Source organism: Stenotrophomonas sp. YJH_SMC_36, from assembly GCF_059369935.1.
Genome location: NZ_JCAFTD010000005.1, coordinates 338,682 through 386,773, shown reverse-complemented (window position 1 = coordinate 386,773; position 48,092 = coordinate 338,682). Strand labels below are relative to the sequence as shown.

The window sequence follows — 48,092 nt, the reverse complement described above, 5'->3', positions numbered from 1 at the left end:
AACAATTAATAGTTGCTTGATCAAACGTCTGCAAGATGGACAGTCATCCTTCCTGCAGGCGCCTTCACAAGATACCTGCGCATACTTTCAAAGATCCGGGGAAGTGGCCTCAGCGCCGTTCCCGTGTGCTGCGAAGTTTCCCTCGTAGCGAGCCGCCCATTATAGCCGGCTTTTCCGCTTCGTCAACACCTTTTTCAAGGTCGCCGCACCGGGGTGGACGTTGTTGCCGGAGCTGCTTCGTCGTTGGCCCCAAGAGGCTTTCGTCGTTGCGAGCCGCCTATTATGACGGACTTTTCGAGTCCGTCAACACCTTCGTTCGATCATCTCGTCCGCCGGCGTGGCGTCGCTTCTGCGTGCTGCTTCCGGGGAAGCATCGCGCTGCAGCGAGGGAGCGAATTCTAGAGATCCTGCCGGATTCGTCAACCACTTTCTTTCAGGACAATGACAGCGCTGGCGCTTGTGCCGGCCGATGCGCGCACTCGATGTTCACTGCGGCGTTGCCCGCGCGTTGCGCGGGCAACGCCGCAGGCGCTATCAATGCAGGGATGCACACGGGAGAGCAGGCAATGAGTACGCAGGTGCGCCACGGATGGTGGCGGGATCTATCGATGCCGGCGATCGTTGCCGGCTTCATCACCGTACTGGTGGGTTTCGCCAGTTCGGCGGTGATCGTGTTCCAGGCCGCGCAGGCGGTCGGTGCCGATCAGGCCCATATCGCATCCTGGATGTGGGCGCTGGGACTGGGCATGGGCGTGACCTGCATCGGGCTGTCACTTCGCTATCGGGTACCGGTGGTCACCGCGTGGTCGACGCCCGGTGCCGCGATGCTGGTGGTGGGCGCCGGCGGCGCTTCGCTCTCCGAGGCGACAGGCGCGTTCCTGCTTGCTGCGGCATTGGCAATGCTGGCCGGCTTCTCCGGCATCTTCGCCAGGCTCATGCAACGTGTGCCGATGGCGCTGGCGGCGGGCATGCTGGCCGGTGTGCTGTTGCGCTTCGGCCTGGATGTGTTCGTCGCAATGGACAGCCAGAGGGTACTTGCCCTGGCGATGTTCGCGACCTGGCTGGCTGGCCGGCGCCTGTTCCCGCGTTACGCCGTGATCGCGACCCTGCTGGTTGGCATCGCGGTCGCAGCCAGCCGCGGTCTGCTGCACGCGCAGCAGCTGCAGTTGCAGCTGGCGGTCCCGCAGTGGGTGACCCCCTCCCTGTCGTGGACTGCCGTGGCAGGCATCGCCCTGCCCCTGTTCGTGGTGACCATGGCCTCGCAGAACATTCCCGGCGTCGCCGTGATGCGCGCCTCCGGCTACGACGCCCCGGTATCGCCGCTGATCGGCTGGATCGGCGTGGTCAACACGGTACTGGCCCCCTTCGGTGCCTATGCGCTGAACCTGGCCGCGATCACCGCAGCCATCTGCATGGGCCGCGATGCCCATGAGGATCCTGCCCGGCGCTACACCGCGGCGATGGCGGCAGGTGTGTTCTACATCGTCATCGGCCTGTTCGGCGCCACCGTGGCCGCACTGTTCGCCGCGTTCCCGCGGGAGCTGGTGGCCTGCGTGGCTGGCATCGCACTGTTCGGCACCATCGGCAACAGCCTCGCCAGCGCACTGGCGGTGGAGCGCGACCGCGAGGCGGCACTGGTCACCTTCCTGGTCACTGCGTCGGGGATGTCGCTGGCCGGTATCGGTTCCGCCTTCTGGGGGCTGGTCGCTGGCGCGCTGTGCCTGCTGGTCCTGCGGCCACGTGAGCCCCGCAGCTAGGCGCCGCCGAAGAGGTCCAACGCCTGCAGTGCGACGCTGAACACGATGCCCAGGCCCAGGGCCAGCCGGCTGACGCCGCTGCGCCGGTCGATATAGGCCTCGACGCGTGCGCCGTCACCCGCGCCGGCGGCTTCGGCGCGGGCGATCACCGCCCTGCAGCGGCGCAGATACAGCGCATTGGCCGCCAGTGACACTGCGATCTTCAAGGCCAACGTCAACCCCCATATCGCCGCGTCGTCCATTCCGGCCAGCACGATGGCGGCACCCCCCACCATGCTGATCAGGACGTAGGCCACCGCCATGCCGTACATACGCCGGTACAGCAGCCACTTGAAGTCGAACAGGAACGCGGCCCAGTTCCAGGGACGCGGCCAGCCCGGCGGATCCCGACGCAGCCGCCACAACTCGGCATAGACAGCGAAGTTGTCGGCCACCACGCGGGCGAGCCGTGGATGACGGTCATAGACCGCCATTGCGGCGTCCAGGCTCGACGGCGCATCGCCGGCAACCGGCGCAGCGTAGGGATTGCCATCCGTGGCGGGATGTCCACTCACAGTGGCGAGCTGGACAAGGTCTGTACCAGCACGTGGCGACCGGCCGGTGCGATGGTGATCACGTCGGGCCCGGCATTGGCCGCTTCCAGGCAGACGTAATCGCGCCAGCCGTCTCCCACGTCGGCCATCTTCGCTGCCGCTTCCGCGCCAGGATTCCAGGCCACCAGCGAGCGGCTGCCTTCGGTACGGATCGTGATGCGACGCTTCAGCACCGGATCGCGCAGGACGTAGTGGCCACCTGCCCCGGTATAGATGCGGTCACTGCGGCCCGGGTCGCGCGGATCGCGCAGGGACCACGGGCCCTGCTGGCGCCGCGCCTGTGCATAGTTCTCGAACTTGTCCAGATACTCCAGCCCGTCCACGCCATCGACTTCGACCTTGCTGGCATCGCCCACGCGGAAGTAGTTGTGCAGCGCCTGGGTGATCGTCACCGGCACGGTGCCGGGATTGTCGGTCACCAGCTGCTGCCGTAGTTCACGGCCGATGCGCAGGGTCATGGCCAGGCGCAGGGCGAGGTTGTCCAATGCAGGGGGAGCCAGTACGAGTTCGATGCTGCCGTCGTCCAGCCGGCGGGCCTCCTTCAGCTCCCACGGCAGGGTGCGCACGAAACCATGCGCGGGCACATCGTCGCCTTGCCCCTGTCGCCCGAAATACGGCCAGCACACCGGGCTGCCGCCGCGGATGGGGGTCGGCAATGCGGCACGGCGTGGCGAAAGCCACAGCAGATCGGGCTGCCCCTTGGGTACGAAGGAGAGCAGCTGGCCGCCGAACACACTGATGGCTGCGGTGGCCTGGGGGGTTTCCACCAGCCAGGCATCAAGCCCCTGGAACTGGCCACTGCGTACGCCCTGGATCTGTTGCACGTTGGATCGACTCCGTATGGCCGGCGACTGCACGGCACTGTAGTTGCTGGGAAGCGTGAAGCGGGTGGAGGCCACCGCAGGCGGCGCCGCGCTCTGCAGCGCGCGCAGGATGCGTTGGCCGGCTCGTCCATCGGCCGTGCTCCATCCCAGGCGGCGCTGTTCGGCCTGGATCGCCCGGCGGCTGGCTGTGCCGATCATGCCATCAGCGGTACCGATATCATGCCCCCGCGCCAGCAGCAGGGTCTGCAGCTGACGGCGCTCATCACGGCCCAGCCCGGGGTCATCGGTCGGCCAGGCGGTGGCCAGGCCGCTGCCGCCGCGCAGGCGATCAGCCAGCGTCGCGATCGCCAGCGCATAGCTTTCGGCGGCGTTGTAGCTGTAGATCGCATCGTAGTTGCGGAACACCAGCAGGGCCGGCCCCTTGATGCCGGCGGGCAGCAGCAGTGCCGCCCGCGCGCCGGCAGCCAGACCCGCCGGAGCCAGCGCGCTGCCGTCCAGCGCTGTCACGCCCTGCGTACGCCATTCAGCCAGTGACCGGCGTTGGGTACGGCCGGCCAGGCTGGTATTGAAGCCGTCGGCAACACGCACCTCCATGCCCCACGGTTCTCCCGTGCGCCAGCCGGCGCGCTTGAGGTAGTTGGCGGTGGACGCCAGTGCGTCGGGAATGCTGCCGACCAGGTCACGGCGACCGTCGCCATCGCCGTCGACGGCGATGCGTGCGTAGGTGCTGGGCATGAACTGCGTATGGCCGAACGCGCCGGCCCAGGACCCGGTCAGACCTTGAGCCTGCAGATCACCGCGATCGATCAGCGTGAGCAGGGCCAGCAGTTCGCCACGGAAGAACGCCTGCCGCCGGCCGGCGCAGGACAGCGTCGCCAGCGACTGCAGCAGCGGACGCTTGCCGAATACACGGCCATAGTCGCTCTCCACGCCCCAGACGGCGACGATGGTGACCGGATCGACGCCATACTGCGCGGCGATGCGATCAAGCAGGTCGCGGTGCTGCTGCAGCATGGCCCGTCCATCGTCGACGCGCTGGCGGTCCACCAGTGCAGCCAGGTAGTCCCAGATCGGGGTGGAGAATTCGGGCTGCGCATCCAGCAAGCCGAGCACGCTGGGATCAGGACGCAGGTCGGCGGTGATCGCACCGAAGCGGTCTGCGGCAATGCCCTGGGTAGCTGCCGTTGCCTGCAGCTGTGCCAGACACCGGGTGAACGCGGGATCGGGCGGGGTCAGGTCGGGCGCCGTTGACGGCGCGGCCAGTGCCGCGGCCAGGCCGAGTGCGGTCAGGGTGGGCATGGCGTCCTCCGTGTTGCCGGTGCTGACACCATACTAGAGGCTGAGCGACCGGCGATGCTGAAGCAGTTGCCGGCCGTTGGCCTCTCTAGAGCGTACGCAGCAGCCGCAGGCCGTAAGCTGGACTGTCAGCGTCCCAGCGCTGCGCAACCTGCAGGCCGGCCTGCCGCACCAGCGCATCAAAGCCGTCATCGGTGTACTTGTGGCTGTACTCGACGCGGATCGCCTCACCGGCCTCGAAGTGGAAGGTGCGGCCATCGAGGTGGACGTCCTGCGCCCGCTGGCTGACCAGATCGGTCTCGATGCGCAGACGTTCGGTGCTGTAACGGGCACGGTGGCGGAAGCCGTCCAGATCGAAGTCGCTGCCCACCTCACGGTTGAGGCGGACGAGCAGGTTGAGGGTGAATGCCGCAGTGATGCCTTCGGCGTCGTTGTAGGCGGCTTCGATCAGCGCGGGGTCCTTGTGCAGGTCGATGCCGATCAGGGCCAGGCCGTGGTCACCCATGGTCTGACGCATGGCCCGCAGCAGGGCGAGGGCGTCCTCGCCGGCGAAGTTGCCAAGCGTGGACCCCGGGAAGAACAGCAGGCGCCGCGCGGGCTCGCGCTCCGGTGCGGGCACGTCCACCGGCCGGGTGAAGTCAGCGCAGACCGGCAGCATTTCCACGTCGGGAAGCGCGGGAGCGAGGTGATCGATGCTCGACAGCAGCGCCGCCCGGGAGATCTCGATGGGGGTGTAGGCCACGGGATCCTGCAGCGCGGCCAGCAACAGCGCGGTCTTGCGACCACTGCCGCTGCCCAGCTCGACCACGTGCAGGCGCGGGCCCACCACGCGTGCGATATCCGGCAGCACCCGATTCAACAGGGCCAGCTCGGTGCGCGTGGGGTAGTACTCCGGCGTGTGGGTGATCTGTTCGAACAGGCGTGAACCGCGCGCATCATAGAAGTACTTCGACGGCAGCTGGCGCGCAGTGCGCGACAGTCCGGCCAGTGTGTCGGCGAGGATCTGCTCGCGGCTGGGCGTCAGATCGGTCAGCGCCTGCAGCGCATCCTGTACGGTGCTCACGGCAGATCCCTCGCCAGGCGCAGGCCGGAGAACTGCCAGCGCGCAGGTGGCATGAAGAAGTTACGGTAGCTGGCGCGCACATGCCCGCGCGGGGTGGCACAGCTGCCGCCGCGCAGGACCCACTGCCCGCACATGAACTTGCCGTTGTACTCACCCAGATTGCCGGCGAACGGACGGAATCCGGGGTACGCGCCATAGGCGCTGCCGGTCCATTCCCAGACGTCGCCGAACAGCTGCCGCAGTCCCCTGCCCTGTGCTGCAGCAGGATGCAGATGATCGTCCTCGGCGAAATGGCCGGCGATCGGCTGCGACGTCGCGGCGGCCTCCCACTCGAATTCGCTGGGCAGGCGCGCACCGGCCCAGCGGGCATACGCATCGGCTTCGTAGTAGCTGAGATGGCACACCGGCGCATGCGCGTCGAGGTCACGCCAGCCGCCGAGCGTGTATTCGCGCTGGAGGGCGTCATCCCAATAGAGTGGATGCTGCCAGTCCTCGCTTTCCCGCAGAGCCCAGCCCTCACTGAGCCACCAGCGCGGATCGCGGTAACCGCCGGCTTCGACGAAGTCCCGGTACTCCGCGTTGCAGACCGGTCGATCAGCCAGCATGTGGGCCGGCAACAGCACGCGATGCGGTGGCGATTCGTTGTCGTAGGCGAAGGTAGCGTGCTGTGGCCATGCCGGTGCGCCGACGGTGACGATGCGCTCGGGAGATTCGATCCAGCCCAGCGGACTGGCTGCGCTGACGGCGGCGCGCAGGTCCTGGCGGTAGGGCGGATGCAGCGGATTGCACCAGAGCGCGTGCTTGATGTCGGTCAGCAGCAGCTCCTGGTGCTGCTGCTCGTGCTGCAGGCCCAGCTGGAGATGCTGCAGGGCTTCATCGTCAAGATCACCATCGCGGAGACGCGTCAGGAGGTGTGCATCGACCTGCTGCCGGTAATCGAGTACCTGCTGAAGCGACGGGCGCGAGAGCAGGCCACGCTGCGGCCTGGCATGCGCCGGTCCAATACTCTTGTAGTAGCTGTTGAACAGGTAGTCCCACGCGGGGTCACATGCCGGTGCGCCAGATAGACCGGCCAGCACGAAGCGGTCGAAGAACCACGTGGTGTGCGCCAGATGCCATTTGCTCGGGCTGGCGTCCGCCATGCTCTGCAGCATCGCATCTTCGGCACTGAGCGGTTCGGCCAGCAGCACGCTGCGGGCGCGCGTCTGCGCATAGCGGTGGGCGAGTTCACGCTGCGGAGCAGCGACGGCGACGGTAGCGCTGTCCATGCAGCCAGCATCCAGCGGTGCGGGTGAGCGCAACGTCATGGCGTGACATCGCGCCGTTCACATCGATGCCGTCGCGTAACCGGTTCAGATCGCGTCGAGGTAGTACCAGCGTCCGTCGATGCGCTCGAACCGGCTGCGCTCGTTCATTTTCACCGCACTGCCGCCGCCCACCCGGTAGCGGGCGGTGAATCGCACTTCGGCATGGTCGGGCCCATTCACCTGGTGCTCGTGGACGGTCAGGCCAAGCCAGTGCGTCCGCTGGCCGGGCGCCTCGCCCAGTGTCAGTTCGGCGGGACGGGTGGCCGGATGCCAGGTGGCCCGCAGGTAGTCGGCCAGACCACGCACGTACGCGCTGTAGCGCGAGCGCATCAGGCGCTCGGCGTCCGGTGCGGGCTCGCCGGCATGGAAGCGGCCGCAGCAGTCGGCGTAGTCCGTGGCGAGGCCACAGGGGCAGGAATCGGCAGGGTTTCGGCTCATGGGGGTATTGTCGCTCGAGTCACGTCGGGCATCCATCGGCGATAGGCGTATGCTGTCGCGCCCCCACATTGAATGATCCCCGTGCTGGAACTGGTTCCCCCCGAGTTGTGGTGGCTGGTGGTGATCGCCTTCATTGCCGGCCTGGTCGATGCTGCCGTGGGTGGAGGGGGACTGGTACAGCTGCCCGGCCTGTTCACCGTGCTGCCCCAGCAGACGCCGGCGATGCTGTTCGGTACCAACAAGTTCAGTTCGATGTTCGGCACGGCGGCGGCGGCGTGGCGCTATGCACGCAACGTGCGGTTCCCCTGGAAGCCGGTACTGTTCGCCGCGGGCACGGCATTCGTGTTCTCGTTCGCCGGGGCTACGGCGGTGAGCCTGCTGCCCAAGGATGCCGTGCGGCCGCTGGTGCTGGTGCTGCTGGTGGCGATGCTGGCCTACACCCTGTGGAAGAAGGATTTCGGCGCGCTGCACCGGCCGCAGGAGATCGGCCGGCGCGAACTGACCATCGCGCTGGTGATCGGCGCTGCGATCGGCTTCTACGATGGATTCTTCGGCCCGGGCACCGGCAGCTTCCTGATCTTCCTGTTCGTGCGCTTCTTCGGCCTGGACTTCCTGCGTGCGTCGGCCGCATCGAAGGTCGTGAACCTGGCGACGAACATGGCGGCGATCTCGTTCTTCGTGCCGACCGGCAACATCCTGTGGTTGTTCGCGCTGCCGATGGCCACAGCCAACATCATCGGTTCGGTGGTCGGCACGCGGCTGGCACTGAAAGGCGGCACGCCGTTCATCCGCAAACTGTTCGTGGGCCTGGTGGTGGTGCTGATCGCGCGGATGGCGTGGGATACGTTCCGCGGTTCGTGAGGGACGTTATGAAATGGTAGGTGCCAACCTTGGTTGGCACGTTGTTTCAGGTCGCGAAGAGCAGCCGAGCATGGCTCGGCTCTACAGGTGGATTGCCCGAGGCGGTCAGGCTTCGGCTTCCTCCGGTTCATTGGCCTGCTGGCGGCTGCGCTCGGGCAGCTTCAGGCGCCTTCCTTCTTCGTCGTACTCGATCAGCAGCACGCCCGAATCGTGGCGGCCACTGATCTCGACGAAGCAAGCACCACCGATGAAAGGCTCCAGGGTCATCACCGACTTCAGCGGCGTGGCGACCACCATCTGGAAACCGAAGTTGTCGAAGATGTTCATCGCCAGCGCGGTGAACTCGTTGTCGGCCTTGTCGAAGGCCTCGTCGAGCACGACCGCCGCGTAACTGGGCAGCTGGCTGTCAGCGCCGCCGAGCTGGTAACGCAGCGCTGCGGCCAGGCAGGTGGTGGCGAGCTTCTGCCGCTGGCCACCGGACTTGCCGGCGCCGCTGCGGTAGATCTCGACCTGCTGGCGCGTTTCCGCATCGAGTTCGACGCCGATGAACTCCACGTGCATGCGCACGTCCAGGACCAGCTCGCGCCAGCGCTTGTCCTCACCTTCCTGCGAACCCAGGCGGTTGACCAGCTGGCGCAGCACGGTGAACTGTGACTCCGCCAGTTCACGCTGCTCGGTCTGCTGCTGCGACAGCACTTCGCGCAGCTGCAGCTGGAACTCCAGCACTTCCGGCAGCCGGCGGTCGCTCAATTCGATGGTCAGCAGGGTGCCCCGGTTGAACGGCACCTGCTCCAGGCTGGCGTTGACTTCGTCCAGGCGCTGGCCGATCGACTTGCGGGCCTCGGCGCTGTGGCGCTGCAGGGCCAGCAGGTTGTTCTTGCTCTGGTTCTGCAGCAGATCGAAGAAGCGTTCCTCATGCTGCGGCAGGCCATCGCGTTCGAGACGGTCGAGGCGGGCGAGGAAGTCCTCGGCCGACGCCACCGATGCGGTGAAGTCGCCGGATTCTTCCGGCCACTGCTGGATGAAGCGGCGGAAGCAGCCGACCAGCTGGTTTTCGATACGGTTGAGGTCCTGCTGCGAGGACGACAACTGTTCGTTCAGCGCGTTGCTGACCTGGCGCATGTGCGCTTCCAGCGTTTCCAGGCTGAGCGGGCCCTGTTGCTGCAACCGCTCTGCCAGGCCGCTCTCCTGCGCTTCGGCCAGCGTTGGCAGCACCAGCGCGCGGCTCTGCTGGCGCGCGCGGTCGAGGCGGTCACGTTCCCGGACCAGCTGGCCGCGCTCGACGCGGACATCCTCATAGGTGCGGCGGGCCTGCTCGATGTCGGCGCGCACGGCGTCGATCTGCTGTGCCAGCCTGGCCAGGTCGGCATTGCCTTCGCGCAGGTCGCGCAGGCTGGCTTCGATGTCGGTCAGGCGCTGCTGGGGCGCGGCGACGTCGATCTCGTTCCATTGGATACCCGCGAGCTCGTGGCAGGCCAGGCGGCGCTCGTTGTCACGATCGCGCTGGCCACGCAGGCTCGCGATGTCGGTCTCGCAGCTGGCGATGCGCTTGGCCAGTTCCTGCGCCTCGCGTTCGAACGCACCGACCTTGTCGTGATTGTTGAAACCGAGAATCCAGCGACGGCGGTCGCCCACGGCACTGCGGTCGTCCTTCTCGAAGCGGTCGCCCGGATGCTTGACCTGGCCTTCGCGGGTGATGCCGCGGTCGACGTTGCGCAGCTGCCTGGCATCCACGCACTCGTAGTCGAATCGCTTGCCCAGCTCACGCCGCAGCCAGCTCTCGAACACGTGGTCGCGCAGCTCCAGCTTGTGCAGCAGCGACTTCGCCGATGGTTCGCGGGCGAACGCCTCGTCGTTGCGGCGCACGCGGTAGTAGGTGAAGCGCATGCCGAGGTGGGTGCGGTTCACCCAGTCGGCAACCGCGTTGTAGTGCTTGTCGTCAACCAGCAGCGACAGCGCGAAGCCACCCAGCACGCGTTCGATCGCACCCTGCCAGCCCTGTTCCTCGGAGCGGACCTGGATCAGCTCGCCGACGAACGGCAACGCCACTTCGGAAATGCCGGTCTCTTCCGCCAACCGTGCACGCAGCTTCTGCATCGGCGCCGGGATGTTGGAGGGCGTGCGCTGCATCGCGTCAAGTTCGAGGCGTACTTCAGCGAAGCGACGCTCGTCATCGCGCTTGCCACCGAGGCGCTCGCTGATGGCATCGTCCAGCGAGGCCGAAGCGCGCTGGCGATCCTGCAGTTCGTTCTGCGCACGCTCGACCAGTTCGGCGAAGCCATGGGCATCGTCGGGCAGTTCGGCCTGCAGTTTCCGTGCGGCTTCCTGCGCCTGGTCGCGCTTGGCCTTGCGGCGATCGCGCTCGGCTTCGGCGCGGCCCTGCTCGCGCTCCAGCTCTTCGATGCGCTCGCCGCCCTGCTGACGCCGCTGCAGTTCCAGCTCGGCCAGGCGTTCGCTGTGGTTGTCCAGCGCAGCGCGGCGCTGCGCCTCTTCCCCGAGCAGGCCACGGTCACGCACGTCCATCTCGCGCAGGCGCGCTTCGATCAGCGCCTGACGGCGGCTCTCGCGGAAACTGTCGACGCCCAGCTTGAGCGCCTCGTCGTCACCGCGCTGCCGGTGCATTTCCTTCAGATCGGCGTAATAGGCGCGCGCCGGCAACAGCGTCTCCACCTGGCGACGGGCGGTGACCACCGCCTGATGGGCCCCGTCAAGCTCGGCGAAATCACTCACCAGGCGCTCGGCGGCGTCGAACGTCTTCGGCGTGTCGAGCATGAAGTCGCGCAGGAAGACGTTGAGATCACCCAGGTTCTTCGCTGATTGCGTCTTGTGCAGCAGGCGCAGCGCCATCTCGTTGTCGATGCCGAGCAGGTCGCGGAAGCGCTCGGCATAGCCGGAGAAGGTGTCGAAGTGGTGGACGTCGGCCAGCTTCTGCTTGAGCTTGCGCAGGTCCAGATCGAAGCCGCCCAGATCCTTGGCGATGTCGAACGGACGCTCGGCGATCATGTAGTGCTTGCGCACGTCGCCGGCCGAGGTGCCGTTGCCGGAGATCCACAACAGGCGCACCAGGCTGACCACGCGGCCGTCGCCGGCGCGGTACTCCAGCACCAGTGCGGTCCAGGTCGCACCCTTGCGCAGGTACTGCGTGGCAATCTCGCCGGTGCCACTGTCCTGCTGGTCAGCCCACGCGCCGCGCACGTAGGACACCAGGTTGCGGTCGCGGCCACTGCGCTCGGCTTCGCGTGCGGCCGCGTTGAAGTCGACGATGGCCGGCGGCGTCAGCAGCGCGGACATGGCATCGAGCAGGGTCGACTTGCCCGAGCCGGAACGGCCGACGAACAGGAAGCCACGCTCGGCGATCGGTACTTCGGTCAGGCCGTTGAAGGTGCCCCAGTTGTGCACCTGCAGGCGGCGCATGCGGAACTGCTGCAGGCGCGGGTCCGGCAGGCCTTCATTGAACAGGGCGGGGGTGTGCTTGGAAATGGCCATGCGGTGTTCGGGTCTCTCAGGCTTCGGCGGCCGGGGTTTCGCGCAGCTGGCGGTACACTGCCGAAAGCTGGGACACGTCTTCGGCGGAGAACAGCAGCTTCAGCGCCGGCGAGACTTCGTGGCGGTCGTCCTGGCCGCTCAGACGGGTCAGGATGTGGTTGTCCTTCATCTTCTGCACGGCCGATGCAACGCGGCGATTGAAGCCGGCGCGGTCGGTGGACAGGTTCTTCTCATAGATGGCCAGTGCTTCGGCCATCTCGGCGTCGGCGACCACCGCGCGGTTGCCGCGCGCGTCGGCCTCAGCCAGCTGCTGGCGCAGGAACAACAACAGCACCGAGTCAATGAAGGTCAGCGGCGAGGTCCGCAGCAGTACCGGTGCATCGACGTCTTCGGTGTCGGCCTGGCGGGTGAATGCCACACCGCTTTCGCGGTCGAGCACCAGTTCCAGGAACAGGTCGGACAGCGCTGAACGGATGCCCGCCTCGCTGCGGACCAGTGCCGGCCACAGCTTGGCGTGGCGCAGCTGGTCGATGCTGGGACCGATCAGCAGCTGGCACAGCGCGCGCCGGGCATCCAGCGGCAGGCGGCCGGTATCACCCAGGTAGTACACGCTGTTGCCGCGCCGTGGCTGCGCTTCGAGCATCGCCGGCTCGGCCTCGTAGGCGTCCTCGGCCTGGTCGGCAGACGGTGCTTCGATGGGGTCTTCATGCCAGCTCATGGCGTCTCTCCTGGGTGAACCAAACCAGCGGGATGCGTGCGCGGCGCAGTTGGCCGTCGCCGCCACGCCATTCGGCGAGCTCCTGTTCGCCAGCGACCACGCTGCCGAAGCGCGTGCCCAGCGACAGGTAGCCGATGACGCTGCCCAGGCCCTGCGGCGCTTCGCGCTGCGACAGCGCCTGGGCGATGCTGAGCCGCGGCTGTGCATCGAGCAGGTCGTGCAGGTCGCGGCGCAGGGTGCGGAAATCGATTTCGGACGAGGCCACCAGATCACCGACGCTCTCCAGGCTGATGCTGGCCGCGTCGTTGTACTCGACATTGCCATCGACCTGGGCGCTGCGGGGGTCGTGCAGCTTCCACTGCGACCACGAACGCAGCCGGCTGGTCGTCAACTGCAGGTCACGACCGATCGTGCGCTGGGCCGGGAACTCGTCGCGCAGGGCCAGCGCTTCGGACTGGGCCTGCTTCAGCAGCTGATTGAGGCGACGCTGTTCAAGATAGCCGCGGCTCTGCACGAAGCCACGCAGGCTGCGCGCGAAATTCTGCAGGACATCGTGTACCTGGCCGCCGCGTTCAAGCATGGTGCTGGTGAAGCTGCGCAGGAAGTTGCGCTCGTTGCGATCCAGGCGGCGTGCAAAGCCGCGTGCCAGCACGGCTTCCAGCGCGGCATCGAGCTGCGCGCTCTGCTCGGCATCATTGAGCAGGCGCCAGAATGCCTGGAAGCTGCGGCCGGCATCGCTTTCGCCGATCACGTCCACGCCCTCGAACAGCTGCGACAGCACATCGCCACGTTCGCCTTCGTCATCGATGATGCGCTCGCGGAACTCGCGGTTGAGCTGCTCGAAGCCGTCGCGCACCCGGCGGAAGTCTTCGGTCAGCTCGTCGGCGAGACCGATGATCTGGCGGGCGCGCTCCAGTGCACGCTTGCCGTCCAGGGCGACCACACGACCGGCGCTGACCCGCGCGATCTCGGCGTCGATGCGGTCGCGCTCGTCGCGCAGCGCAGACAGGCGTGCGTCGGGGTCGGATTCGGTCTGTGCAGCCAGCTGCGAGAGCTGTTCGATGACCAGTGCCAGGCGGCTCTCGGTGGCAGCCACGCGCGCCTGCTCGAGGCTGTCGGCGAAGCGGATCGCCTGCAGGGCCTGGGTCGACAGTTCGTACTGCTCCTGGTCGGCACCCTCGGGCAACCGCCGCTCCAGCCAGCCCTGGGACAGCCAGTGTGCGATGTAGGCCTGCGCCGTGCGCGGCAGGTCACGGGCCAGTTCGTCCCCATTGAGCTGGTCCAGCGCGCGCTGCAGGCGCTCGTTGAGCACCGAGGACGGCAAGGTGCGTTCGCCGTCCATCAGCAGGCTCTGCAGCAGACCGATGATTTCGGGCGCGTGGTCGGCGGCAAGCAGCTTCCATTGGGGCTGTTCGCGCAGGTGGCGGTAGCGGGAGATGCGTTCGCGATGCTTCATGCAGCGAGAGGATTGGGAAAGACAGGCGGCTGCGGGCAGCCACGCACGGCCGTCGCGGGGACAGCCGTGGGCAGGCCGGCCACCATGGGCCGGCGATACGCGGAGAAGCGGCTCAGCGCTTGCCGCCCACTTCGATGAAGCGCAGGAACTCGGCGCGGGTGCGCGCATCGTCGCGGAAGCTGCCGAGCATCTTGGAGGTGACCATGCTGACCCCACGCTTGTGGATGCCGCGGGTGGTCATGCACTCGTGGGCTCCTTCGACGACCACGCCGACGCCGATCGGCTGCAGCACATCCTGGATGCACTGGGCGATCTGCGCGGTCATCTTTTCCTGCACCTGGAAACGGCGGGCATAGGCCTCGACGACGCGCGCCAGCTTGCTGATGCCCACCACCTTGCCGGCCGGCAGGTAGCCGACATGCACGCGGCCGATGATCGGCGCCATGTGGTGCTCGCAGTGGCTCTCGTACTCGATGTCACGCAGGACGATCAGTTCGTCGTAACCGGCGACTTCCTCGAAGGTCCGCTCCATGTAGGCGCGCGGGTCATCGCGGTAACCGCTGAACCAGTCGCCATAGGCTTCGGCGACGCGGCGGGGGGTGTCCAGAAGGCCTTCGCGGGACGGGTCCTCTCCGGCCCAGCGCAGCAGGGTGCGCACGGCATCCTCGGCCTGGTCCTGGGTCACGTCGCCCTGCGGGGCGGCCTTTTCGTTGTTCTTGCTCATTGCGTACAGCGTCCCGAACGGGGGGCGAGCATCGTACCTGACCGGGGGGGGGGTCGTCCCGTGGGGATGGTTCATCGGGGGTTCTTCCGGCGCCTCGTGGCTGCTGAGCGAGAGGGGGAAGGGGCAGGCCGGGCAGGACACGCCGCAAGTACGTCCCTGTAGGCTCGGCCACGGCATCCATGCCGTGGACGGTCCTGCCCGGCCTGCCCCTCCCCCCTCTCCGACAGTTTCCTGCTGGCGCGGCCGCCCCCCCCGAAAGCGGTGTCAAAAGCGGGGGTTCATGGCTTCGGAAGCCGCGCGCCGCTGCCCTGGTGGGTGCGGACCGTTGGTCCGCACTGCTTCTGCTCTTGCCTTTAAGGAGCCAACCCACCGCGTTCGCGGGATGTGGGGCGGGTGGCGGAGGACCGGGGGTGGGTCGTCCTGTGGGGACGGTTCATCGCGCGCCGGCAGGCGGGGTCGCAGGCCGACGCTCATGACCCCGGAACGTGCTGCGGTAGCGCCGGACCATGCCCGGCGAGCGGCATGGTGCCCCGTCCACAGAGCCCGCCGGGCACGGCCCGGCGCTACCGCAATGGGGCGCCCATTCAGCAAATACTATTGATAGGAATGAAATTAGTAGTATCCTATCTATCTATGGACCGCCCCCTCGACGAGCGCACCGTGCTGCAGATGCAGCTCAGCTCCGGCCTGCTGTATGCAGGGCGGCAGTGGCAGCGCCTGGCCGACAGCCGGCTGGGCAGCTACGGGATCTCCACCGCCTGCACCATGCCCCTGCTGATGATCGGCCGCTCCGGCGGCGGCATCCGCCAGGTCGCCCTGGCCCAGCAGCTGGGCATGGAGGGGCCTTCGCTGGTACGCCTGCTGGACAAGCTCTGTGCCAGCGACCTGGTCCGCCGTGAAAGTGATGCAAGCGACCGTCGCGCCAACCTGCTGTGGCTGACCGAGGCCGGCCAGGCGCTGGTGCAGGAACTTGAAGATCAGTTGATCGACCTGCGTCAGGACGTGTTCGGCGCGCTTTCCATGGATGAACTGCACGCCGTGCTGAAGGCATGGCGCCTGCTGGCCGAGGCCGCCGACCGCATCACGTGAGACCGATGTCCCCGGATGCCGCCGCTGCCGTTGCCACGCCAGCGGCAGTCACCCGTTGTTGTTGTGCCGTTGTTCCTCCCCTCCCCCATCTGCCCTGCCCTACCGATGCCTGGTGAATTCAGTCTCCACGGAGTGTTCGTCCCGACCCTGCTCGGGTTGATGCTGCTGGCCTATCTGCTCAACAGCGGTCTGCACGCGCTGCTGCAACGCGCCGGTGCCTACCGCCATGTCTGGCACCCGGCGCTGTTCAACCTGGCGCTGTACGGGATCGTGCTGGGCCTGCTTTTCCACCTTCTGCGCTGGATGCAATCGTGAACAAGATCGTGAAGAAGTCCCTGCCGGTGCTGCTCACCGGTGCCGCCGTGATCGTCGCGCTGCTGGTGCTGCGCCAGCTGTGGGTCTATTACATGGACGAGCCCTGGACCCGTGACGCCCATGTCGGCGCGGACGTGGTGCAGATGGCGCCGGATGTGTCCGGCCTGGTGGAGACGGTGAACGTCGCCGACAACCAGGCGGTGAAGAAGGGCGACCTGCTGTTCGTGGTCGACCGTGCGCGCTACCGCATCGCACTGGAGCAGGCACAGGCCAGCCTGGCCGAGCGCCAGGCGTCGGTGGCCCAGCTGAAGCGCGAGATCGGTCGTGATCGCAGCCTGCAGGACCTCGTCGCTGCCGAGGACGCCGAAGTGCGCCGGGCCAAGCTGCAGGCCGCACAGGCCGCGCTGGCCACGGCACAGGCCGCAGTCGATCTGGCCGAACTCAATCTGGGCCGCACCGAAGTGCGCGCACCGGCAGACGGCCGGGTCAACGACCGTACGCTGCGCGTCGGAGACTACGTGGTGGCCGGCAAACCGGTACTGGCGTTGCTGGATACCGGCTCATTCCGCATCGATGGCTATTTCGAGGAGACCCGCCTGCAGGGTGTGGTGCCCGGGCAGCGCGTGGACATCCGCCTGATGGGTGAATCCAGGCCATTGCAGGGACATGTGGAAAGCATCGCCGCCGGCATCGAGGACCGCTACCGCAGCAACGGCAGCAGCCTGTTGCCGAACGTCACACCCGCATTCGACTGGGTGCGGCTGGCGCAGCGCATTCCCGTGCGGATTGCCATCGATGATCTTCCCGCGGGTGTTGAGTTGATCGCCGGCCGCACCGCCACCGTGACGGTGGATACCGGCCGCCGCGCGGATGACAGCAAGGCCGGCCCCACGCCGACGCGGGGCCGCCTGTGAATACCGCACTGTCCCGCCTCGGCCTGATCGTCGCACTGGCCAGCCTGGCCGCGTGCAGGACCGTTGGTCCCGACTATGCACTACCGGAAGGCTCGGCATTCAAGCGCCCGGAGGCGAATGCGGCGTTCATCGATACGCAGAACCCGCAGATCGCCGCCAACCAGCCGCTGCCGGCGCGCTGGTGGTCGCTGTACGACGATCCGGTGCTGGACGGCCTGATCAGCCAGGCGCTGCGCGACAACGTTGAGTTGAAAGCCGCTGATGCCCACCTGCGCCGCGCGGCGGCCGTGTACGAACAGGCACTGGACGCCGGTGGCTTCGAGTACGAGGCCGAGGCCGGCGTCAGCCGCGCGCAGTTGTCGGCCGAATCGTTCCTGCAGGAACACGAACTGCCGGTGATCAACCTGGCCGATGGCAAGTTCGCGGTCAGCTATCAGTTCGATCTGTTCGGCAAGCTCAAGCGCGGTGCGGAAGCGGCGCGGGCCGACGAGCAGGCAGTCGCTGCGGCGCGCGACCTGGCCCAGGTCAGCGTTGTCGCACAGGTGGCCGACAGCTATCTGGAGATCTGCCACGCCAATCACGAACTGCACGTGGCCGAGCATTCGCTGCAGCTGCAGCAGCGCGGCCGCTCGGTGACCGAGCGGTTGATCGCGGCCGGCCGCGGCACGCCGCCGGAACTGGCCCGTGCCAATGCCCAGGTCGCCCTGCTGGAGGCCGCGTTGCCGCCGTTGCGCGCGCAGCGCTCGGCGGCGGCATACTCCCTGGCCGCCCTGCTCGGCCAGACCCCCGGCCAGTTGCCGACCGGGGTGATCGACTGCGCACAGGCACCGTCGCTGACGCAACCGCTGCCGGTCGGAGATGGCCGTGCGCTGCTGCAGCGTCGTCCGGATGTGCGCCAGGCCGAACGCAGGCTGGCCGCGGCCACCGCGCGCATTGGCGTGGCTACCGCCGAACTCTATCCGGACATCCGTCTGGGGGCTTCGATCGGCGCCGCCGGCCTGCTGGAAGATTTCGGCCAGCCCATGACCCAGCAGTGGTCGATCGGGCCGCTGATCTCGTGGACGCTGCCGTCATCGGGCAGCCATGCACGCATCCACGCTGCCGAAGCGGGCGCCGATGCGGCGCTGGCCGAGTTCGACCACACCGTGCTGCAGGCACTGCGTGAGACGCAGACCGCTCTGGACCGCTACGCACAGGACCTGCGCCGACTGCAGTCGCTGCGCATCGCCCAGGAACAGGCCGCGCTGGCAGCCGAGCAGAACCGCCGGCTTTACCAGGGTGGGCGGACACCGTACCTGGCCAGCCTGGACGCCGACCGCAGCCTGGCCACCAGCGATGCCACACTGGCCGCGGCCGAAGCACAGGTCTCGCGCGATCAGATCCACCTGTTCCTGGTGCTCGGCGGTGGCTGGCAGGCGACGGCCGCCCCACGGGCCACGGCGAACTAAGTGATGAACGCCGTGACCGATCGCCAGGCGTGGCTGTTCTCGATCAAGACCTACCTGGCCGCGATCGCCGCCCTGTACATCGCCATGGCCGGCAACCTGTCGCGCCCGTACTGGGCGATGGGTACGGTCTACATCGTCAGCCAGCCGCTGCTGGGACCAACCCGCGCCAAGGGCGTATACCGCATCGTCGGCACCCTGGTGGCCGGCCTGGCCACACTGCTGGTGCTGCCCGCGCTGGTGGAAACCCCACTGCTGCTGAGCGCGGCGATGTCGTTCTGGCTGGCCGGCTGCCTGTTCCTGGCCCTGCTCAACCGCGGCCCGCGCGGCTATGCCTTCCTGCTCGCCGGCTATACGACCGCCTTCATCGGCTTCCCCGCCGTGACCTCGCCGGAGACGATCTTCGACACGGTCGTGGCACGCAGCGAGGAGATCATCCTCGGCACGGTGGTGGCGGTGCTGTTCGCCTCGCTGCTGTTCCCGGCTTCGGTGCGGCCGATGCTGCGCGCACGCATCGGCACCTGGATGGAGGATGCGGCGCAGTGGTGCCGGCAGATCCTGGAGCGAGGCCGCGCGCATGCACCGCGCAACCGCCTGGCCGCCGATCTGGTGCAGTTCGAGGCATTGATCGAGTTCCTGCGCCGCGATGATCCGCGCCACACCGGCGCGGCGGTCTCCATGGAGCGGCTGCGCGAGCGCATGCTGTTGCTGTTGCCGGTGCTTTCCTCCATTGCCGATCGCCTGAGTGCGCTGCGAAGCAATGGCCAGTCGCTGCCCGATGGGCTGCCGGCAGTGATCGACGACATTCACGAATGGCTGCAGCAACCGGCCAGTGCCAGTGATTACGCCCGCCTGCGTGCGCGCATCAGCGCAGTGAAGCCGCAGGTGGACCGCGACCTGCAGCACCTGCAGCTGGCCAGCCTGCTGCTGCGGCTGGAAGAGCTGGTAGACCTGTGGCAGGACTGCCGCACGCTGCAGCAGGCGATCGACCACGGCAACGCGCCGCTGGACCGCGCGCACTATCGCATCCGCACCGACCGGGTCGCGGCCGACAGGCACGTCGACTACGGCATGGCGCTGTTCTCGGCGCTCAGCGCCGGCGTGGCGCTGATGGGCTATTGCGTGCTGTGGATCGCGCTGGGCTGGGAAGGCGGTGGCAACGGCGCGATGATGGCTGCGGTGACGGCGGCCTTCTTCGCGGCACAGGATGATCCGGCACCGAGCATGGTCTCGTTCCTGGTGTGGGCGATGGTGGCTTCGCTGGTCGCAGGCGTGTACCTGTTCGGTGTATTCCCCGCCGTTCACGACTTCGGACTGCTGGCACTGGTGCTGGCGGTGGCGTTCCTGCCGCTGGGCCTGCTGCTGCACCACCCCAAGAGTGCGTTGTTTGCGCTGCCGCTGACGGTCAATCTGGCCGCGCTGCTCAGCCTGCAGAACACCTACAGCGCCAACATCCAGACGTTCGTGAACTCGTCAGTGGCGATGTTCATCGGCATCGGCTTTGCGGTGGTGATGACCCGCCTGTTCCGCTCGGTAGGTGCCGAATGGACCGCGCGGCGGCTGGTCCGGCAAGGCTGGACCACCCTGGCGGAAGCGGCCGAAGGCCGCGGACAGCAGGACCGGCAGCGCTTCGCCGCGCGCATGCTCGACCTGCTCGGGCTGCTGGCCCCCCGGCTGGCGGCGACGCCGGAAGGCAGCGACATCGCGTCGGTGGACATGCTCAATGAAGCCCGCATCGGCCTGAACATCCTGCAGCTGCGGCGTGCCCGGCTGGAACTGCCCGACCGCAGCCGCGAGGCCGTTGAGCAGATCCTGCAGGAGATTGCCGCGCACTATCGGCGCCAGGTCGCGGCACGCCGGCCGATCACCGCCGATCAGACGCTGCGCGAGCGGTTGGATGCCTCGCTGGGGCGGGTCGGCAGCGTGGCGGCCTGCAAGGCACGCGACGAGGCGTTGATGGGCCTGGTGGGCCTGCGCTTCGCCCTGTTCCCAGAGGCGAAAGCGTTGGCGCCGGGGCTGGCGGATGCTGAATCGCCGTCCATGTGATGCGATCCGCCGGGCATGGCCCGGCGCTACCATCGCTACCCCGTAGCGCCGGGCCATGCCCGGCGGCCTTTCGCCCCGACAACAGGACGGTTCAATGAGTTACGACATGATGGTGTTCGAGGCCAGCGTCGCCCCGCGTGAGGCGGCAGCGTTCATCGCCTGGTTCGAGAAGCAGACCGCCTGGGGCGAGAACCACGAGTACGACGATCCGGTGGTCAGCAGTCCGGCGTTGCAGGGCTGGTTCGCCGCGATGGCACAGGAGTTCCCGCCCTTGAATGGTCCGCTGAGCAACGATGAGGACGATCGCGCCGAGGTCACCGACTACAGCATCGGCCGCCACGTCATCTACGGTGCGTTTGCCTACTCCGTGGCCGAGCGTGCGCATGGCCGGGTACAGGACCTTGCGGAGGAGCACGGGGTGGGCTTCTTTGATGTCAGTGCCGATGAAGCGGCCATCGTGTTCCCCGATGGCCTGGTGCTGATCGCGGAATGACGCCGGGTCGGATCCCGTTCCCGTTGGGAAGGGGATCCGACCCCGGTTCAGAACAACTGGCCCTGCACCGTGGGCTGTTCCATGCGCGCTGGTTGTTCGGCCACCTCTTCTGCACCCAGCCGCCAGGCCAGGCCGCCGATTCGACTGGCATGGCGCTTGAGCGCGGCCTGCAGCACGTCGGCACTGGCCGCCACATGCAGGACCTGGCGGGCACGGGTCAGCCCGGTGTAGATCAGCTCGCGCGACAGCACGCGACTGTCCTGCCGTGGCAGTTGCAGCCAGACCTCATCGAACTCCGAGCCCTGTGCCTTGTGCACGGTCATTGCGAACGCGCTCTCGTGCGCCGGCAATGCGGCCGGATGGAAGGCGCGCGGCTGATCGGCGGTGTCGCCGGGGAACCACGCCACCATCGCGCCCGTGCTGTCGCGCAGGCAGATGCCGACATCGCCGTTGAACAAGCGATGCCGATAGCTGTTCTCGGTTACCAGCAGCAGGCGCCCCTGGAAGTAGCCCGGGGTGGTGCCGGCCAGCAGCTGTTCGATCCGCTCGTTGAGGCCACGGGCTCCCTGCGGCCCTTCACGCAGCGCGGTCAGCACGCGCAGGCGGCCGGCCTGCTGCAGTGCCAGGACCGGGTCCTGGATATCGGCCAATGCACGCCAGCGGCCCAGCAGATGCTCACGCTGGTCACGCAGCGGATCCGGCTCCCCTTCGTGGAAGCGGACTCCCGACAGTTCGCCACTGCGCAGCAGTCGCAGCGTGGTGACGCTGTCGCCATCGCGGACGGCACGCGCCAACGGTGCCAGATCCAATGCGTCGCTCTGCCGGTAACCGCGCTGCAGCTGCACCCGCCGACCGGTGAATGCATGGACCGGCGCCGGCGGCTGCAATGCCGGTGCCGCCAACACCCCCTGCAACGCCAGTGCATCATCGACGCGCGTGCCCATGCCATCACCGCTGGCTCGCAGGATCGCGCCCAGCACGTCGCCGGCTTCGACCGAGGGCAGCTGGTCAGGATCGCCGAGCAGGATCAGGCGGGTGCCGCTGGCGATGGCATCGACCAGCTTGGCCATCATCGGCAGATCGATCATCGACGCTTCGTCGATCACCACCACATCCAGCGGCAGCGGATTATCGGCGTGGTGGCGGAAACGGGGCGAGTCGGGAATGACGCCCAGCAGGCGATGCAGCGTGGTACCGGTGGTAGGCAATGCGGCGCACAGCGCCGGGTCCAGGCCGTCCTCCTGCAACCGCTGCACGGCCAGACGCAGGCTTTCAGCCATCCGCTCTGCGGCGCGGCCGGTCGGTGCGGCCAAGGCCACCTTCGGCGGTGGCTGGCCGGCATGCGCTGCCTGCGCAGCCAGCAACAGCAGCAGGCGCGCGATGGTGGTGGTCTTGCCGGTCCCGGGTCCTCCGGTCACCAGCGCCAAGGGATGACGCAGGGTCACGCCTGCCGCGCGCGCCTGATGATCCTCGGCATCCCGGGCCTGCGGGAACAGCCGTGCGAACAGAGGCGCCAACGCGGGCAGATCCGGCGCCGGCAGCGGATGGCCGCCGATGCGCTGCAGGCCTGCCGCCAGCTGCCGCTCGTACTCGCGATAGCGGCGCAGGTACAGCAGGCCATTCTCCATCACCAGCGGGGCGTCATCTGCGACAGCATCGGCGCGCCCGGGGGTCGCGACCCAGGGCGAGGCGCGCAGCTGCTCGATCCAGGATTGCTGCGCCGGCCAGGCGGATACGCCTTCCAGCAGCCGTTGCGGCTGCGCCGGATCGAAACCGGCATGCCCCAGCGATACCGCCAGCGAGGCCAGGGCCGCCGCCAGGGCCACGTCCTCCGGGGTGTCCGTGCGCAGGCGCTGCAGGCCGGTCGCCAAGGCGTGGTCGATCGTCCGCAGCTGGCCATTGCGGTACAGATCCCTGAGCAGGCTCATGCGCTGGCTCCAAGCGCGCGTGCCGCCAGCTCGGCCTGGGCCTGCCTGCCTCCGGCGAACAACGCATCGAGCGCGTCCACCAGTTCGAGCGGGAAACGATCGGTGTAGACACCATTGCCAGTGCCATCCAGGCCGCGGCAGAACAGATAGCGGATGCCGCCCATGTCGCGTTCGTAGCGGTAGGCCGCCCCCAGCCGGAAGCGCAGCCAGCGATGCAGCGCGACAGTATAGATCAGGGCCTGCAGGTCGTACTCGCTGTGGCGCATGGCGATGGCCAGCAGGTCGGGGCTGTAGCCCGGCAGCCGGTTGGATTTGTAGTCGAGCACGTACCAGCGGCCATCGCGCACGTAGGTGAGGTCGATCATGCCGGTCATCAGCCCTTCCAGCCGGCGGCGCTGGCCGAAGCCCCGGCGCGCGCTGGCGATGCCATGGGCATGCAGTACATCCAGCAGCGCCGGCACAGCGGTCGGCTCGATGGCGAAGTGGAAGTCGATCTCGGCACGACGATCCTGCGCGGGCACGCTGTACAGCGCGCCGCTCTCCGGCAGCTCCGCGATGAGGGTCTGGCCGACCAGTGGCACCAGCACCGCGATGCCGTCATCCAGGTCCGCATCTGCATAGCCCTCTTCGCGCAATGCCTTGCGCAGCACGGCGGCCTGGCCTTCCGGCGCTTCCTGGCCAGGCTGCCAGGCGCCCCATGCGGCGAAGTCGACGTTCTCCATCGCTTCGTGCAGCACGTTGCCGAAGCGGCTGCCCATGAACCGCGGGTCGACCGGCGCGGCCTCTTCGGTCGCGGCAGGATCCGGCAGCGCGGGCTCCAGGGGCAGCTCCGCGCCAACCGGTTCGTCGGCCGCCGGCGCCGGAAGTTCGGTGGCGGCCGCCTCGATGTCACTGCCACTGCCGGCATCGGCATGGGCCAGCTGGGTGAAGCTGTATACCCACCAGTCGTGGGGCACGCGACGCGCCTGCGTGCGCACTGCCGGAAGTTCGCCGTCCATTTCCACCGCCAGCTGCGGCAGCTGCGCCACCGGCTCGCTGTCGTCGACCTGCACATCGGCGCACCCGCGCAGGGCCTGCAGGTCGCCCAGCAATGGCGCCAGTGGGGTCCTGGCAAGACCGGCGAGGTCACCGATGGCGATCCACAGCGCGTGCTCGGCTCGGGTCATGCCGACGTACAGCAGGCGCGCGTCCTCTGCCTGCTGTTCGTGCCGCGCCTGGCGGCTGACGGCGTCCCACACCTCGTCCCTGTCCAGCTTCCAGTGCAGCTGGCGCTCGCCGTCCAGATGCACGGTGCAGTGTGCAGCGCTGTTGTTCGCGCCGCGCTCGATGCCCACGAACGGCAGGAACACCAAGGGGTATTCCAGGCCCTTGCTCTTGTGCAGGGTGATGATCTGCACACGGCGCGCGTCCGATTCCAGGCGCAGCAGCTGCTGCTCATCGTCCTGGTCGGCGCTGGCCATCCGGCCCTGCAGCCAGTCCAGCAGGCCATGCATGCCCAGCGCCTGTGCCGACGCCTCCTGCAGCAGCTCGCCGAGCTGGAGGTAATTGGTCAGCCGGCGCTCGCCATCGATCAGCGCCAGCAGGCGTTCGCCCTGTGCGGCGCAGACGTCGGCGATCACCGCGAACGGGCCGCCGCGCTGCCATCGTTCGCGCCAGTGCAGCAGCTGCGCCTGGAATCCCCGCTGCAGGTCGCCTTCGCGTTCCATCGCTGCGATCGCACTGGCAGGCTGGCCGAGCAGCACGGTGGCCAGCGCGGTACGCAGGCGGCCTTCGTCAGCCGGTTGCAGCAGGGCCAGCAGCAGCGCACGCAGGTCGCGGGCTTCGCTGGTGGCGAACAGGCTCTGCCTGCCGGCTGCCACCGCGGGAACTCCAACAGCCGCCAGCGCACGCTGTACAAGCGTGGCCTCGCGATGCGAACGCACCAGCACGGCGATGTCAGCCGGCTGCACCGGGCGACCACGCAGCAGGGCCCTGCCGGCGCGCGCGTCCACCAGCACCTGGTGAATGGCGGCCACACACGCCCGCGTCGCTGCCTCGCGGGAGGCATCGGCAGCCAGCGGCCTGTCACCGCCGCTGCGCAGCACGCGCAGGGTCAGGGCTGCGGCGGCATGGCCATCACGCTGGTAATCCGCATCTGCACGTACGCCGCCCGGCCGCACCGGCTCGAAGCGGATGTCACGCTCGAGGAAGGCGTCCTCACCGCCGTTGTCGTACAGCATCTGCAGCACGCGCAGCAGCGCAGGCCGCGAGCGGAAATTCTGGTCCAGTGCCGGCGCAGGCTGCGCAACCTGCCTGGCCTTGAGGTAGGTATGGATGTCGCCGCCGCGGAAGCCATAGATCGCCTGCTTCGGATCGCCGATCAGGAACAGCGCTGGCGCCAGTCCCAGTTCGCGCACCTCCGGCGAATCGCCGAACAGGGTGTGGAAGATGCCCCATTGACGGTCATCGGTATCCTGGAATTCATCGACCAGGGCAATGCGGTACTGCGCGCGCAGCCGTTGCACCAGCGTCAGCCGTTGCGGCCCCTGCAGGGCAAGCGCCACGCCGTCGATCAGGTCATCGTAGGTCTGCACCCGTCGCGTCTGTTTCAACAGGGCCAGTCGCTGCGCGGCTTCGGCGCGCAGGGCGTGCAGGAAGCGGATCGCGCGCTGGCGAAGCCACGACATGACCACGTCGGCGGCATCCCACCAGGCCTGCAATGCGTCGAAGAGGGGTGCATCCGGGCATGCGCCCTGCTGATCGTCCCGGCAGAGCGCCTGCATCGAAGTGGGCAGCAGCTTCTCCAGATGGAGTTTTCCATCGCGTGACCAGTCCGCGCCGGCCTGCCCGGCGACCAGGGTGGAGAATGCCTTGTCGAAGCTCGGCCGCTTGGCACGACGTCCATCGAAGACCTTCTTCTCGAACGCCGTGGCGATCTGCCCACGGGCCGCATCAAGACCGGAGTCGATGGCGGACGCGAGGACCTGCGCGGCCTGCAGCATCCGCGGCCGCGGATCGTCCGGCAGCGTCGGCAATGGCAATGGATGCAGCGGCGGTGCGGCCAGCAGCGCGCGCAGGTCGCCTGCCAGTGCGTCCGGGCTCGACCACAACAAGGTCAGCGGCTCCAGTGTGGCCGGATCGTTGGCGTGCACGCGCCACAGGTCAGCCGCCAGTTCCTCCATCAGCTCGCGGTCGCTGGTCAGCAGCTCCGGAGGATCGAAGGTGTGGCCGCTCTCCAGTGCGTGCTCGCGCAGCACGCGGGTGCAGAAGCCGTGGATGGTGAAGATCGCGGCCAGATCGATTTCGTCGGCAGCGACCTGCAGGCGACGCTTCAGCGCCGCCGCGCTCTCATTGCCGGCATCGAGATGGCGCCACAGGATCTGCCGGGTCAACCGCATGTCGGGTGCCTCGCCGTCGCCCGGAGGCAGGTCGACCATCCGCGCGGCCAGCGCCAGTCGCTCACGGATGCGCTTGCGCAGTTCCTGGGTCGCGGCATCGGTGAAGGTCACCGCCAGGATCTGGCCGATACGCAGGCCCTGCTCGACCACGAGCCGGGTGAACAGCGTGGCCAGGGTGAAGGTCTTGCCGGTGCCGGCACTGGCTTCGATCAGGCGGACGCCATCCAGGGGCAGTGCGAGATACGGGTCGATACCGGGATGTTCGATGGGGCTGCCTGCCACGGTAGCGTTCATCCGGTGACCTCTGTATGTGAACCGGCGCCGGGCACGCGGCCTTCGCGCAGCGCGCCGAACACCACCTGGCTGTTGTGCAGCAGCTCGGCATACCGGGCATCGTCTGCGAAGGGATCGGCACCGCGCATCAGCAACTGCCAGGCGTCACTGCGGGATTCGCCCCAGCTGCGGTCGCTGCCATGCCACTGCTTCCAGCCCTCGCTGCGCTGTTTCTCACCGCTGGTCGTATACAGCACCCAGCCGGTGTAGGGAGCGAACCACAATGGTTCACGCAGGCCACGCCGGCGCAGCTGCAGCAGCGCGCGCAGGGCGGCCCGTGCCGCGGGCACGGACAGTGCCGGCAGGACGTGCGGACCCTGACCGGCGTCACCACCGTCGTGGAACTGGACCAGCGGCAACGCGTCGCCTGCAGCATTGGCCAGCAGCCAGTCCAGCCCCTGGCGGATCACCGCGTTGCCGTTGAGCGTGCCCACGCGCAGCCGCACCAGACCGCCGGGATGGCGATCGGCAACCCGGCCGTGCAGGCGCACGCCGTCGATCTGGACCTCATAGCGGCGGCTTTCCGGCTGTACGCCCTGCATCCAGCGCAGCATTGCGTCGGCATAGGGACGGGTCTTCGATTGTTCCACCTCGAACTGCCGCTCGCCCAGCGCGCCGGATGGCACCAGCGCACGTGCGCGCAGCCTCGGGTAGAGCGGGTCGTCATCGCCGGTGAGGGTGGCACGCACCACCGCGGCCTGCACACTGCGCGTGTCCGGCCCTCGCGCGGACAGCACCAGCGGCTCCAGATCGACGACGTCCTCGACCTCATCGGCCAGTCGAAGGCCCAGAGACTGCGACAGGAACTGCCCAGCCGGATCGCACAGAAAACGGCGCAGGCTTTCCAGAGACAGCTCCTCTTCCACCGCAGCTTCGACCGGCGGCGGCAGCGCCGCCGCGTCGAACCACGGCGACAGCCCGCCACGCTGCCCGGCCAGGCGACCGGCTGCCGGATGCCATTGCCGGCGGTAGCTGAAGCGACGCGGGTCGCCATCGCCGAACGCGGCGGGGGAGAACGGCTGCAGCGCGTGGCGGACCGTGAATGCCGCGGCGGCGGCGGCTGGATCGAGGTGGTAGGCCGCCACGGCGTCGATCAGCTCGCTGACCAGCACCGACGGTTCCCGCACGCTGCCATCGCGCGGATCGGCGCCGAGGTAACTGAGGTAGAACACGTCCTGTGCGGCGGCGAACAGCTGCAGGAACAGGAAGCGATCGTCCTCGCGGGTGGAACGGTCGCCCGGGCGGCGTCGGGGCGTGTCCAGTTCGGCGGTGAGCTGGTTCAGGCCGGCCGCCGGATCGCGACGCGGGAAATCGCCATCATTGAGGCCGAGTACGCAGATCACCCGGAACGGCAGCAATCGCATCGGCACCATGCGGCCGAAGCTGATGCCGCCGGTCAGCAGCGGTGCACGCGTGTCGGCTTCGGCCAGGGCGGAGGCGAAATGCGCACGTATCACTTCGGGAGGCACCCCGTCGCTGAAGCCGGCCTTGTCCGCGTCTTCGGCGAACTGGTTGAGCAGTTTGCGCAGCCGCTCCAGCGCGCGCTGGCTGTTGGGTGAGCCGGGCGGGGTCGGCAGCAGCGCATCCAGCAGCGACAGCAGGCGCTGCCGCCACTGCGCCGGAGTCAACGTCTCGCCAAGACGGCGCTGGTAGGCGGCCAGTACCCGCAGCAGGCGCAGCAGGCGGTCCAGCGCATCCAGCGCGCCACCTTCCAGCCCGGTCCACGGCGCGACGCCGGCCAGGTCGGCATCGCTGCCGGTGGCATGGCCCAGCAGCAGGCGATCCAGCGCGAACTGCCAGGTGTAGGCATCATCCGGTGGCGCGCCGTGCTGGGCGCGATGGTCCGCATCCAGCCCCCAGCGTGCGCCCGCCTGCTGCAGCCAGCCATGCAGGCGGTCGAAGTCGGTCGCGTCCAGTCCGGCTGCCTCGGCCAAGGGCGCGCTGGCCAGCAGGTCCAGCATTTCATTCAGGCCGAACCGCGAGACCGGCAGGCCAATCAGGTGCACGAACACATCGGCCAGCGGTTCGCCCGCCAGCGGACTGCTGTCGGCCAACGCGTAGGGAATGTGGTCGTCCTCGCCACCGCGGCCACCGAACACGGCCTCCAGGTAGGGCACGTAGGGATCGATGTCCGGCGCCAGCACGGCGATCTCGCGGGCCTGCAGCGGCGGGTCGAAGCGGTCATCCTCAAGCAGGCCACGCAGCTGGTCGTGCAGGACCTGCAGTTCGCGCAGGCGGGTGTGGCAGGCGTGCACCTGCAGGCTGGGATCATCGCCGGCCAGGCCATCACGCAGTTCGCCGGACGGCAGCGCCCGACGGTGGAACAGATCGCGCTGCAGGCGGTGCAGCAGGCTGTCGGACAGGCCGCCGTCGGCCATCGTCGGCCGCGCGTCGTCTTCCGGGTCGATGTAGGCGGCGATCTCACCGGCCGGGTGTACCACTTCATAGCTGCCCAGCACCGCCATGAAGTCGCGGCCGGCTGCGCCCCAGGCTTCCAGCAGGCGGTTTTCTCCCGCCGCTTCGCCGAAGGGATCGGGAGCGCCGCTGCGCAGCCGCTCGGCCAGGGTCTGCAGGTCGCCCCAGTACGACTGCACCGGGGTGGGCAGGTAGAAATGCAGTTCGCCCACCCGCGCCTGGGTCGCCATGACCCGCAGCACGTCCGGGGAGATGTTGAGCGTCGCGAATGCGGACATGCGCGGCGGCAACCCCTGCGGCAATGGCTGGCCGGCGCCCTCGAAGCGGTCCAGGTAGGTCTGGATGCGGCGCGCGCGGTAGCCATGCCCACCGGCAACGGCGCGCCACAGGATCGCCTGGGGATCGGCCGGGTCGGCCCCGGCCTCCCAGCGCAGCAGCCAGTCGCGCCGCCAGGCCTGGTATTTCTCGAACACCGACGCCAGCTCGCCGGCCAGGGCCCAGGGTTTCAGCCCATCGCTGCCGGCAAGATAGGACTGCAGCGCGCGCATCGGTGGTTGCCCGAGCAGCGCCGGATCGCGCAGCGCCCGGTACAGCCGCCAGTGCAGGCCGGCAGCATCGAGATCGTCGGCTTCGCCATCGACGTTGGCGTTGAGCGCACGGGCGACGAACTCACCCGGGGTGAGGAATTCGAGGTTGGCGGCGACACCGTATTCGGCGGCCAATGTCGCCTGCAGCCAGCGCCGCATCGCCACCTGCGGGATCAGCACCACGTCCGGTGCGAGCAGCGGCTGCCCTGGCATCGGCGCACGGACGTTGCGTGCCAGCAGCGCGGCCAGCACATCCAGCGAGTTGGAATGGTAGAGGCGGAAGTCGCTGCCCGGGTCACTCATCATGCACAGTGTGCAGCACGGCTGGCAGTATTCAATGGTCAAACCTGTCACCGGCACGGATTGTTCCGGGTCGCCCGGCGATTGTCCCGACCTGCCCGGGGCCCTGCCGTGCCACAATACTGCACCGTCCAGTCTGCTTATGTTCAGCCGGCTGACCCGATCCTTCGATGTCGAAAAAATGTTAATGGTGCCCATGTCGGCTTCCACCTCCAGTCTGGTGCAGTTGTCCAACGTCCGCATCGACCGGAGCGGACGCACGATCCTGCGCGACGTTTCCCTGCAGGTGCCGAAGGGCAGCATCACCGCCGTGCTCGGTCCCTCCGGCAGCGGCAAGTCGACCCTGCTGGCCGCGCTGACCGGCGAACTGCGCCCAGCGGCCGGCGATATCACCCTGTTCGGCAAGCCGATCCCGCACCGCAGCGCCGAGCTGCTGGAGATGCGCAAGAGCGTCGGCGTCCTGCTGCAGGGCAATGGCCTGCTGACCGACCTCACCGTGGCAGAGAACGTCGCCCTGCCGCTGCGCACCCACACCCGCCTGCCGGCGGCGGTGCTGCGCCGGCTGGTGCAGATGAAGCTGCACGCGGTGGGATTGCTGGCCGCGGCCGATGCCTGGCCGCGCGAGCTGTCCGGCGGCATGGCGCGCCGCGTGGCGCTGGCCCGTGCGCTGGCGCTGGATCCGCCGCTGATGATCTATGACGAGCCGCTGACCGGGCTGGACCCGATCGCGTCCGGGGTGATCATGAGCCTGATCCAGCGTCTCAACCACAGCCTGGGACTGACCAGCATCATCGTCAGCCACCACGTGCACGAGACGCTGCCGATCTGCGACCAGGTGATCGCCATCGCCAACGGCGGCATCGTCTTCCAGGGCACGCCCGACGCGCTGCAGTCCAGCCAGGACCCGTTGCTGCGTCAGTTCCTGCACGGCCAGCCCGATGGCCCCATCCCGTTCGACGCCGAGCCGCGCGCGAGGGTCGCCTGATGCCCTTCATCCAAGCCACCCGCTCGCTGGGCCGCGCCGGCCTGTTCTCGCTGACCGTGCTGCGCGGTTCGCTGCCGACCCGTGATTTCCTGGCCGAACTGACCCGCGAGATCTACAAGATCGGCGCGCGCTCGCTGCCGATCATCGCTGTCGGCGGCGCCTTCGTCGGTCTGGTGTTGACCCTGCAGGGCTACCGCACGCTGACCACCTTCGGCGCGGCCGATGCCCTGTCGACCCTGCTCGGCTTGTCGCTCTACCGTGAACTGGCCCCGGTGCTGACCGCGCTGCTGTTCATCGGCCGTGCCGGCAGCTCGATCGCCGCCGAACTGGGCCTGATGCGCGCCACCGACCAGATCAAGGCACTGGAGCTGATGGCGATCGACCCGGTGGCCAAGGCCGTGGCGCCGCGCTTCTGGGCAGCCGTGCTGACCGTGCCGCTGCTGACCGGCATCTTCTGTTCGCTGGCGATCAGCGCCAGCTACTTCGAAGCGGTGCACGTGCTCGGCCTGGACAATGGCGTGTTCTGGTCGGCGCTGCGCAACAGTGTCGACTTCTGGGACGATTTCGGCGTGGCGATGCTGAAGTCGGCGATCTTCGGCGGCACTGCAGCCCTGGTCGCCGCCTATGTCGGTTTCCACGCCGAGCCGACCATCGAAGGCACTTCGGTGGCCACCACCCGTGCGGTGGTCAATGCCTCCCTGCTGGTGCTGATGTTCAACTTCGTGCTGTCGGCAATGCTGTTCACCTAACCCTTCCATCGGCGGTGCGCGGTGCGCGCGGCCACAACGACTCGATCAGGTACTCCCCATGGCCATCCGCGGTCCCAGACTCGAATTCTCCGTCGGCGCATTCCTGCTGCTGGCCCTGGCGTCGCTGCTGGTGCTGGCCGTGGCTTCCACCAACCAGCGCTGGAGCTGGGGCGGTGACGGCTACGAGCTGAAGGCGCGCTTCTCCCAGGTCGGCCAGCTGCGCAAGCAGGCGCCGGTCAAGATCGGCGGCGTTACCGTCGGCCAGGTTGCCGCGATCGACCTGGACCCGGTCAAGTTCGAATCCATCGTGACCCTGCGCATGGATAGCAAGGTCAAGGACCTGCCGGCGGATACCTCGGCCGGCATCTTCACCAGTGGTTTGCTGGGCGAGAGCTATATCGGTCTTCAGCCCGGTGGTGATCCGGAAGTGCTCAAGCCCGGTGAGGAGATCGTCTTCACCCAGCCGGCGGTGGACCTGATCCAGCTGGTCGGCAAGTACATGTTCAGTGGCGGCGCCGGCGGCGGCGCAGACCCGAAGCCCAACGATGGCGCACAGGCGCCTGCAAAGGAACCGCAACCATGAAGATGAAACTGATCCCGGCCCTGCTCGCGTCCTCGCTGCTGCTGGCGACCCCGTTGCTCGCCCAGGCGCAGGCCGCGGCCCCCGCTGCCGCCGCTCCGCAGGCCCAGGCCGGCAAAGTGGTGATCGATGCCAGCAGCCGCATCCTGTCCACCCTGCAGCAGCGCAAGAGCGAGTTCAGCAGCAATCCGTCCAGCCTGCGCTCCTACATCGACAGCGAACTGAACCGCACCTTCGACCGCGACTACGCGGCGCGCCTGGTGCTGGGCACGCATGCACGCGGCGCGTCGGATGCGGACATCAAGCTGTTCGCCGATGCGATGGCCGACAGCCTGATGCAGCGCTACGGTTCGGCCCTGCTGAACATCCAGGGCAGGCCGAGCTTCCGCCTGAAGGGTGAAAGCCCGCTGCCCGGCAACCGCGGCGTGCGCGTGAGCACCGAGCTGGTGCGTGCGGGCAACGAACCGACGCCCGTCGAGTACTGGATGCGCAACGTGAACGGCCAGTGGAAGATCTTCGACGTCAACATCGAGGGCATCTCCTACGTGCAGACCTTCCGCAACCAGTTCGACAGTCCCCTGCGCCAGAAGGGCATCCGACAGGTGGCCAACGAACTGCACAGCGGCAGCATCCAGGCCGGACCGGCCGGCAATGGCAAGTAACGCGCTGGCACTGCTGGAAGGCGGCACCCTGCGCCTGCGCGGGGCGCTGGATCGTGCCGCAGTGATTGCCCTGTGGCCGCAGCTGCAGGCGTTGCCGGCGCAGCTGGCACGGCTGGAACTGGGCGAGGTCGAGCGCGTGGACAGCGCCGGCCTGGCCCTGCTGGCCGAACTGGCCGCGCGCGCGCGCAAGGCCGGCCACCCCCTGGTGATCTCCGGCATGCCCGCCGGCTACAACGAACTGAGCGCAGCCTACCGGCTGTCGCCCGACCTGGATTTCAACGCTACTTCTGCTGCGAGCTGACATGAACGTCGTACGCGCTCTCCCCCTGATCGTCCTGGCCGCCGCGCTCAGCGCCTGTGCCGGCAAGCCCGCGCGCAGCGATGCGCCGGTTGCCGATACGCTGGTTCCGGCCAGCCCGACCGCCGCCACCGATACCGCCACCGATGCCCCCGCACCGGCAGCGGAGCCCACCCCCGTGGCCAGCGGCGAAACGGCCACGGCCAGTACGCCTCCGGCCACGGACGCGTCTGCTGGAACCAGTGCCTCGGCTGCCGCTGCGCAGCCCGGCGGCGACGATGATTTCGACGCGCTGTACGGCGCCGACGGTGCGGCTGGCAACGCGGTGGCCTACGACCCGTGGGAACCGTTCAACCGCAAGGTGCACCGGTTCAACGTGGCGGTCGACAATGCCGTCGCGCGACCGCTGGCGACGGCTTACACCCACGTGGTGCCACGCTTTGCCCGCACCGGTGTGAGCAACTTCTTCAGCAACCTGCGCTCGCCGGTAACGATCGTCAACCAGCTGCTGCAGGGCCGTCCGGATGATGCCTGGGACACGCTGGGTCGCTTCCTGATGAACTCGACGCTGGGTATCGGTGGCCTGTTCGATCCGGCCAGCAAGGCGATGGTCGCCAACCGCAAGGAAGACTTCGGCCAGACGCTGGGTGCATGGGGCTGGCGTCGCTCGCGCTACGTCGAGCTGCCGTTCTTCGGTCCCCGCACCGTGCGTGATGTGTTCGGCCTGGCCGGCGACATGCCGCTCTCGCCGATCCGCAACATCGAAGAGGACAAGGTCCGCATCGGCCTGCAGGGCCTGCAGCTGGTCGACAGCCGCGCGCAGCTGCTGGCGGTGGACGATCTGCGCAGTTCGGCGGTGGACGAGTACGCGCTGGTCCGCGATGCGTGGCTGCAGCGTCGCAACTACCAGATCGAGAACGATCTGCGTGGCAAGCGCAACCGCGGCCAGGACGATCCCAATTCGCCGATCCCGATCGATGCGATGCCGATGCCGCAGTGGGGCAACTGAGTCCTGCCGGCACCCCATGAAAAACCCCGCCTCGGCGGGGTTTTTCATTGCGGGCGATCAGGCGCCCAGTGCGGCGTCGACGGCCTCGCGCAGACGCGCATCATCGGCGGCCACATCCGGCGCGAAGCGGGCGATGACCGCGCCGTCGCGGCCCACCAGGAACTTCTCGAAGTTCCACAACACCGCCGGCGCCGGGTGGATCGGAATCTCCTTGCTGGACAGTCGCTCGCGCAGCGGGCCTTCGCCGATGGCCTGCGGCTGCGCGGCGATCAGCTGCTGGTAGAGCGGGTGCGTGTCATCGCCGGCCACGCTGATCTTGGCGAACATCGGGAAGGTGACATCGTAGGTCAGCTGGCAGAACTGCTGGATCTCTGCCTCGCTGCCCGGCTCCTGGCCAAGGAAATTGTTGGCCGGGAAACCGAGCACTTCCAGCCCCTGTGCCTGCTTCTGCGCATACAGCGCCTGCAGGCCCTCGTACTGCGGGGTCAGGCCGCACTTGGAGGCGACGTTGACCAGCAGCAGCACCTTGCCCTGGTAATCGGCAAGACTGGACGGCTGGCCGTCGATGGTGGTGAGGGGAATGTCCTGGATCGGGGTGCTCACGCGGGGTGCTCCGGCAACAGCGGGGAATGGCCCATCAGCATAGCGCCACGTGGCTGCGCCGGAACGCCTCAATCCACGCAGAGCGTGCCCTGTGCCTTGCCGTCGTCGATGCGCTGACGGCAGCCGAAGTTCTGGCTGACGTCGCGCTGGCAGGTGCCGGTGGCTGCCGTGCCGGCGGCGATGCCGTCGCTGGCCAGGCATTGGCCGGTGCAGTCACGCTTGCTGCTGCAGGTCTTTCCTGCGTCGGCGTATGGAATCACGCACTGCAGGCGCTGCAGCCGTCCCAGCGGCTGCAGGGTGCCGCCGGCGGCCTGGCAGTCCACATCCCGCGCGTCCTGGTAGGCCTGGGCGGCCTCCGGGCCTGGCTGGGCATCACCGGCCTGCGTGGCAGGCGGTGTACTGCTGCATGCAGCAAGCACTGCGGCCAGGGCCGCACTGGCGGCAAGGTGGAAACGCATGGCGGTACCTGTTGGCGATGGACAGGCCGCCAGCATACGCATCGCCCCCGTCGGCAGGGTGTCTGCGTCGCTCAGCGGGCGTCGGTCCCGCCTTCACTTCCATCATCCTCGCCGCTGCCTTCCGCATCCCCTTCGCCCAGGTCGCCGAGCAGCGATTGCGCCTGCTCGGTGGCCAGCGATTCCACTCCGCGCAGCCTGCGCTCGATGGTGCGCGTCTTGCGGCTGGCGTCGCCGATGCTGCGGCCCACGGTGCTGATCTGCTTCTCGGCCTTCTCGAGGATGCCGGCGAACTTCCCGAATTCGCTCTTCACCGCCCCCAGCAGGCTCCACACCTCGCTGGACCGCTGTTCGATGGCCAGCGTGCGGAAACCCATCTGCAGGCTGTTGAGCAGAGCGGTGACCGTGGTCGGCCCAGCCACGACCACGCGGTGATCGCGCTGCAGGCCGTCAACCAGGCCCGGACGCCGGATCACTTCGGCATACAGGCCTTCGGTAGGCAGGAACATCACTGCGAAATCCGTGGTGTGCGGCGGCACGATGTACTTCTCGCAGATCGACTTGGCCTGCACCCGCACCGCGCGCTCAAGCTGGATGCCCTGCAGGCGCACGCCCTCGGCATCGCCCTGCTCCTGCGCATCGAGCAGGCGCTCATAGTCCTCACGCGGGAACTTGGAGTCGATCGGCAGCCATACCGGCGTGTCGTCGTTCCTGCGGCCCGGCAGGCGCACGGCGATGTCGACCATCTCGCCACTGTCTGGACGGACCTTGACGCCCCGCGCGTACTGCTCCTGGGTCAGGGTCTGCTCGAGAATGTTCTCCAGCTGCACTTCGCCCCAGCTGCCGCGGTTCTTGACGTTGGTCAGCACGCGCTTGAGGTCGCCGACGCCGGTGGCCAGCTGCTGCATCTCGCCCAGCCCGCGCTGCACCTGCTCCAGGCGTTCGGAGACCAGGGTGAACGACTGCCCCAGTCGTGTTTCCAGCGTCGACTGCAGCTTCTCATCGACGGTGTGGCGCATCTGCTCCAGCTTCTGGGCGTTGTCATTCTGCAGCGCGCGCAGCTGTTCTTCCAGAGTGGCGCGCATCTCGGCGATGCGCTGTTCATTGCGCTGGGTCAGCTCCTGCAGCCGCAGTCCCAGGCTATCGGTCAGGCGCTGCTGGGACAGTGCACCCTCTTCGCGGCCCTTGCGTGCATCGTCCACCAGGGTCTGGCGCAGCGCGCCGAGCTGGGCATCGGTGCGGCCGGTGAGTTCCTGCAGCTGCTGGCCGAAGGCATGGATGCGCGCCTCCTGCTGCTGGCCGAAGCTCTCCAGCTGGCCTCGCAGTTCCTGCAGCCGCTGCGCCAGCAGGGCGCCGCTGCGCTGCTGGCTGTCGGCGGCTTCGGCGCGTGCCTTGCGTGCATCCTCGCCCAGCGCCTCGCGCAGCAGGTCCAGGCGCTGGTCGGTGCGGGTCGACAGGTCGGTCAGCGCCCGGGCAAAGCCATCCAACTGTTCGCGCAGTTCACTGCGGCCCGTCCGCGCCTCCTCGCGTACGGCCTGCTCCAGCCGATCATGCGGTGGGCGGCGCAGCAGGGCGACCAGCTGCAGGATGAGTACGACCAACAGGAGGCCGGCGATGAGCAGGGATTCGGTTTGCATGGCACCAGTGTAGGCTGGGCCAGTCTCAACTGCTGCGTCCCGCCCCGGTCATGCTCGCGCTGTTCGGAAAGCCCACGTCGATCAACGTACGCAAGGTGCTGTGGCTGTGCGCCGAGCTCAGGCTGGCCATCGAGCACGACCCGGCACCGTCGGCACGGCGGCTGGCCGGGCTGAATCCGAACCTGCAGGTGCCGGTGCTGCGCGACGGCGGCTTCGTGCTGTGGGAATCGAACAGCATCTGCCGTTACCTGGCCTCCCGCGCCGGACGCGCTGACCTGCTGCCGGCAGATGCGCAGGCGCGTGCGAAGGTCGAGCAATGGATGGACTGGCAGGCGACCGACCTCAACAGCGCCTGGCGCCACGTGTTCATGGCGCGCGTGCGGCAGCATCCTGACTATCCCGACGACGGCCGCGCCGAGACCGGCCTGGCCCGCTGGAATGAGCTCATGGGTCTGCTGGATGCCCAGCTGGCCGGCACGGGAGCGTATGTCACCGGCGACGACTTCACCCTGGCTGACATCGCGCTGGGCCTGTCCACCCAGCGCTGGCGCAGCACCCCCGGCGCCAAGCCCGCGCTGCCCTGCCTTGACGCCTGGTTTGACCGCCTGCGGCCGCGACCCGGGTTCGCCGAACACGTCGACAACGGTGACCCCTGAGGCAGCGGCACGTACCGCGAGGCCTCCTGCAGGGCCGGGTCATGCTTTGCTCTGCAGGAGGCAGACAGGCCTCTACCAGCCCTCGAGAACGATCTTGCCCTTGGCGCGGTGACTCTCCAGCACGGCATGCGCGCGGCGCAGGCTCGCCGCTTCAATACGGCCGAAATGCTCGCCCAGCGTGGTCTGCAGCACGCCGGCATCGACCAGGTCCGCGACGCGGTTCAACAGCACGTGCTGCTGCTGCATGTCCGGCGTCCGGTACAGCGGGCGGGTGAACATCGATTCCCAATGCAGCGACAGCGCCTTGCGCTTGAGCGCCATCACATCCAGCTGGCCAGGATCGTCGATCAGCCCCAGCTGGCCCTGTGGCGCCAGCACCTCCACGATCTGCGCGAAATGCTGGTCGGTGTGGGTCAGGCTGGCGACATGCTCCACCTGCGCGATGCCCAGCCGTGCCAGCCCTTCGGCCAGTGGCTGGCCGTGGTCGATCACATGGTGCGCGCCCATCGCGTACACCCAGTCCTGCGTCTCCGGGCGCGAGGCGGTGCCGATCACGGTCAAGCGGGTCAGGCGACGCGCGAGCTGCACCAGGATCGAGCCGACGCCACCGGCCGCGCCGATCACCAGCAGGGTCTGTCCCTCGCCGGCGCCCTCGCCGATGCGCAGGCGATCAAACAGCAGCTCCCAGGCCGTGATCGCCGTCAGCGGCAGGGCTGCGGCGGCCGCATCATCGAGGCTGGCCGGCTTGCGGCCCACGCTGCGCTCGTCCACCAGCTGGTACTCGGCATTGCTGCCGGACCGGTCGATCACGCCTGCGTAGTAGACCGCGTCGCCCGGCTGGAACAGGGTCACCTCGCTGCCCACCGCATCGACGATGCCGACGGCATCCCAGCCGAGCACGCGCGGGCCATCGGTGGCCATGTTGCGGCGGACCTTGGTGTCGACCGGGTTCACCGCCACTGCGCGCACCGCCACCCGGAGGTCGCGCGGGCCCGGCTGCGGAAGCGGCAGGTCGATATCGATCAGGGCCTGTGCATCGTCGATCGGCAGGCCGGCATGGGAATAGGCAATGGCGCGCATGGCAGCGGTCCAGTGGGAAAGGAGGCCACAGCGTGCGCCGCGCACGGTCCGCCGGAAAGGCGCACAATCGGGCAGGACTTTCACTCCTGCGATGAAAATGATCCGCTTCGACGACCTGCAGCTGTTCGTCCGTACCGCTGCACTGGGCAGCTTCTCGCAGGCCGCGCGCGAGGCCGACCTGCTGCCCGGACAGGTCGCCGCCGCCGTGGCCCGGCTCGAGCGCGAACTGGACCTGCGCCTGTTCGTGCGCACCACCCGCAGCCTGCGGCTGACGGCCGAAGGCGCGCTGTACCTGCCTTACGCGCAGGAGGTGCTGGCGACCCTGCGCGAGGGCCAGGCCCGGGTGCAGGGCGAGGATGCCGAGCTGCATGGCACGCTGCGGCTCTCTGCCCCGTCGGACTTCGGACGCAACCTGCTGCTGCCGTGGCTGACCCGGTTCCGTGCGATGCATCCGCGCCTGCGGCTGCATCTGCGCCTGTCCGACGAAGTGGCCGATGTATTCCGCGATCCGGTCGATGTGGCGATCCGCATCGGGCATTTCGATGATGCCAGCTATGTCGCCCTGCCCCTGCTGGAAGGCAACCGGCGCGTGCTGGCGGCGTCGCCCGGCTACCTGCAGCGGCGCGGCACGCCGCAGCGGCTGGAGGATCTGCGCGATCACGACTGCCTGGCCTACCAGCTCGGTGGTCGCGCCTACGACCGCTGGGCCTTCGAGGTCGACGGCCGTCGCGTGGTGATCCCGGTACAGGGCCCGCTGGTGTGCGACGACGCCGATGTGGTGCGGCGCTGGGCGGTGGCCGGTGAGGGCATCACCTACAAGTCCTGGCTGGACCTGCGCGAGGACGTGCTCGCCGGGCGCCTGCAGCTGCTGCTTGGCGGTGTGGGCAGCCATATCCCACTGCAGCTGGTCTGCCCGCACCGCAAGCAGTTCTCGCCCGCGGTGCGGCAGCTGCATGCGCAACTGCGCCAGCACCTGCAACCGCTGCTGTCGGGCATGCCCGAGGGCGGCGGCGGCCCCCTGTCGCAGCGCGCGGCACTGGCCGACAATACCGGCTCCCCGTAGCGAGAGAACACCGCCATGCCGTGGATGGGCATCCAGGACCTGTGGACGTTTCTGGTCGCCGTGCTGGTGTTCCTCGCCCTGCCCGGGCCTGGCACGTTCACCCTGTTGACCGCCACCGGCCGGGGCGGGGTGCGCGGTGGTTACACCGCACTGGCCGGCCTGCTGGTCGGCGACCAGATCCTGATGTGGCTGGCCCTGGCCGGCGTGGCGGCCCTGCTGAAGGCCAACCCGCTGGTCTTTCACGCCGTGCAGTACCTGGGCGCGGCCTATCTGGTGTGGGTGGGCATCAGCCTGCTGCGCACGCCCAGGCAGGAGGGGGGCGATGCCGGCCCGATCCGCATGCAGCCGGGCCGCTACTTCCAGCAGGCGATCCTGGTCAGCCTGCTCAATCCGAAGGCGATCCTGTTCTACATGGCCTTCCTGCCGCTGTTCATCGATCCCAGGGCGCACCAGGGCATCGCCACCTTCGTCGCGCTGGCGGGGATCATCTTCGTGGTCAGCATCGCCTACTGCTCGCTGCTGATCTGGGTCGGCAACCTGGCGCGGCGCCGGTTGATCCAGCATCCGCGCGTCAGCGACGCGTGGCCGGAGTGTTCCTGGTCGGCTTCGGCATCCGCCTGGGACTGAACGGCTGACCGGCACGGCGACGGCTGTCGGGCCCGTTCCGCAACCTTTGTGCTGATTCCGGCAGTGTCGTCGCGGTCATGCGCGCGCTGCGCCAGGCATGACCCCCGTCAGTGGTAATGCTGCGCTGCGTTCGGTCACACTCGGAGACTTGTCGTTATCAGTCACCCCTTCCGAGGCCTGCATGTCCCTGCTCCGGCGCAAGTCCCTAGATTCCGTCACCGTCCATGAAGCCGGCAGGCGACTGGTCCCGACACTCAGCTGGCCGCACCTGATCGCGCTGGGCATCGGCGCCATCGTCGGTACCGGCATCTACACGCTGATCGGCGTCGGTGCCAATCTCGCCGGCCCGGCCGTCCTGATCTCCTTCGCCATCGCCGGTGCGGTCTGCGCCTGCGCGGCCCTGTCCTACGCCGAGCTGTCGACGATGATGCCGGCCGCCGGCAGTGCCTACACCTACAGCTACAGCGCGTTGGGCGAGGTGTTCGCCTGGGTGGTGGGCTGGAGCCTGATCCTGGAGTACTCGCTGGTGGTCAGCACGGTGGCCGTGGGCTGGTCGGGGTACTTCGTCGGCTTCCTGGAGTGGGTCCACACCCAGTTCGGCTGGGACGTGACCCTGCCGGCCGCGCTGGCCGCGGGTCCGCACGTGGAAGGCGGCATGATCAATCTGCCGGCGATCGTCATCACCTGGCTGGTGGCCCTGATGCTGATGGCCGGCACCAAGGAGAGCGCGACCCTCAACGCGATCCTGGTGGTGTTCAAGCTGATCGCGCTGGCCATCTTCGTGGCAGTGGCACTGCCGGCCTTCGACAGCAGCAACCTGCAGCCGTTCATGCCGTATGGCTTCGCCAAATCACTGGGTCCGGATGGTGTCGAGCGAGGCGTGATGGCGGCCGCCGCGATCATCTTCTTCGCCTTCTACGGTTTCGACGCGATCTCCACAGCTGCCGAGGAGACCAAGAACCCGGGCCGCGACCTGTCGATCGGCATCATCGGCTCGATGATCGGCTGCACCATCGTCTACGTGCTGGTGGCGCTGGCCGCCGTGGGTGCGATGAGCTACGCGGTGTTCGGCCACAGTGCTGAGCCGCTGGCGCTGATCATGCGCCAGCTCGGCCACCCGACCGCGGCGATGGTGATCGGTGTCATCGCGATCATCGCCCTGCCGACCGTGCTGCTGGCCTTCCTGTACGGGCAGAGCCGCATCTTCTTCGTCATGAGCCGCGATGGCCTGCTGCCGCGTGGCCTGTCCAAGGTCAGCGCGCGCACCGGTACGCCGGTGGCCACCACGCTGTTCACCGCGCTGGTGGTGTCGGCCCTGGCCGGCGTGGCACGCCTGGACGAGATCGCGGCATTGGCCAATGCCGGCACCCTGGCGGCGTTCACCGCGGTAGGCATCTGCCTAGTCGTGCTGCGCGTGCGTGAACCGAACCGCGAGCGAACCTTCCGCACGCCGCTGGCCTTCATCGTCGGGCCACTGGCTGCGCTGGGCTGCATCTACCTGTTCATCAGCCTGCCGCACACCACGCAGCTGTACTTCCTGCTGTGGAATGTCGCGGGCCTGGTGCTGTACTTCCTGTACAGCCGCCGCCATGCGCTGATCGCGCGCTGATCCAGACCGCGCCGGGCCCGGCCCGGCGCAGATCCGGCCCGGGCGGGGCGGTTACCCGCCCTGCCTGGCGGCGTAGTCCTGCGCCTGCCGCATCACCCGCAGCAGATTGCCGCCCCAGATGCCGGCGATCTGCTGTTCCGTGTATCCCTTGCGCAGCAGCCACGCGGTGATCTTCGGCAGCTGGCTGACATCGGGCAGGTCACTCAGGCCGCCGCCGCCGTCCCAGTCCAGGCCGATGCCCACGTGTTCGGGCCCGACCACCTGGAGGATGTGCTCGAAGTGGGCGAAGAAGTCCTCCAGGCTGGCGTGCCGGACGGGGTGTTCGTGGTCCAGTGCCTGTTCGGCCTTCAACAGGGCCACGCCCTGCTCGATGCCCATGCCTTCCCAGCCTCCCAGCTGCCGGCTGAGTGCTTCTTCGGCCTGTTTGCGCTCGGCCGTCTTGCCGGTGTCGATCAGATAGCCGCCATAGGCGTTGACCTGGATCACACCACCAGCCTTGGCCAGCTTCTTCAGCCGCGCGTCGTCGAGGTTGCGTGGATGGTCGTAGACCGCCTTGGCTGAACTGTGCGAGAGCACGAACGGCACCGGCATCATCGCCAGCAGATCGTCGAACACGGCATCGGAGGCATGCGACTGGTCGATGACGATGCCGAGCTTCACCGCCTCGCGCACCAGCGCCTTGCCGGCCGGGCTCAGGCCTTTCCACTCCGGTCCCTTCGGATCGGTCGCAGAATCAGCGAACTCGTTGTTGGCGAAATGCACCGTGCTCAGCAGGCGCAGGCCGGCACGGTGATAGAACGAAAGCAGGCTGGGGTCGGCCACCAGCGGGCTGGCGTTCTCCATGCTGATGTAGACCACGCGTTTGCCGGCGGCCTTGATCCGCGCCGCATCGTCAGCGGTCAGGGCCAGGGCGAACCGATCGCCGTTGGCCGCCACCATTTCGCGGATTTCCAGCAGGCGCTGCAGGCCGTGATCGCGCTCGGCCAGGTGGGCGGCGGCGCTGCGGTCGCCCTGGTCGGTGTAGATCGCCCAGAACCCGCCGTCCAGTGCTCCCTCGACCATGCGCGGGTAGTCCACCTGTGACAGCGCATTGCGATCATGGCGCTGTTCGATATCGAAGCCGGTGCGGCCAAAGTTGGCCGGCGTATCCAGGTGGCTGTCGAGCGTCAGCAGGCGCTGCTGCAATGTCTTGGCACGCGCAAGCTCCTGCGCGCTGAACTCGATGGCATGGGCGGTCAGCGGCGCGCTCAGCGCCAGGGCAAGCAGCACGGACAGACGGCGCAACGACGGCATGGGGTTCCTACCGGCAATGGGAAGAACCCGACCATAGCGCTGCGGCCGGCCAATTTGTAGAGCCGAGCGCATGCTCGGCTGCCAGACAGATCAGCCGAGCGTGGGCTCGGCTCTACAGCGCCACGCGGTCAATCAACCACGCGGCAGAACACCGCCTTCAGGTAACGCGATTCCTGCACGTGGGCCATGAACGGATGATCCGCGCCGGCACCGGCAACCTTCAGGATCTGCAGGGTGCGACCGGAGAAATAGGCCGCACGGCGCAGCATGTCCAGGAACTGGTCCTCGGCCACCAGGCCGGTGCAGGAGAAGGTGGCGAACAGGCCACCGGGCTTGACCACGCCCAGCGCCAGCTTGTTCATATCCAGGTACTTCTTCAGCGCATTGATCACCTGGTCGCGGTCGCGGGTCATCTTGGCCGGATCCAGGATCACCACGTCGTACTGCTCACCGCGGTTGGCGGCATCGCGCAGCCACGGGAAGATGTCGGACTGGATGAACTTCGGGCGCACGTTGTTCAGGCGCGAATTGCCCTTGGCGATCTGGATGACGTCTTCATCGATGTCGATGCCGACCACGTCCGAGGCCCCGCGTGCCGCTGCATAGACCGCGAAGCCGCCGGTGTTGCAGCACAGGTCGAGCACGCTCTTGCCTTCCACCTGCTGGCTCAGCCATTGCCGGTTCTCGCGCTGGTCGGCGAAGAAGCCGGTCTTGTGCGCGCCGGCCGGATCGGCGCGGAACTTGATCCCGTACTCGGTGATCACCGACGCTTCGGTGGTGGTGTTGCCGTGGAAATCGAAGCTTTCCTGCTTCTGCACGTGTTCGTCGGCGAAGCTGTGGAAGCGGCAGCCGGGGAACTGCTCACGCAGCGCATCGTAGATCCACTCGCGGTGACGGAACATGCCGGCGGCAAAGAACTCGACCACCACCAGGTCGCCGTAGCGATCGACCACCAGGCCGGACAGGCCATCGCCCTCGCTGTGCACCACGCGCCAGGCGTCGGACACGGCGTCCAGCTTCAGCACGTCACGGCGCAGCGACACCGCCTGGGCGATCTTGCGCGAGAACCAGCCGGCATCAACCGCAACGGCCTGATGGGTTTCAAGAATGCGCACGGCGATGCGCGAGTGCCCGTTGTAGAACCCGCGCCCGATGAATTCCCCGTCCACCCCGACCACGTCGACGAGGGAACCGGGCTTGGGCCGGACGGTCGGCTTCTCGACCAGTTTCTGGAAGATCCACGGGTGGCTGGAGCGCCACGCGTTCTTGAGGCGGACAACGGGAAGGGGGGTATTCATCCACCCATTGTAAACCGGGCGCCGGGGTCGGATCCCCGCAGGGGCTCTGACCCCAGTGTGGCGACGGCCCCGGGGTCGGAGCCCCGTTGGGGATCCGACCCCGGCAAACCGGCATTTGACGGCGGCGGGGCCAGACGGCAGAATCGGCGCCAGAAGGGGAGTAGCTCCCAGACGTTGTCGCCGTCATTTCGAGCCCGCAGGCTCCGGTGCAACGGCAGTTCCAGCCGACTGGAACTGCGAGCGAGACCTTCGCCGTACTGGCGAAGCTCTGTCCCTGGATCCCCTCCCGATCCTCCGTTGCAGATCCTCGCCGTCCGGCCTGGCATTCATCTTTCCAACGGACATTCCCAATGCAGACGATCGGTAACGTGTGGTTGTGGGGCGGCTTCGCAGCGGTGGTGGTCATCGCCCTGCTGGTCGACCTCGTGTTGATGCGCCATGGTGGACCGCACAAGGTCACCTTCAAGGAGGCGCTGTGGTGGTCCATCGGCTGGGTCGCGCTGGCCCTGCTGTTCAACGCCGGCCTCTGGTACTACCTGAATGAGACCGCCGGCCAGGTCGTGGCCAACAAGGTTGGTCTCGAATTCCTGACCGGCTACCTGGTCGAGAAGGCGCTGGCGGTCGACAACATCTTTGTCTTCCTGATGATCATGAGCTACTTCGCGGTGCCGGAAGAGCAGCGCCAGAAGGTGCTGATCATCGGCATCCTGGGTGCGATCGTGCTGCGTACGATCATGATCTTCGCTGGTAGCGTGCTGATCAGCCAGTTCCATTGGCTGCTCTACGTGTTCGGCGCCTTCCTGCTGTTCACCGGCTGGAAGATGTGGTTTGCCGCCGGACAGGAGCCGGACCTGGAGAGCAACCCGGCCCTGCGCTGGATGCGCAAGCACCTTCGCCTGCTGCCGGAGTACGCCGGCAACGCCCTGAGCGTGAAGCGCGACGGCGTGCGCTGGTTCACCCCGTTGTTCGCGGTGCTGATCCTGATCGCCGTCACCGACGTGATCTTCGCGGTGGACAGCATCCCGGCGATCTTCGCGATCACCACCGATCCGTTCATCGTGCTGACCTCCAACGTGTTCGCGGTACTGGGCCTGCGTGCGATGTTCTTCCTGCTGGCCGGCATGGCCGACCGCTTCCACCTGCTGCCGTACGGCCTGGCACTGGTGCTGGGTTTCATCGGCATCAAGATGATGATCATCGACCTGTTCAAGATCCCGACCCCGGTCTCGCTGGGCGTGGTCGCGCTGATCATTGCCGCCACCGTCGTGCTGAGCCTGAAGTACCCGCCCAAGGAAGGCGAAGGCCAGGCCTGATCGCGGCTGGCAGACATGGCCAGCGGGATTGTCCCGCTGGCCGCTTCCACTCTCCCGCAGCGGTGGCCTTGGTTTCGCGCCAGCCACCGCCATTGCTTGAGGTATGAACAGCAACGCGCCCCTGCCCGCCGGCGACGTGCCGGCCCCCCGTAACGACCGCCTCCGCATCCTGCGGGCGTTCAATGTCAGCCTGGCCGCCGTGCTGGTGCTGGTGGTCGTGTTCGCCCTGCAGGGCACGTTCGACTGGCGCCCCTGGGCGGTAGCGCCGCTGGAAGCCAAGGGCCTGCTCGGCCTGCTCGGCGGCCCGCTGCTGCATGCCTCGGTCGAGCACATCGCCGCCAACAGCATCGCGATCCTGATCCTCGGCACCCTGGCCGGAAGCGTCTATCCCAGGGCCACCGTCCGCGCCCTGCCCCTGCTCTGGCTGGGATCGGGTGTGGGCGCATGGATGCTGGGCAATCCCGGCAGCGTCCATCTGGGTGCCAGTGGCGTGACCCACGGTCTGATGTTCCTGCTCGCCGGCCTCGGCCTGCTGCGTCGCGACCGCGCCGCCATCGCCACCGGCCTGATCGGCATGCTGTTCTACGGTGGCATGCTGATGACCATCCTGCCGCATGCCGACGGCGTGTCCTGGCAATCGCACATGGGCGGCGCCTTCGCCGGCATCATCGCAGCGCTGCTGTTCCGCACCGCCGACCCGCTGCCACCGCGTCCGCGCTACAGCTGGGAGGACGAGGAAGACAACGCAGAACCGCTGGCCGACGATGAACTGGAGCCGCCGTCGCCACACCGTGTGCCGGTCCTGTGGCAGCCGCGCGAAGGGCAGGATTACGTGGTCATCCCGTTCCGGCGGCCGGACGAACCGCGCGGCTGAGGTGGGATGGGTCCCGGGCATGGCCCGGCACCCGGGTAGCGCCGGGCCATGCCCGGCGGCGTTGACGTGTCAGTTCGCCGCGTTGCCCGCCGCGCCAGTGCCATCCACCGCCTGCCGGCCCAGCGCCGGGTCATCGGTGAAGAACGCATCGATGCCGGTGGCCAGATAGGCGCGCATCTCGGCGATCGAGCCTTCGGCGTTGCGCGCGTTGTCCGCCCCCCTGCGCAGGTTGCTGGGCTGGAACTGATTCTCCGGGCGGAAGGTATACGGGATCACCATCAGGCCGGCCGCGTGCGCATCGCGCACCAGCGCGGTCGGCGTTCCCAGCGCACCGTTGGCGTCCAGCGGAATGATCGAGCGCAGTTCAGGACCGATGCCATCGGCATAGGCCGCGATGTCCTTCAGGCCCGCTGGAGTCATCATCTGTGCATAGGTCAGCGTGCCCCCGGCCTTGGCGACGTCGGCCGGCTGGGTATCGCCCTTCCACAACAGCTGCAGCAGGCGGATGTTGCTGTCCTGCGGGATCTTGCTGCGCAGGTAACGCAGGTTGGCGGTCTCGAAGGACTGGATGGTGACCGGACCGACGTTGGTGTAGGCATTGCCACGCAGCGCGGCCAGCAGTTTGTCTTCCATCGGCAGACCGATGGACTGGAAGTAGGTCGGATGCTTGATCTCCGGCACCAGACCGATGCCTCGATTGGCGCGGCCGGCCTGCTGGACCAGGAAGGCGAGGATTTCATCGAGACTGGCGATGCGGAACTGGCCGTCGTAGGCCGTGCTGCGCAGGTCGGGCAGGCGTTCGCGCGCGTACAGCGTCTTCAGCTCGGCCAGGGTGAAGTCTTCGGTGAACCATCCGTCCACCGTCTGCCCGTCGATGACCTTGCGGGTGCGGCGGCTGGCGAATTCGGGATGCGAGGCGACATCGGTGGTGCCCCCGATCTCGTTCTCATGGCGGGCCACCATCACCCCGTCCCTGGTCATCACCAGGTCCGGTTCGATGTAGTCGGCTCCGTCGGCGATGGCCTGTGCATACGCAGCCAGGGTGTGTTCCGGCAGCAGCGCGCTGGCGCCGCGATGACCATAGACCGACGCCCTGGCCGCAGCCGGGAGAGAGGATTCAGCACTCATGGCCACCGATGGTGCCACGGCCAGCGACAACAGCAACGCACAACCCCACGACTTCACTGCAACGTCCCCCAACGGTAGGTGATGGGCGGCAGTATGCGGCGGCAATGTGACAGGTGGGGGACCTGGGGTCGGATCCCCGCAGCGGCTGTCACCCCATGTGGCAAACGGGGTCAGAGCCCCTGCGGGAATCTGACCCCGGCTTACTTGCCGATGCAGAAGCTGGAGAAGATCCGTCCCAGCAGGTCATCGGCGCTCATCTGCCCGGTGATCTCGCCCAGCGCGTCATGCGCCAGGCGCAGCTCTTCGGCTGCCAGTTCCAGGTGTTCGTGGGCCAGCTCGCCATCAGCGCGACGGGCATGTTCCTGCGCACGCTCGATTGCATCCACGTGGCGGGTGCGCGCGGAGAAC

At 68.0% G+C, this 48,092-nt stretch carries 39 protein-coding genes and 1 pseudogene (1 of these 40 only partly in view); 20 read left to right on the top strand and 20 right to left on the bottom strand.

Annotated features, from left to right (window positions below; translation table 11 throughout):
* Window positions 1-566 precede the first annotated feature (566 nt).
* Window positions 567-1,757: a benzoate/H(+) symporter BenE family transporter gene (locus AC5P76_RS12110; protein WP_128987795.1), complete on the top strand. Its 1,191-nt coding sequence runs from the start codon at window positions 567-569 to the stop codon at window positions 1,755-1,757.
* Here AC5P76_RS12110 and AC5P76_RS12105 read toward each other — a convergent pair.
* From AC5P76_RS12105 to AC5P76_RS12085, 5 genes are all read right to left on the bottom strand, one after another.
* Entirely contained in the window at window positions 1,754-2,311 is a 558-nt protein-coding gene (locus tag AC5P76_RS12105) for a DUF2628 domain-containing protein (RefSeq protein WP_128987796.1), read from the bottom strand. The genes AC5P76_RS12110 and AC5P76_RS12105 overlap by 4 nt on opposite strands.
* Window positions 2,308-4,473: a lytic murein transglycosylase gene (locus tag AC5P76_RS12100; protein WP_253118423.1), complete on the bottom strand. Its 2,166-nt coding sequence runs from the start codon at window positions 4,471-4,473 to the stop codon at window positions 2,308-2,310. The genes AC5P76_RS12105 and AC5P76_RS12100 overlap by 4 nt, the downstream gene beginning before the upstream one ends.
* 85 nt (window positions 4,474-4,558) lie before the next feature.
* On the bottom strand, window positions 4,559-5,533 hold the full coding sequence (gene egtD / locus AC5P76_RS12095) for an L-histidine N(alpha)-methyltransferase (RefSeq protein ID WP_053520052.1): 975 nt from the start codon (window positions 5,531-5,533) through the stop codon (window positions 4,559-4,561).
* Window positions 5,530-6,801 (bottom strand): ergothioneine biosynthesis protein EgtB, encoded by a 1,272-nt coding sequence (egtB, locus tag AC5P76_RS12090; RefSeq protein ID WP_128987799.1) that lies wholly within the window; start codon window positions 6,799-6,801, stop codon window positions 5,530-5,532. Before egtB ends, egtD begins: the two co-directional genes overlap by 4 nt.
* 84 nt (window positions 6,802-6,885) lie before the next feature.
* Entirely contained in the window at window positions 6,886-7,278 is a 393-nt protein-coding gene (locus AC5P76_RS12085) for a YchJ family metal-binding protein (RefSeq protein ID WP_253118422.1), read from the bottom strand.
* An 81-nt stretch (window positions 7,279-7,359) separates the two neighbouring features.
* Here AC5P76_RS12085 and AC5P76_RS12080 point away from each other — a divergent pair, with 81 nt between their 5' ends.
* Complete coding sequence (locus tag AC5P76_RS12080) at window positions 7,360-8,139, top strand: sulfite exporter TauE/SafE family protein (protein WP_053520049.1); 780 nt, start codon at window positions 7,360-7,362, stop codon at window positions 8,137-8,139.
* A gap of 105 nt (window positions 8,140-8,244) precedes the next feature.
* Here the strand turns inward: AC5P76_RS12080 and AC5P76_RS12075 are convergent, their stop codons facing one another.
* The 4 genes from AC5P76_RS12075 to folE form a co-directional block, all read right to left on the bottom strand.
* Window positions 8,245-11,625: an ATP-binding protein gene (locus tag AC5P76_RS12075; RefSeq protein ID WP_065176260.1), complete on the bottom strand. Its 3,381-nt coding sequence runs from the start codon at window positions 11,623-11,625 to the stop codon at window positions 8,245-8,247.
* Between the two features lie 16 nt (window positions 11,626-11,641).
* Complete coding sequence (locus AC5P76_RS12070) at window positions 11,642-12,343, bottom strand: DUF4194 domain-containing protein (RefSeq protein WP_053520047.1); 702 nt, start codon at window positions 12,341-12,343, stop codon at window positions 11,642-11,644.
* A complete protein-coding gene (locus AC5P76_RS12065) occupies window positions 12,330-13,799 on the bottom strand; it encodes a DUF3375 domain-containing protein (protein ID WP_053520046.1) in 1,470 nt (489 codons plus the stop codon). Before AC5P76_RS12065 ends, AC5P76_RS12070 begins: the two co-directional genes overlap by 14 nt.
* A gap of 112 nt (window positions 13,800-13,911) precedes the next feature.
* Window positions 13,912-14,523, bottom strand: coding sequence for a GTP cyclohydrolase I FolE (gene folE / locus AC5P76_RS12060; protein ID WP_004141296.1), 612 nt, complete (start codon window positions 14,521-14,523; stop codon window positions 13,912-13,914).
* 633 nt (window positions 14,524-15,156) lie between these two features.
* Here folE and AC5P76_RS12055 point away from each other — a divergent pair.
* The 6 genes from AC5P76_RS12055 (at window position 15,157) to AC5P76_RS12030 (ending at window position 20,825) form a co-directional block, all read left to right on the top strand.
* Entirely contained in the window at window positions 15,157-15,612 is a 456-nt protein-coding gene (locus AC5P76_RS12055) for a MarR family winged helix-turn-helix transcriptional regulator (RefSeq protein ID WP_065174050.1), read from the top strand.
* A 105-nt stretch (window positions 15,613-15,717) separates the two neighbouring features.
* Window positions 15,718-15,927: a DUF1656 domain-containing protein gene (locus AC5P76_RS12050; RefSeq protein WP_053517257.1), complete on the top strand. Its 210-nt coding sequence runs from the start codon at window positions 15,718-15,720 to the stop codon at window positions 15,925-15,927.
* Complete coding sequence (locus AC5P76_RS12045) at window positions 15,924-16,841, top strand: efflux RND transporter periplasmic adaptor subunit (protein WP_053517256.1); 918 nt, start codon at window positions 15,924-15,926, stop codon at window positions 16,839-16,841. Before AC5P76_RS12050 ends, AC5P76_RS12045 begins: the two co-directional genes overlap by 4 nt.
* Window positions 16,838-18,289, top strand: coding sequence for an efflux transporter outer membrane subunit (locus tag AC5P76_RS12040; protein WP_164151435.1), 1,452 nt, complete (start codon window positions 16,838-16,840; stop codon window positions 18,287-18,289). The genes AC5P76_RS12045 and AC5P76_RS12040 overlap by 4 nt, the downstream gene beginning before the upstream one ends.
* A 3-nt stretch (window positions 18,290-18,292) precedes the next feature.
* Window positions 18,293-20,332 (top strand): FUSC family protein, encoded by a 2,040-nt coding sequence (locus tag AC5P76_RS12035; protein ID WP_253118421.1) that lies wholly within the window; start codon window positions 18,293-18,295, stop codon window positions 20,330-20,332.
* 94 nt (window positions 20,333-20,426) lie between these two features.
* Entirely contained in the window at window positions 20,427-20,825 is a 399-nt protein-coding gene (locus tag AC5P76_RS12030) for a hypothetical protein (RefSeq protein WP_053517252.1), read from the top strand.
* A gap of 47 nt (window positions 20,826-20,872) precedes the next feature.
* Here the strand turns inward: AC5P76_RS12030 and recD are convergent, their stop codons facing one another.
* From recD to recC, 3 genes are read right to left on the bottom strand one after another with little or no spacing between them, the layout of a single operon-like run.
* Window positions 20,873-22,753, bottom strand: a complete 1,881-nt coding sequence (gene recD / locus AC5P76_RS12025) for an exodeoxyribonuclease V subunit alpha (protein WP_253118420.1) — start codon at window positions 22,751-22,753, stop codon at window positions 20,873-20,875.
* Window positions 22,750-26,424, bottom strand: a complete 3,675-nt coding sequence (gene recB, locus AC5P76_RS12020) for an exodeoxyribonuclease V subunit beta (protein ID WP_495222758.1) — start codon at window positions 26,422-26,424, stop codon at window positions 22,750-22,752. The genes recD and recB overlap by 4 nt, the downstream gene beginning before the upstream one ends.
* A complete protein-coding gene (gene recC / locus AC5P76_RS12015) occupies window positions 26,421-29,771 on the bottom strand; it encodes an exodeoxyribonuclease V subunit gamma (RefSeq protein ID WP_253118418.1) in 3,351 nt (1,116 codons plus the stop codon). The genes recB and recC overlap by 4 nt, the downstream gene beginning before the upstream one ends.
* Before the next feature lie 190 nt (window positions 29,772-29,961).
* Between recC and AC5P76_RS12010 the strand changes: the two genes are divergently transcribed.
* From AC5P76_RS12010 to AC5P76_RS11985, 6 genes are read left to right on the top strand one after another with little or no spacing between them, the layout of a single operon-like run.
* The gene (locus AC5P76_RS12010; protein WP_065174056.1) at window positions 29,962-30,750 is read left to right on the top strand and encodes an ABC transporter ATP-binding protein; all 789 of its coding nucleotides are present in this window, start codon (window positions 29,962-29,964) and stop codon (window positions 30,748-30,750) included.
* On the top strand, window positions 30,750-31,499 hold the full coding sequence (locus AC5P76_RS12005) for an MlaE family lipid ABC transporter permease subunit (RefSeq protein WP_065174057.1): 750 nt from the start codon (window positions 30,750-30,752) through the stop codon (window positions 31,497-31,499). The genes AC5P76_RS12010 and AC5P76_RS12005 overlap by 1 nt, the downstream gene beginning before the upstream one ends.
* A 58-nt stretch (window positions 31,500-31,557) precedes the next feature.
* Window positions 31,558-32,082 (top strand): outer membrane lipid asymmetry maintenance protein MlaD, encoded by a 525-nt coding sequence (mlaD, locus tag AC5P76_RS12000; RefSeq protein WP_053517247.1) that lies wholly within the window; start codon window positions 31,558-31,560, stop codon window positions 32,080-32,082.
* Entirely contained in the window at window positions 32,079-32,741 is a 663-nt protein-coding gene (locus AC5P76_RS11995; RefSeq protein ID WP_053517245.1) for an MlaC/ttg2D family ABC transporter substrate-binding protein, read from the top strand. The genes mlaD and AC5P76_RS11995 overlap by 4 nt, the downstream gene beginning before the upstream one ends.
* Complete coding sequence (locus tag AC5P76_RS11990; protein ID WP_053517244.1) at window positions 32,731-33,042, top strand: STAS domain-containing protein; 312 nt, start codon at window positions 32,731-32,733, stop codon at window positions 33,040-33,042. The genes AC5P76_RS11995 and AC5P76_RS11990 overlap by 11 nt, the downstream gene beginning before the upstream one ends.
* A gap of 1 nt (window position 33,043) precedes the next feature.
* Complete coding sequence (locus AC5P76_RS11985) at window positions 33,044-34,048, top strand: MlaA family lipoprotein (protein ID WP_053517243.1); 1,005 nt, start codon at window positions 33,044-33,046, stop codon at window positions 34,046-34,048.
* 57 nt (window positions 34,049-34,105) lie between these two features.
* Here AC5P76_RS11985 and AC5P76_RS11980 read toward each other — a convergent pair whose 3' ends face one another.
* From AC5P76_RS11980 to AC5P76_RS11970, 3 genes are all read right to left on the bottom strand, one after another.
* Window positions 34,106-34,651, bottom strand: a complete 546-nt coding sequence (locus tag AC5P76_RS11980) for a glutathione peroxidase (protein WP_065174060.1) — start codon at window positions 34,649-34,651, stop codon at window positions 34,106-34,108.
* Between the two features lie 68 nt (window positions 34,652-34,719).
* Window positions 34,720-35,109 (bottom strand): hypothetical protein, encoded by a 390-nt coding sequence (locus AC5P76_RS11975; protein WP_065174061.1) that lies wholly within the window; start codon window positions 35,107-35,109, stop codon window positions 34,720-34,722.
* Between the two features lie 71 nt (window positions 35,110-35,180).
* Window positions 35,181-36,743 carry a DNA recombination protein RmuC gene (locus AC5P76_RS11970; RefSeq protein WP_253118417.1) on the bottom strand — a complete coding sequence of 521 codons (1,563 nt, stop codon included), beginning with the start codon at window positions 36,741-36,743 and terminating at the stop codon, window positions 35,181-35,183.
* Between the two features lie 50 nt (window positions 36,744-36,793).
* Between AC5P76_RS11970 and AC5P76_RS11965 the strand changes: the two genes are divergently transcribed.
* Complete coding sequence (locus AC5P76_RS11965; RefSeq protein ID WP_111187103.1) at window positions 36,794-37,399, top strand: glutathione S-transferase family protein; 606 nt, start codon at window positions 36,794-36,796, stop codon at window positions 37,397-37,399.
* A gap of 72 nt (window positions 37,400-37,471) precedes the next feature.
* Here the strand turns inward: AC5P76_RS11965 and AC5P76_RS11960 are convergent, their stop codons facing one another.
* Complete coding sequence (locus tag AC5P76_RS11960; protein WP_253118416.1) at window positions 37,472-38,479, bottom strand: zinc-binding alcohol dehydrogenase family protein; 1,008 nt, start codon at window positions 38,477-38,479, stop codon at window positions 37,472-37,474.
* A 91-nt stretch (window positions 38,480-38,570) separates the two neighbouring features.
* Between AC5P76_RS11960 and AC5P76_RS11955 the strand changes: the two genes are divergently transcribed.
* The 3 genes and pseudogenes from AC5P76_RS11955 (at window position 38,571) to AC5P76_RS11945 (ending at window position 41,778) form a co-directional block, all read left to right on the top strand.
* On the top strand, window positions 38,571-39,542 hold the full coding sequence (locus tag AC5P76_RS11955) for a LysR family transcriptional regulator (RefSeq protein ID WP_111187101.1): 972 nt from the start codon (window positions 38,571-38,573) through the stop codon (window positions 39,540-39,542).
* Window positions 39,543-39,557: 15 nt separating this feature from the next.
* Window positions 39,558-40,177 (top strand): annotated as a pseudogene (leuE, locus tag AC5P76_RS11950) (leucine efflux protein LeuE).
* 173 nt (window positions 40,178-40,350) lie between these two features.
* On the top strand, window positions 40,351-41,778 hold the full coding sequence (locus AC5P76_RS11945) for an amino acid permease (protein ID WP_053517233.1): 1,428 nt from the start codon (window positions 40,351-40,353) through the stop codon (window positions 41,776-41,778).
* Between the two features lie 51 nt (window positions 41,779-41,829).
* Here AC5P76_RS11945 and AC5P76_RS11940 read toward each other — a convergent pair whose 3' ends face one another.
* Together AC5P76_RS11940 and AC5P76_RS11935 are read right to left on the bottom strand one after the other, a co-directional pair.
* On the bottom strand, window positions 41,830-43,071 hold the full coding sequence (locus tag AC5P76_RS11940; protein ID WP_053517232.1) for a dipeptidase: 1,242 nt from the start codon (window positions 43,069-43,071) through the stop codon (window positions 41,830-41,832).
* Between the two features lie 128 nt (window positions 43,072-43,199).
* Window positions 43,200-44,369 (bottom strand): class I SAM-dependent rRNA methyltransferase, encoded by a 1,170-nt coding sequence (locus AC5P76_RS11935; RefSeq protein ID WP_053517230.1) that lies wholly within the window; start codon window positions 44,367-44,369, stop codon window positions 43,200-43,202.
* 350 nt (window positions 44,370-44,719) lie between these two features.
* Here AC5P76_RS11935 and AC5P76_RS11930 point away from each other — a divergent pair, with 350 nt between their 5' ends.
* Complete coding sequence (locus tag AC5P76_RS11930) at window positions 44,720-45,682, top strand: TerC family protein (RefSeq protein ID WP_253118415.1); 963 nt, start codon at window positions 44,720-44,722, stop codon at window positions 45,680-45,682.
* Between the two features lie 103 nt (window positions 45,683-45,785).
* Entirely contained in the window at window positions 45,786-46,556 is a 771-nt protein-coding gene (locus tag AC5P76_RS11925) for a rhomboid family intramembrane serine protease (protein ID WP_053517228.1), read from the top strand.
* A 69-nt stretch (window positions 46,557-46,625) separates the two neighbouring features.
* Here the strand turns inward: AC5P76_RS11925 and AC5P76_RS11920 are convergent, their stop codons facing one another.
* Both AC5P76_RS11920 and mnmE read right to left on the bottom strand, forming a co-directional pair.
* The gene (locus AC5P76_RS11920; protein ID WP_065182139.1) at window positions 46,626-47,741 is read right to left on the bottom strand and encodes a glycerophosphodiester phosphodiesterase; all 1,116 of its coding nucleotides are present in this window, start codon (window positions 47,739-47,741) and stop codon (window positions 46,626-46,628) included.
* Window positions 47,742-47,884: 143 nt separating this feature from the next.
* Window positions 47,885-48,092: the 3' end of a tRNA uridine-5-carboxymethylaminomethyl(34) synthesis GTPase MnmE gene (gene mnmE / locus AC5P76_RS11915; protein ID WP_253118414.1), read on the bottom strand. 1,142 nt of this gene lie beyond the right edge of the window; 208 of the gene's 1,350 nt are visible here — the last part of the coding sequence; its start codon lies off the right edge, out of view — the gene reads right to left on this strand; its stop codon occupies window positions 47,885-47,887.

Coding starts and splice junctions, on each gene's coding strand:
- AC5P76_RS11970 (WP_253118417.1), bottom strand. CDS start 36,743: ATGCAAACCGAATCCCTGCTCATCGCCGGCCTCCTGTTGGTCGTACTC.
- AC5P76_RS12055 (WP_065174050.1), top strand. CDS start 15,157: ATGGACCGCCCCCTCGACGAGCGCACCGTGCTGCAGATGCAGCTCAGC.
- AC5P76_RS12110 (WP_128987795.1), top strand. CDS start 567: ATGAGTACGCAGGTGCGCCACGGATGGTGGCGGGATCTATCGATGCCG.
- AC5P76_RS11945 (WP_053517233.1), top strand. CDS start 40,351: ATGTCCCTGCTCCGGCGCAAGTCCCTAGATTCCGTCACCGTCCATGAA.
- egtB (WP_128987799.1), bottom strand. CDS start 6,801: ATGGACAGCGCTACCGTCGCCGTCGCTGCTCCGCAGCGTGAACTCGCC.
- AC5P76_RS12070 (WP_053520047.1), bottom strand. CDS start 12,343: ATGAGCTGGCATGAAGACCCCATCGAAGCACCGTCTGCCGACCAGGCC.
- AC5P76_RS11930 (WP_253118415.1), top strand. CDS start 44,720: ATGCAGACGATCGGTAACGTGTGGTTGTGGGGCGGCTTCGCAGCGGTG.
- AC5P76_RS12030 (WP_053517252.1), top strand. CDS start 20,427: ATGAGTTACGACATGATGGTGTTCGAGGCCAGCGTCGCCCCGCGTGAG.
- AC5P76_RS12050 (WP_053517257.1), top strand. CDS start 15,718: ATGCCTGGTGAATTCAGTCTCCACGGAGTGTTCGTCCCGACCCTGCTC.
- AC5P76_RS11960 (WP_253118416.1), bottom strand. CDS start 38,479: ATGCGCGCCATTGCCTATTCCCATGCCGGCCTGCCGATCGACGATGCA.
- AC5P76_RS11995 (WP_053517245.1), top strand. CDS start 32,079: ATGAAGATGAAACTGATCCCGGCCCTGCTCGCGTCCTCGCTGCTGCTG.
- recD (WP_253118420.1), bottom strand. CDS start 22,753: ATGAGCCTGCTCAGGGATCTGTACCGCAATGGCCAGCTGCGGACGATC.
- AC5P76_RS11955 (WP_111187101.1), top strand. CDS start 38,571: ATGAAAATGATCCGCTTCGACGACCTGCAGCTGTTCGTCCGTACCGCT.
- AC5P76_RS12005 (WP_065174057.1), top strand. CDS start 30,750: ATGCCCTTCATCCAAGCCACCCGCTCGCTGGGCCGCGCCGGCCTGTTC.
- AC5P76_RS12010 (WP_065174056.1), top strand. CDS start 29,962: ATGTCGGCTTCCACCTCCAGTCTGGTGCAGTTGTCCAACGTCCGCATC.
- AC5P76_RS12065 (WP_053520046.1), bottom strand. CDS start 13,799: ATGAAGCATCGCGAACGCATCTCCCGCTACCGCCACCTGCGCGAACAG.
- AC5P76_RS11975 (WP_065174061.1), bottom strand. CDS start 35,109: ATGCGTTTCCACCTTGCCGCCAGTGCGGCCCTGGCCGCAGTGCTTGCT.
- AC5P76_RS12035 (WP_253118421.1), top strand. CDS start 18,293: ATGAACGCCGTGACCGATCGCCAGGCGTGGCTGTTCTCGATCAAGACC.
- AC5P76_RS12075 (WP_065176260.1), bottom strand. CDS start 11,625: ATGGCCATTTCCAAGCACACCCCCGCCCTGTTCAATGAAGGCCTGCCG.
- AC5P76_RS11925 (WP_053517228.1), top strand. CDS start 45,786: ATGAACAGCAACGCGCCCCTGCCCGCCGGCGACGTGCCGGCCCCCCGT.
- AC5P76_RS11990 (WP_053517244.1), top strand. CDS start 32,731: ATGGCAAGTAACGCGCTGGCACTGCTGGAAGGCGGCACCCTGCGCCTG.
- AC5P76_RS12085 (WP_253118422.1), bottom strand. CDS start 7,278: ATGAGCCGAAACCCTGCCGATTCCTGCCCCTGTGGCCTCGCCACGGAC.
- AC5P76_RS12100 (WP_253118423.1), bottom strand. CDS start 4,473: ATGCCCACCCTGACCGCACTCGGCCTGGCCGCGGCACTGGCCGCGCCG.
- recC (WP_253118418.1), bottom strand. CDS start 29,771: ATGATGAGTGACCCGGGCAGCGACTTCCGCCTCTACCATTCCAACTCG.
- AC5P76_RS11940 (WP_053517232.1), bottom strand. CDS start 43,071: ATGCCGTCGTTGCGCCGTCTGTCCGTGCTGCTTGCCCTGGCGCTGAGC.
- AC5P76_RS11935 (WP_053517230.1), bottom strand. CDS start 44,369: ATGAATACCCCCCTTCCCGTTGTCCGCCTCAAGAACGCGTGGCGCTCC.
- folE (WP_004141296.1), bottom strand. CDS start 14,523: ATGAGCAAGAACAACGAAAAGGCCGCCCCGCAGGGCGACGTGACCCAG.
- recB (WP_495222758.1), bottom strand. CDS start 26,424: ATGAACGCTACCGTGGCAGGCAGCCCCATCGAACATCCCGGTATCGAC.
- AC5P76_RS11985 (WP_053517243.1), top strand. CDS start 33,044: ATGAACGTCGTACGCGCTCTCCCCCTGATCGTCCTGGCCGCCGCGCTC.
- mlaD (WP_053517247.1), top strand. CDS start 31,558: ATGGCCATCCGCGGTCCCAGACTCGAATTCTCCGTCGGCGCATTCCTG.
- AC5P76_RS11965 (WP_111187103.1), top strand. CDS start 36,794: ATGCTCGCGCTGTTCGGAAAGCCCACGTCGATCAACGTACGCAAGGTG.